This window comes from Clostridium weizhouense, assembly GCF_019431045.1.
GTDB lineage: Bacteria > Bacillota > Clostridia > Clostridiales > Clostridiaceae > Clostridium > Clostridium weizhouense.
Genome location: NZ_JAHXPT010000015.1, coordinates 1 through 57671 on the forward strand (window position 1 = coordinate 1; position 57671 = coordinate 57671).

At 25.7% G+C, this 57671-nt stretch carries 50 protein-coding genes, 2 tRNA genes, 1 rRNA gene, 1 other RNA gene and 1 riboswitch (1 of these 55 running past the window's edge); of the genes, 42 read left to right on the forward strand and 12 right to left on the reverse strand.

Going from position 1 to position 57671, the window contains the following annotated elements; translation table 11 throughout:
- Positions 1 to 77 (forward strand): 5S ribosomal RNA (rrf, locus tag KYD98_RS18555); the annotation flags it as partial.
- 167 nt (positions 78 to 244) lie between these two features.
- Here the strand turns inward: rrf and KYD98_RS15480 are convergent.
- Positions 245 to 1138 carry a helix-turn-helix domain-containing protein gene (locus tag KYD98_RS15480; RefSeq protein ID WP_219780956.1) on the reverse strand — a complete coding sequence of 298 codons (894 nt, stop codon included), beginning with the start codon at positions 1136 to 1138 and terminating at the stop codon, positions 245 to 247.
- 144 nt (positions 1139 to 1282) lie between these two features.
- On the opposite strand from KYD98_RS15480, the gene KYD98_RS15485 reads away from it, so the two are divergent.
- Positions 1283 to 3652, forward strand: a complete 2370-nt coding sequence (locus KYD98_RS15485) for a glycoside hydrolase family 31 protein (RefSeq protein WP_219780957.1) — start codon at positions 1283 to 1285, stop codon at positions 3650 to 3652.
- Positions 3653 to 4360: 708 nt separating this feature from the next.
- Complete coding sequence (locus KYD98_RS15490) at positions 4361 to 5032, forward strand: TIGR01906 family membrane protein (RefSeq protein WP_219780958.1); 672 nt, start codon at positions 4361 to 4363, stop codon at positions 5030 to 5032.
- Positions 5033 to 5203: 171 nt separating this feature from the next.
- Here the strand turns inward: KYD98_RS15490 and KYD98_RS15495 are convergent, their stop codons facing one another.
- Positions 5204 to 6007 (reverse strand): MBL fold metallo-hydrolase, encoded by an 804-nt coding sequence (locus tag KYD98_RS15495; RefSeq protein WP_219780959.1) that lies wholly within the window; start codon positions 6005 to 6007, stop codon positions 5204 to 5206.
- 258 nt (positions 6008 to 6265) lie between these two features.
- Positions 6266 to 6432: riboswitch (Lysine riboswitch) on the forward strand.
- Positions 6433 to 6548: 116 nt separating this feature from the next.
- Between KYD98_RS15495 and dapA the strand changes: the two genes are divergently transcribed.
- Positions 6549 to 7415 carry a 4-hydroxy-tetrahydrodipicolinate synthase gene (gene dapA / locus KYD98_RS15500; RefSeq protein ID WP_219780960.1) on the forward strand — a complete coding sequence of 289 codons (867 nt, stop codon included), beginning with the start codon at positions 6549 to 6551 and terminating at the stop codon, positions 7413 to 7415.
- 557 nt (positions 7416 to 7972) lie between these two features.
- Complete coding sequence (locus KYD98_RS15505; protein WP_219780961.1) at positions 7973 to 9643, forward strand: SulP family inorganic anion transporter; 1671 nt, start codon at positions 7973 to 7975, stop codon at positions 9641 to 9643.
- A gap of 173 nt (positions 9644 to 9816) precedes the next feature.
- On the opposite strand, the gene KYD98_RS15510 is transcribed toward KYD98_RS15505, so the two are convergent.
- Positions 9817 to 10905 (reverse strand): PRK06851 family protein, encoded by a 1089-nt coding sequence (locus tag KYD98_RS15510; RefSeq protein WP_219780962.1) that lies wholly within the window; start codon positions 10903 to 10905, stop codon positions 9817 to 9819.
- Positions 10906 to 11199: 294 nt separating this feature from the next.
- Here KYD98_RS15510 and KYD98_RS15515 point away from each other — a divergent pair, with 294 nt between their 5' ends.
- The 6 genes from KYD98_RS15515 (at position 11200) to KYD98_RS18450 (ending at position 15873) form a co-directional block, all read left to right on the forward strand.
- Positions 11200 to 11361, forward strand: coding sequence for a DUF1540 domain-containing protein (locus tag KYD98_RS15515; RefSeq protein ID WP_219780963.1), 162 nt, complete (start codon positions 11200 to 11202; stop codon positions 11359 to 11361).
- 162 nt (positions 11362 to 11523) lie between these two features.
- A complete protein-coding gene (locus KYD98_RS15520; protein WP_219780964.1) occupies positions 11524 to 12477 on the forward strand; it encodes a phosphotransferase family protein in 954 nt (317 codons plus the stop codon).
- Positions 12478 to 12602: 125 nt separating this feature from the next.
- Positions 12603 to 13850 (forward strand): ammonium transporter, encoded by a 1248-nt coding sequence (locus tag KYD98_RS15525; RefSeq protein WP_219780965.1) that lies wholly within the window; start codon positions 12603 to 12605, stop codon positions 13848 to 13850.
- Positions 13851 to 13867: 17 nt separating this feature from the next.
- Entirely contained in the window at positions 13868 to 14209 is a 342-nt protein-coding gene (locus KYD98_RS15530; RefSeq protein ID WP_219780966.1) for a P-II family nitrogen regulator, read from the forward strand.
- Positions 14210 to 14515: 306 nt separating this feature from the next.
- Positions 14516 to 15136 carry an HDIG domain-containing metalloprotein gene (locus tag KYD98_RS15535; RefSeq protein WP_219780967.1) on the forward strand — a complete coding sequence of 207 codons (621 nt, stop codon included), beginning with the start codon at positions 14516 to 14518 and terminating at the stop codon, positions 15134 to 15136.
- Positions 15137 to 15363: 227 nt separating this feature from the next.
- On the forward strand, positions 15364 to 15873 hold the full coding sequence (locus KYD98_RS18450) for an Hsp20/alpha crystallin family protein (RefSeq protein WP_219780968.1): 510 nt from the start codon (positions 15364 to 15366) through the stop codon (positions 15871 to 15873).
- A gap of 72 nt (positions 15874 to 15945) precedes the next feature.
- Here the strand turns inward: KYD98_RS18450 and KYD98_RS15545 are convergent, their stop codons facing one another.
- Together KYD98_RS15545 and KYD98_RS15550 are read right to left on the reverse strand one after the other, a co-directional pair.
- A complete protein-coding gene (locus tag KYD98_RS15545) occupies positions 15946 to 17526 on the reverse strand; it encodes a DEAD/DEAH box helicase (RefSeq protein ID WP_219780969.1) in 1581 nt (526 codons plus the stop codon).
- A gap of 393 nt (positions 17527 to 17919) precedes the next feature.
- Positions 17920 to 18645, reverse strand: a complete 726-nt coding sequence (locus KYD98_RS15550) for a lysophospholipid acyltransferase family protein (RefSeq protein ID WP_219780970.1) — start codon at positions 18643 to 18645, stop codon at positions 17920 to 17922.
- Between the two features lie 273 nt (positions 18646 to 18918).
- On the opposite strand from KYD98_RS15550, the gene KYD98_RS15555 reads away from it, so the two are divergent.
- The 10 genes from KYD98_RS15555 to KYD98_RS15600 all read left to right on the forward strand — a co-directional run bounded on the left by KYD98_RS15555 (position 18919) and on the right by KYD98_RS15600 (position 29224).
- On the forward strand, positions 18919 to 21336 hold the full coding sequence (locus tag KYD98_RS15555; protein WP_219780971.1) for a cation-translocating P-type ATPase: 2418 nt from the start codon (positions 18919 to 18921) through the stop codon (positions 21334 to 21336).
- Positions 21323 to 21997 carry a DUF6483 family protein gene (locus KYD98_RS15560; RefSeq protein ID WP_219780972.1) on the forward strand — a complete coding sequence of 225 codons (675 nt, stop codon included), beginning with the start codon at positions 21323 to 21325 and terminating at the stop codon, positions 21995 to 21997. Before KYD98_RS15555 ends, KYD98_RS15560 begins: the two co-directional genes overlap by 14 nt.
- Before the next feature lie 124 nt (positions 21998 to 22121).
- A tRNA-Arg gene (locus KYD98_RS15565) sits at positions 22122 to 22196 on the forward strand.
- A gap of 117 nt (positions 22197 to 22313) precedes the next feature.
- Entirely contained in the window at positions 22314 to 23477 is a 1164-nt protein-coding gene (locus tag KYD98_RS15570; RefSeq protein ID WP_219780973.1) for an ABC transporter permease, read from the forward strand.
- Between the two features lie 16 nt (positions 23478 to 23493).
- Positions 23494 to 24690 (forward strand): ABC transporter permease, encoded by a 1197-nt coding sequence (locus KYD98_RS15575; RefSeq protein WP_219780974.1) that lies wholly within the window; start codon positions 23494 to 23496, stop codon positions 24688 to 24690.
- A gap of 3 nt (positions 24691 to 24693) precedes the next feature.
- Positions 24694 to 25386: an ABC transporter ATP-binding protein gene (locus tag KYD98_RS15580; RefSeq protein ID WP_219780975.1), complete on the forward strand. Its 693-nt coding sequence runs from the start codon at positions 24694 to 24696 to the stop codon at positions 25384 to 25386.
- A gap of 601 nt (positions 25387 to 25987) precedes the next feature.
- Positions 25988 to 26446, forward strand: coding sequence for a DUF6106 family protein (locus KYD98_RS15585; protein ID WP_219780976.1), 459 nt, complete (start codon positions 25988 to 25990; stop codon positions 26444 to 26446).
- Positions 26447 to 26803: 357 nt separating this feature from the next.
- Positions 26804 to 28060: an HlyC/CorC family transporter gene (locus tag KYD98_RS15590; protein ID WP_219780977.1), complete on the forward strand. Its 1257-nt coding sequence runs from the start codon at positions 26804 to 26806 to the stop codon at positions 28058 to 28060.
- A 146-nt stretch (positions 28061 to 28206) separates the two neighbouring features.
- Positions 28207 to 28656 carry a nucleoside deaminase gene (locus KYD98_RS15595; protein WP_219780978.1) on the forward strand — a complete coding sequence of 150 codons (450 nt, stop codon included), beginning with the start codon at positions 28207 to 28209 and terminating at the stop codon, positions 28654 to 28656.
- A gap of 34 nt (positions 28657 to 28690) precedes the next feature.
- Positions 28691 to 29224, forward strand: a complete 534-nt coding sequence (locus tag KYD98_RS15600; RefSeq protein ID WP_219780979.1) for a phosphatase PAP2 family protein — start codon at positions 28691 to 28693, stop codon at positions 29222 to 29224.
- Positions 29225 to 29389: 165 nt separating this feature from the next.
- Here the strand turns inward: KYD98_RS15600 and KYD98_RS15605 are convergent, their stop codons facing one another.
- On the reverse strand, positions 29390 to 30688 hold the full coding sequence (locus KYD98_RS15605) for a glycoside hydrolase family 18 protein (RefSeq protein ID WP_219780980.1): 1299 nt from the start codon (positions 30686 to 30688) through the stop codon (positions 29390 to 29392).
- Between the two features lie 589 nt (positions 30689 to 31277).
- Here KYD98_RS15605 and KYD98_RS15610 point away from each other — a divergent pair.
- Together KYD98_RS15610 and ffs are read left to right on the forward strand one after the other, a co-directional pair.
- Positions 31278 to 31367 (forward strand) — tRNA-Ser (locus KYD98_RS15610).
- Positions 31368 to 32083: 716 nt separating this feature from the next.
- Positions 32084 to 32349, forward strand: an RNA gene (gene ffs, locus KYD98_RS15615) — signal recognition particle sRNA large type.
- 142 nt (positions 32350 to 32491) lie between these two features.
- Here ffs and KYD98_RS15620 read toward each other — a convergent pair.
- The 3 genes from KYD98_RS15620 to KYD98_RS15630 all read right to left on the reverse strand — a co-directional run bounded on the left by KYD98_RS15620 (position 32492) and on the right by KYD98_RS15630 (position 35908).
- Positions 32492 to 32983, reverse strand: coding sequence for a dihydrofolate reductase (locus KYD98_RS15620; protein WP_219780981.1), 492 nt, complete (start codon positions 32981 to 32983; stop codon positions 32492 to 32494).
- Positions 32984 to 33001: 18 nt separating this feature from the next.
- Positions 33002 to 33784, reverse strand: a complete 783-nt coding sequence (locus KYD98_RS15625; RefSeq protein ID WP_219780982.1) for a thymidylate synthase — start codon at positions 33782 to 33784, stop codon at positions 33002 to 33004.
- Positions 33785 to 33901: 117 nt separating this feature from the next.
- A complete protein-coding gene (locus KYD98_RS15630; protein WP_219780983.1) occupies positions 33902 to 35908 on the reverse strand; it encodes a methyl-accepting chemotaxis protein in 2007 nt (668 codons plus the stop codon).
- Positions 35909 to 36124: 216 nt separating this feature from the next.
- Here KYD98_RS15630 and dnaX point away from each other — a divergent pair, with 216 nt between their 5' ends.
- The 8 genes from dnaX (at position 36125) to KYD98_RS15670 (ending at position 42389) form a co-directional block, all read left to right on the forward strand.
- On the forward strand, positions 36125 to 37750 hold the full coding sequence (gene dnaX / locus KYD98_RS15635) for a DNA polymerase III subunit gamma/tau (RefSeq protein WP_219780984.1): 1626 nt from the start codon (positions 36125 to 36127) through the stop codon (positions 37748 to 37750).
- 163 nt (positions 37751 to 37913) lie between these two features.
- The gene (locus KYD98_RS15640) at positions 37914 to 38255 is read left to right on the forward strand and encodes a YbaB/EbfC family nucleoid-associated protein (protein WP_219780985.1); all 342 of its coding nucleotides are present in this window, start codon (positions 37914 to 37916) and stop codon (positions 38253 to 38255) included.
- 134 nt (positions 38256 to 38389) lie between these two features.
- Positions 38390 to 38986, forward strand: a complete 597-nt coding sequence (gene recR, locus KYD98_RS15645) for a recombination mediator RecR (RefSeq protein WP_219780986.1) — start codon at positions 38390 to 38392, stop codon at positions 38984 to 38986.
- 387 nt (positions 38987 to 39373) lie between these two features.
- The gene (locus KYD98_RS15650; protein ID WP_219780987.1) at positions 39374 to 39649 is read left to right on the forward strand and encodes a YaaL family protein; all 276 of its coding nucleotides are present in this window, start codon (positions 39374 to 39376) and stop codon (positions 39647 to 39649) included.
- Between the two features lie 21 nt (positions 39650 to 39670).
- Complete coding sequence (locus KYD98_RS15655) at positions 39671 to 39919, forward strand: pro-sigmaK processing inhibitor BofA family protein (RefSeq protein ID WP_219780988.1); 249 nt, start codon at positions 39671 to 39673, stop codon at positions 39917 to 39919.
- A 445-nt stretch (positions 39920 to 40364) separates the two neighbouring features.
- Positions 40365 to 41045, forward strand: a complete 681-nt coding sequence (locus tag KYD98_RS15660) for a TetR/AcrR family transcriptional regulator (protein ID WP_219780989.1) — start codon at positions 40365 to 40367, stop codon at positions 41043 to 41045.
- Between the two features lie 29 nt (positions 41046 to 41074).
- Positions 41075 to 41857: an acyl-CoA thioester hydrolase/BAAT C-terminal domain-containing protein gene (locus KYD98_RS15665; RefSeq protein WP_219780990.1), complete on the forward strand. Its 783-nt coding sequence runs from the start codon at positions 41075 to 41077 to the stop codon at positions 41855 to 41857.
- Positions 41858 to 41936: 79 nt separating this feature from the next.
- Entirely contained in the window at positions 41937 to 42389 is a 453-nt protein-coding gene (locus KYD98_RS15670) for a DUF6790 family protein (protein WP_219780991.1), read from the forward strand.
- A gap of 225 nt (positions 42390 to 42614) precedes the next feature.
- Here the strand turns inward: KYD98_RS15670 and KYD98_RS15675 are convergent, their stop codons facing one another.
- Both KYD98_RS15675 and KYD98_RS18290 read right to left on the reverse strand, forming a co-directional pair.
- Positions 42615 to 43169 carry a sigma-70 family RNA polymerase sigma factor gene (locus KYD98_RS15675; protein WP_219780992.1) on the reverse strand — a complete coding sequence of 185 codons (555 nt, stop codon included), beginning with the start codon at positions 43167 to 43169 and terminating at the stop codon, positions 42615 to 42617.
- Between the two features lie 348 nt (positions 43170 to 43517).
- Entirely contained in the window at positions 43518 to 44291 is a 774-nt protein-coding gene (locus KYD98_RS18290) for a LysM peptidoglycan-binding domain-containing protein (protein WP_258049869.1), read from the reverse strand.
- A gap of 694 nt (positions 44292 to 44985) precedes the next feature.
- On the opposite strand from KYD98_RS18290, the gene KYD98_RS15685 reads away from it, so the two are divergent.
- From KYD98_RS15685 to KYD98_RS15735, 11 genes are all read left to right on the forward strand, one after another.
- On the forward strand, positions 44986 to 45216 hold the full coding sequence (locus KYD98_RS15685) for a hypothetical protein (protein WP_219780993.1): 231 nt from the start codon (positions 44986 to 44988) through the stop codon (positions 45214 to 45216).
- Between the two features lie 300 nt (positions 45217 to 45516).
- Positions 45517 to 46665 carry an FtsW/RodA/SpoVE family cell cycle protein gene (locus KYD98_RS15690; RefSeq protein WP_219780994.1) on the forward strand — a complete coding sequence of 383 codons (1149 nt, stop codon included), beginning with the start codon at positions 45517 to 45519 and terminating at the stop codon, positions 46663 to 46665.
- A 361-nt stretch (positions 46666 to 47026) separates the two neighbouring features.
- Positions 47027 to 47941: an ABC transporter ATP-binding protein gene (locus KYD98_RS15695; RefSeq protein WP_219780995.1), complete on the forward strand. Its 915-nt coding sequence runs from the start codon at positions 47027 to 47029 to the stop codon at positions 47939 to 47941.
- The gene (locus KYD98_RS15700; protein ID WP_219780996.1) at positions 47941 to 49167 is read left to right on the forward strand and encodes a DUF2705 family protein; all 1227 of its coding nucleotides are present in this window, start codon (positions 47941 to 47943) and stop codon (positions 49165 to 49167) included. The genes KYD98_RS15695 and KYD98_RS15700 overlap by 1 nt, the downstream gene beginning before the upstream one ends.
- A gap of 204 nt (positions 49168 to 49371) precedes the next feature.
- Entirely contained in the window at positions 49372 to 49557 is a 186-nt protein-coding gene (locus KYD98_RS15705; protein ID WP_219780997.1) for a hypothetical protein, read from the forward strand.
- A 663-nt stretch (positions 49558 to 50220) separates the two neighbouring features.
- Positions 50221 to 51294, forward strand: a complete 1074-nt coding sequence (locus tag KYD98_RS15710) for a pyridoxal-phosphate-dependent aminotransferase family protein (protein WP_219780998.1) — start codon at positions 50221 to 50223, stop codon at positions 51292 to 51294.
- Between the two features lie 211 nt (positions 51295 to 51505).
- Positions 51506 to 52414 carry a D-2-hydroxyacid dehydrogenase gene (locus KYD98_RS15715; RefSeq protein WP_219780999.1) on the forward strand — a complete coding sequence of 303 codons (909 nt, stop codon included), beginning with the start codon at positions 51506 to 51508 and terminating at the stop codon, positions 52412 to 52414.
- Positions 52415 to 52737: 323 nt separating this feature from the next.
- Positions 52738 to 53982, forward strand: coding sequence for a DUF1015 domain-containing protein (locus KYD98_RS15720; protein WP_219781000.1), 1245 nt, complete (start codon positions 52738 to 52740; stop codon positions 53980 to 53982).
- Between the two features lie 436 nt (positions 53983 to 54418).
- Entirely contained in the window at positions 54419 to 55024 is a 606-nt protein-coding gene (locus KYD98_RS15725) for a DUF421 domain-containing protein (RefSeq protein ID WP_219781001.1), read from the forward strand.
- Between the two features lie 250 nt (positions 55025 to 55274).
- Entirely contained in the window at positions 55275 to 56213 is a 939-nt protein-coding gene (locus tag KYD98_RS15730; protein ID WP_258049870.1) for a carbohydrate kinase family protein, read from the forward strand.
- Positions 56214 to 56217: 4 nt separating this feature from the next.
- Positions 56218 to 56910: a phosphoribosylanthranilate isomerase gene (locus tag KYD98_RS15735; protein ID WP_219781002.1), complete on the forward strand. Its 693-nt coding sequence runs from the start codon at positions 56218 to 56220 to the stop codon at positions 56908 to 56910.
- 256 nt (positions 56911 to 57166) lie between these two features.
- Here KYD98_RS15735 and KYD98_RS15740 read toward each other — a convergent pair whose 3' ends face one another.
- Positions 57167 to 57671, reverse strand: the 3' portion of a protein-coding gene (locus KYD98_RS15740) for a CPBP family intramembrane glutamic endopeptidase (RefSeq protein WP_219781003.1). Its footprint extends 344 nt past the window's final position; only the last 505 of its 849 coding nucleotides appear in the window; its start codon lies off the right edge, out of view — the gene reads right to left on this strand; it ends in the stop codon at positions 57167 to 57169.

Here is a 57671-nt window from a genome sequence, read left to right on the forward strand (position 1 = left end):
CGAACAGGACAGTTAAGATCTATAGCGCCGAAGGTACTGCATGGGAGACTGTGTGGAAGATTAGGACGTTGCCAGGTAAGTGTAAAAGAGATAGTTATTATAACTGTCTCTTTTTTAGTATAAAAAGATATATCTTTAATGAAAAAATAATTAGCTATGTATAGAATTAAAAAAATAGTTTATACATAGCTTTTTTATTTAGATTATTTCTTAAGAGAATTATTAATAATAAATTTAATATAATTTACTTTATAAGATTTAAATTCATTTTTCTATATTGACTAGGAGTACAATTTTTAAATTCTTTGAACTTTTTTATAAAATAACTAAAATTATCAAATCCTACATTGAAACATATATCCATAACTGTGAAATCTTTAGTTTGAAGTAACTTAGCAGCTTTTTCTATTCTATAGTGATTAATATATAATATTGGACTTTTACCAGTTATAGATTTAAAAAATCTACAAAAATATTGAGTATTCATATTAGCTTGTTTTGCTAAATCATCAATATATATTTTATTTTTATAGCTTTTATATATATAATCAAGAACTAATTTTACTCTTTCAACTTTATAGTTATTTGAACTAGAATTTATAGCAATATTTTTAATAAATTTATTTTCTCTAGCTATAAGTGAAATAATTTTTAATAAACTTGCTTTTACTCCTAACTCCCATCCATCAAACTTTGTATAATATATATTTATCAATTCTTTTATTTCTGATAATATCTTTTGATTGCAAGTAAATGAATTATCAATTAATGTTGGAAAACTTAAAGTATTATTTAATAAGGGATCAATATATTTATTTTGACAATAGTCATATAATGAGCTACTTAATATGTTCATATCAAAAACTATAGCATGATGTACTGACGGTATATTGTTTAATGCATTAGCAGAATGTAATGTATGACTATTTATAAATAAGCATTGATTTGCAGAAAGAGTTATTGGTTTCATATCTATATTAAAGGTAATTTCACCTTGTTCTACATAAATAATTTCTACTTCTTCATGCCAATGGTATGGTAAAGAGTAGTTACCTTCAAAGTCAGTATTACGATATATTTTTAATGGAAACATAGCATCTCCATGAATTGCATTTTCTTTAAGTGTATTTGTTTTCATATTTGCCTCCATAGATATAATAAAAAGTAAAAATAATGTTATTTATAGACAAAATCATACAACATAATAGTTACATGAGTAGATATAATGTTATTGTAAGTTTAAAACAATATAAATTCAAGTATAACATCAGGAGGTTAAGATATGTTTGGTAAAATAATTTCATATGTAAAAGATGGAAATAAATTAAATATAGAATTTGAAAATAGAAAAGGAATTATAGAAATAATAACTAAAGATATAATAAATATTTTTTCAGCATTTAAATATGAGGATCATTTTTCTAGAGCAATAGAAAATCTTGAAATAAAAGAATGTGATTATAATATAAAAAAAGAAGAAGAGTTTTTAGAGGTATCTACTGGAAGTTTAATAATTAGAGTATATGACAATTTTAAAGTAGATTTTTATAATAAAAATTTAGAATTATTATGTGCTGATTACAAAGCAGAAAGAAAACCTTTTCTAAGGCGTGGGGAAAGTCAATTATCAGCCTTGGAAGGTCATAAACTTGTAGATTATAACAATAATTTTAAAATACAAGTTGTAAAAGAACTTAATGGTGATGAAAAGTTTTATGGACTTGGAGATAAAACAGGTTATTTAAATAAAAGAGGATATGAATACGAAATGTGGAATACAGATGACCCTACTCCACATGTAGAATCATTTAAATCATTATATAAATCTATTCCATTTTTTATAACTTTAACAGGAAATAATACATTTGGCATATTCTTTGATAATAATTTTAAAACATATTTTGATATGGGAAAAGAAAATGAAGATTACTATTATTTTGCTTCAGATGATGGAAATTTAGATTATTATTTTATAAATGGAGATAATATGTGTGATGTTGTGAGTGGATACACATATTTAACAGGAAAGACACCATTACCACAAATGTGGACATTAGGTTATCAACAATCAAGATGGTCTTACTATCCACAAAGTAGAATTAAAGAATTAGAAAAGAGTTTAAGAGAAAATGATATACCTTGTGATGCTATACATCTAGATATTGATTATATGGATAATTATAAGGTATTTACATGGGATAATGAAAAATTTAATAATCCTAAGAAATTTTTATCTGATCTTAAAGAGAATGGGTTTAAGATAGTGACAATAATAGATCCTGGTGTAAAAAAAGAGAAAGGTTATCACATATATGATGAAGGGATAAAAAACAAATATTTTGCAACAGATAAAGATGGTTTAACTTATGTAAATAAAGTATGGCCAGGAGATGCAGTGTATCCTGATTTCTCAAATAGTGAAGTAAGAAAATGGTGGTCTAACAATCAAAAAATAATGATGGACACAGGAGTAAGTGGTATATGGAATGATATGAATGAACCAGCAAGTTTTAATGGTCCATTACCAGATGATGTTCAATTTAATAATGAAGGCCGTGGAGGAGATCATAGAGAGGTTCATAATGTATATGGTCATTTAATGAATAAGGCTACTTACGAAGGAATAAAAGAATATACAAATAAACGTCCATTTATAATAACAAGAGCATGTTATGCAGGATCACAAAAATATTCTACAGTGTGGACAGGCGATAACCAAAGTTTTTGGGAACATTTAAGAATGTCAATTCCTATGTTATGTAATTTAGGACTTAGTGGATTAGGTTTTGCTGGTGTAGATGTAGGTGGTTTTAGTTTTGATTGTACAAAGGAATTATTATCTAGATGGGTTCAAGTAGGATGTTTTTCAACTTTATTTAGAAATCATTCTGCCTTATCTACAAGAGATCAAGAACCTTGGGCATTTGATCAAGAAACATTAGATATTAATAGAAAATATATAAAATTAAGATATAAACTAATTCCTTATTTATATGATCTTTTATGGCATGGAGAAAGTACTGGTTTACCTGTTATGAGACCTTTAGTATTACATTATAGTAATGATGAGAATGTATATGAGATAAATGATCAATTTTTAGTTGGAGAAAATATATTAGTGTCTCCTGTTGTTGAACAAGGTAAAAGGGTAAAAGCAGTATATTTACCAGAAGGTACATGGATAGATTATTGGACTAAAGAAGAAATAGAAGGACAAAAATCAATATTGAGAGAAGCACCGTTAGATTTATGTCCTATATATATTAAAAAGGGAAGTATTATTCCTAATTATCCAGAACAGAATTATATTGGGGAAAAGGATATTAAGGAACTAACACTTGATATATATCCAGGAAATGGACAGTATACACATTACTTAGATGATGCAGAAAGCTTTGCATATAAAGAAGGTAAATATAACTTATATAGCTTCAATATGAGTGAAAATATTAATGAAGTAGATATAGAAATAAAATTCCCACATTCAAAATATAAAAAGAAATATGATAATTTTAAAATAGTTATTAATTCTGAGAATATATCACAAGTTAAATTTAATAATGCTAATATAAATTATGAAAAACAAGGAAAACAAATCATTATATTATTACCAGCAATAGAAGGTATATTGAAAATATATAAGCTTCAATAAAGTTTGTTAATTAATACAAAGTTTAAAATATTTATAAACAGTATGAAGTATAAATATAGTGAGGAGATTATATAGAAAATTTATTGATATATACATTTGTAATTAGGTATTTTTAATTAAAGATATAATTTCCTATAAAGCATTATAAAGGTATTAATTTAGTTAGAATAATATATTTAAAATAATTTTAAGCTTATTAAATATTAAAATAAAATTTTGATATTTAACTATGATTTAAAGCAGTATTAATATTGCAATATAAAGTAAATTAAAATTATAGTTTAAGATTACGAGATTATATTAATATTGATTTAAAAGATAATGTAATATTTTGGTTTAAATATATAATTTTTATTAAAATGTAACTGAAAAAATAGCTGATTTAAATTAGGAGTAATTTAAATCAGCTATTTGCTATTTTTAAAGAAGTATTATAAAAAGATAATTTTATGGATAAGTTATATTAAAACATGAATTTGTAGTATTTTTTATTAATATTTAAATACGTTAATTTATAAGTAACAAAATTAGATGAATTTTAAAAATTATTTAGATTAAATATGTATTAAACAAACTTCTTAATAGATTATAATTATAATAAGAAAATTAAATAAATTTTTATATAAAAGTTATGTTTTATAATATCAACATTCACTTAAAATATAGAGATTTAAAAAATACAATATATAAAATATAGAGGAAAAATAAATGAATAAAAAATATCAAAATTTAAAATTTATTATTAATAATATATTAGGAGTATTTAATTCATTATTTATTATTGTATTATCAGTAATTATTACATTAAATTTAACTCCTATTTATAAAATAGTAATCAAAAAATATAGGTTATCTGAGAAAAATGGAATAACACTAGAAGAAATTATGAATGATTATAGAGGGTTAATTAATTATTTACAGAATCCATTTATTAAAAAATTAGAGTTCCATAATTTCTCTATGAGTATTCAGGGAGAAATTCATTTTCAAGATGTAAAAAGAATATTTGTGTTTCTTTATATTTACATGATTATATTTATTATAATATTAATTTTATATTTATTTTTAAAAAATAGAACAGATAAATTTATATATCAGGAGTTTATAAATAAATATAAAATACTAAATATTAGTGCAAATTATTTAATTATATTTTTTATATTATTAATTACAGCAATTTTAGTAGATTTTAAAAAATATTTTACTCTGTTTCATAAAATATTTTTTAGAAATGACTATTGGTTGTTTAATCCAAGATTAGATCCAATTATTAATGTTTTACCAGAAGAATTTTTTATGATTTTAGGAATAATTATTTTGATTTTGATAATCTTACAAGTTATTTATATTAAAATTTCTTATTATAGAAATAAGTCTTAATATTAAAATACTACTTTAATATATAAAAAAATAGTTGAAATTAAAATAAAGAGATGCTGTCTCAAAAATATTTTTATTTTAGAGTTTTTAAAGTAAATTCCTCTGTCCATGAGCTTTATACTTAATATAAACTTTTTTATATAGTATGTTGATTTTGAGACAGCTCTACTATTATAATTTAATAATTTCTAAATCATTAGGAACATGAATTATACCATTAAATTCTTCTTTACCTTCTTTAGTATATAGTTCTTTTCTTTTTTCTAAATTTTTATCTTCAGTATGATACAGAATTATAGATTTTACATTTAAAATATTAGCATTTTTACAAGCATCTTTAACAGTAGCATGATGTTTTTCGTATGGTTTAAATATATCTTTTTGAGAATATAAACAAAATGCTTCATGGAATAAATAATCTACATTCTCACAATATATTTTTAGATTTTCTCTAAAAGGTTCATCACCTAAAAAGGTTAGATGCTTATTATTTAATAGAGTAGTTTTAAAGCCAAATTGTAATTGTTTAGTACTATTTATATTGAAAAAGGTTGTTTTCCTTCCTAAGATTTTAAATTCACTGTTATTTTCAATTTCAATAAATAGAATTCTATCATCAAATAATTTTAAGAATTTTTTTTGAAGCACAAAAGAACATATTGTTTTAATTGCAGTAATAGAAGTTTTATGACAATAAATATTAAAATTTCCAGTGTATTTATCATTCAATATTCCTTGAGCTACAGCACGGATTACCCATATGCTTCCTAGTATATGATCGTTATGATTATGTGATATAAACATATTATGTATTTGATTAATTGATATATTTGATTTTTCAAGATTTGATAATATTGTATTTCCACCACCTGCATCAATAAGAAAATGATCATTATTATTTGATAAAGTAAAACAAGTATTATAGCATTTCGTTACCATAGCAGAGCCAGTACCGAGTATAGTTAAATTTTCCATTTTTATCTCCTTTAATTGTTTATATAGGGCTATTTCAGAAATTCTATTATGAATTTGAAAAATTTTTGTTTGTTTACTATAATAAATACATTATTTTAAAATATATTATATTTATTTTGAAATAGTCCTTCATGCATTGAAATTAAGTATATTATAAAATTTATAAGTTCTAAGGACAAGGATGAATATGTAAAATTTATTGTAATTACTTTACAATTTTATAAGTAAATGATACAATAAGTAAAAATGAATACGAAGACCTAAGGTAGAGGAGCTGTTTATAAATAGTACTTATTAGAAGCTGGCAAGCGTTGATTAATAAGGAAAGGTATAATGGCCGAAGAAATATGTTATGCAAAAATTTATTTCTGGGTATACATAGAATATATGTGTAACTGTCACGAAAGTGGAGTGCTACAAGGATTTTATCGGATATTATTAATATAATATCTTTATAAGCTTTAGCAAAAATGAACTCTACCCGTTGTAGTTATAACTACAACGGTTTTTCTTATGCAAAAATTAGTTAGGGGGATTAATAATGAAAATTAAAGGAATAATAGTTCCACTTATCACGCCATTTAAAGAAGGTATGGTAGACTTTAAATCATATGAAAATTTAGTAGATCATTACATAAATGAAGGGGTAGATGGAATTATACCATTAGGAACTACAGGAGAAAGTCCAACAATATCAAATGAGGAATATGAAGAAATATTATCTAAAACAATGGAATATAATAATGGTAGGGTAAAAGTTTATACTGGTTTAGGTGGAAATAATACTATTGAAGTAATTAAAAAATTAAAGATAGCAGAAAGCAATAAAGTAGACGGTATATTATCAGTATCACCTTATTATTCAAGACCAAATCAAAGAGGCATTTATGAACATTTTAAAAGAATATCTGAATCAACAGATTTAAACATTATAATATATAATATTCCTTATAGAACAGGCTCTAATATTGAAAATGATACTATATTTAAATTAGCAGAACTAGAAAATATAGTAGGTATAAAAGATTGTTCAGGAAGTATGAAACAAACGTCAGAATTAATTTTAAATGCACCAAAGGACTTTTCGGTATTAACTGGGGAGGATGTCCTTTTTTATACAACACTTGCACTTGGAGGTGATGGAGGTATTTTAGCCTCAGCTAGTTTAAGAACTAGAGATTTCATTAAGGTATATAATTATATAAAAGAAAATGATCATCAATCAGCACTTAGAATATGGAAGGAATTAGATGAATTTATACCAATGTTATTTGAGGAACCAAATCCTACACCATTAAAATATTGTTTAAAGAAAAAAGGTCTAATAGAAAGTGATGAAGTAAGATTGCCGCTTACAAATATAACAGAACAATTAGAAAAGAAATTAGATAATATGTTATTATTATAAATAACTTATTTATATATGGGGCAAAATAAAATATATAGCAAAAGCAATAAGAAATAAGGGCTATTTAGAATAGATAAAATTAAAAAGGATTTAATAATTCTTTTTAATTTTATCTTTTTATTTTTAAAAAAAGTTTATAATATGGTGAAATTCAGTAGAGAATTTTATGAGTATAGTAAGCGACTTATATTGGAAATTTATGATATATATGATTTTAATTAGGTTTGCTAATTAAAGATATAGCTTTCTATAAAAATTATATAAAAGATTATAAATGCATTAACTTAATTACAACATATATATTAAACATAAAATTTTTGACGATTAAAACTTTTAGGAGTAATATATAGTGGGTTAAATTTGCACATATGAAATAAAGTAATGTACTAATAAAGATAAAAAAACCTTTATATATAGAATTTATACTATAATATTATACTTAACTTAAAATATATTTAATTAAATAATAAGAAGATTTATATTGCTTGATTAATAATAAATTTAAAAAATTAGTGTATTATTTTTTTCATATGTAACAAAAAAGGAGTTGTTAAAAAATGATACCTAAACTATTTAAAATGATTAAAGGTAAAGAAATTACTAAGCAACAATTATTAAAAGATATTATATCAGGAATTATTGTTGCAATAATAGCATTACCTTTATCTATAGCATTAGCAATATCATCGGGAGTTTCACCAGAAAAAGGACTTATAACAGCAATCTTTGCTGGATTTATAATTTCTTTTTTAGGAGGAAGTAAAGTACAAATTGGGGGTCCAACCGGAGCATTTGTAATAATAATATACTCAATTATTCAGCAATATGGATTAAACGGGTTAATTACAGCTTCAATAATGGCGGGGATTATATTAGTTGTAATGGGGCTTTTAAAATTTGGATCATTAATTAAGTACATACCTCAAACAATAACAGTAGGTTTTACAAGTGGTATAGCAATAACATTATTATCAACACAGATTAAAGATTTTTTTGGATTAAAGATTGATAAGGTACCAGCAGAATTTATTCCTAAATGGCAAAGTTATATTTCTAATATGAACACATTAAATATATGGACATTAGTCATAGGAATTATTTGTGTGTTAATAATAGTTTTTTGGCCAAAGGTTAATAAAACTATACCAGGCTCATTGATTGCATTAATTGTTGCTACCTTAATGGTGAAATTTTTGAATTTACCAGTAGAAACTATAGGTGATAGATTCCAAGAGTTATCATCAGCTATTCCAATGCCTGTTATGCCTAGTATGAGCATAAGTACTATAAACCAATTATTTGCACCAGCTATGACTATAGCTATTTTAGCAGGTTTAGAGTCTTTATTATCAGCAGTTGTTGCAGATGGAATGATCGGTGATACACATGATTCAAATATGGAATTAGTAGCACAAGGATTAGGAAATATAGTTTCAGGGTTATTTGGAGGTATACCTGCAACAGGAGCAATAGCTAGAACAGCAGCTAATGTAAAGAATGGAGGTAAGAGTCCAATATCAGGAATGGTACATGCTATAACATTGTTAATTATAATGTTAGCTTTAATGCCAATTGCAAAATTAATACCAATGACATCATTAGCAGCAATATTAGCAATTGTATCTTATAATATGAGTGAATGGAGAACATTTAAATCATTATTAAAAGCACCTAAAAGTGATTTATTTGTGTTATTAGTTACTTTCTTTTGTACTATAATCTTTGATTTAGTAGTTGCGATTGGTTTTGGAATGATTATGACAATGTTCTTATTTATGAAAAGAGTCTCTGAAACTACAGCAATTAGGGATTTAGTAGATGAAGAGGTATTTGATGATGATGTATTAGATATGCTAAAAAAGTCAGATGGTAAAATTTCAGTATATCAAGTAGATGGACCTTTATTTTTTGGAATAGTACAAGATTTTTTAATAAAAGTAAATTCAGTAAAACCATCAACAGAAGTACTTATATTAGATATGAGACATAGTTATGCAATAGATGCATCTGCAATAAATGCTTTGAAAAAAATAGTTGATTATTGTAAAAAACATAAAATAAAACTTCTAATAACTCATGTTCAAAAACAACCAATGCATGTTTTAGGAAATATGGGAATTGCAGATATTATTGGAGATGAAAATATATATGAGACTAAAAGAGAAGCTATAGAAATAGCAAGTAGTTACATAAGTAAAATAAGAAATTTTATGAGTGGTGTTTCATAAAATAGAAATTTAGGGTATATTTTTTAATTAGATAGTGTTAATTAAAGATATTAACTTAACTAGATTATATATAAATAATAATAAGTTGATTCAAAAGAATTAAAAATATAATTTTGAATCAACTTTTTTATATTAAAGGATATAATGGTTTTTATTGAATATTTTAATTAATGTTATTTTAAAGAAGTTATTAATTTAATTAAATCGTCTCTTATAGAGTCAATTTTACTAAAATCTATTGCAGAAACATAAATTTTTTCTAAATCATCATGATAGGATTTTGCTTTTGCAAGGTAAGCTATTCCTTTAGAATTTAGCTCTTTATATTTAGTAGTTATGCTAGACAATGTACTAGCATATTTTTCATCAGTATTTTCTGATATTAATTCTTTATACATATCTAATATTTCATCATTTTCTCTTGAAGGAAAATACTCATGAGGTGCTGTTGAATCAAATATACATAAGCCTAACTCTCTCATTACTATCATATCTAAGCTATCAGGATCAAAACCACAATGATAAACTTCAGCATCAATTCCTCTAAGAGTACATTCCTTGACGAGCTTCTTTAGGAGTGTAGATTTACCAGAACCAGGTCTTCCTTTTATAAAATATCTTTTTGGAATATCACTAGTTAAGTTTTCAACAAAATCAACAGGTCCTTTAGGAGTAGCACCACCGAAAAAACGATGCTTAATATTAGATTTTTTATTAAAATTAGAATTTCCTACTAATTTAGCAATAATATCTTTAGCAATAGTATCAGCTTTTTTAAAGTTCATATTTTCAATATAAATTTTTTCCCAATCATCATGTATTGCAAGAGCTTTTGCAAATGATTTATAAGCGTTTTCATAGCAGGTAGAGATATGCTTTTTAATTTTAATAATTTCATTTGTATGTTCTTTTAATTTATCACTATTCCAAGCGACTCCTAAATTCACATATTCCTCTATTGCACCCGGTGCATTTGGTTCAATAATATGGGGAGCTGTCCCATCTACTATACCTACCTTAAGCTTGGGAATAATTACTCCATCAAGAGATCCATTATCAGAAGAACAGTGGATAAATTCTATATCATAATTTTTTTCATTCCAATAGTTACCTATTGATCTTATGAGTGTAGATTTACCTGTGCCAGGACCGCCTTTTAGTATGAATATTTTATCTAATCCTTCTAAATTAGATGGAAATAAATTGCAAAAACCTTTAGATGTATTAGCGCATGCATAATAATTTAAAATTTTCCCAGACAAGATTATCACTCCTTAATTTATAAAAAATAATACTAACAATAAATAATATATGATTAAAAAAAATATATGTGTAAATTAAAAAAATTTTTAATTTAAAATTTCTATAAAAAATTAGACATAAGTTTTTAAAAGGAGTTAAATAGTAAAATTAAGATAAATGCATAAGTAGAGATAAAATAAAGTTAAAAAACTATATTTAAACAATAAAAGCATTAATTATAAAAATTTATTTGAGTATAAATTTATTTATAAAGTAAATAATAATTTTGAAGTAAACTTAGGGAGTTGATTATAATGGAAAAAAATCCAAGTATAAAATGTTCAATAAAAAATTGTAGATACCATAACCAAAATGAAAATTATTGTACATTAGAGCAAATAAAAGTAGGTACACATGAAGCACATCCTAAAAAGATAGAATGTACAGATTGTGAATCATTTGTGTTAAATAGTTAATAATAAATATATAATTATTTATTACACTATTTTATAAAGAAAGAGTTTAAAGAAAATAATTTTTCTTTAAACTCTTTCTTAGGTATCTATTGACGATATACATTAAAAAGTTTAGGCTAATCTTAGTTTGAATTTTTTAATGATTTTATGGAGGATAAATAAATGGAATACAATTGGGAAAGATCACTTCCATTTTTTAATATAGATGTAGATATCGCAAATAAACTTCTTGATGAAATATTAGAAGGAAATACAATTGAAAATATAATTCCAATTAATGAAGGATGTAGGACAAGTAATTATATTTTAAAAATTACTAATTTAAATAAAAAATATATATTAAAAATTTTTCCGGAATTAAATTGGGATTATGAAAAAGAAAATAATTTATTAAAATTACTTAAAGATAAAGTACCAGTACAAAATATATATTGCATTTTAAAGAGTTCTATTATTAATAATAGAAGGTTTGGACTTTATGAATATATAGAGGGTCAAACATTAGGTCAAGCTATAAAGAATGGGTATGTTATTGATGAGGAGTTTATAAAAGAAGTAGCTAAAGCTTTAGCTACTATTCATAAATTTAAATTTAATAGTATAGGAAAATTTAATGATAAACTAGAAGTAGTAGAGAATCTACCATCATTATATACATGGTATGATAATTTTATGGATATAAATTTTAAAAATAGATTAGGACAAGATGTTGTTGATAGGATTAAAAATATAGTAAAAAATAATTTTCAAGTTTTAATTGATTTAGATAAAGATATTTCATTAGTACATGGAGATTTTCAAGGAACTAATATACTTATTAATAATAATAAATTAGCAGGGATTATAGATTGGGAATTTTCAATGGCAGGGCATGCATTAGCTGATATAGGACAGTTATTTAGATATGAAAACTATTTTAATGAAAAATTAGTTAATATATTTGAAAAAGAATATAATAAATATTCAGATAAAAAACTTATTAAAGATTGGTATAAAATAGCTAAACTTAGAGATTTGGTTAATTTAATTCAACTTATAAGTGCAAATGAAGAGATGCCTAATAAATATAAAGAGATTAAAGGAATTATAATGAAAACATTAGATATATTTGAATAGAAGACAATAAATAATATATTGACAGTAGTTATTAATTATATTAATATTATCAATATAATAAACAAAGGCGTTTAGAGCATAGGCTTTAAACGCCTTTGTTTTATATTTTTATAGGGGGGATATATATGAATATTAACTTAGCAGATAGCGCATTTATGCTGATATGTACGGCATTTGTGTTCTTAATGACACCGGGACTAGCATTCTTCTACGGAGGTATGGTACGTAGAAAGAATATATTAAACACTATTATGTCTTCATTTTTTATATGTGGATTAGCATCTGTATTATGGGTAGTAATAGGATATTCTTTATCATTTGGAGAAAATATAGGAGGAATAGTTGGTGGATTTAATTACATAGGTTTTATAGGTGTTGGAGCAGATCCTAATCCTATTTATGCTAATAATATACCTCACATTCTCTTTGCAACATTTCAAATGATGTTTGCTATAATAACGCCAGCATTAATAACAGGATCATTGGTAGATAGAATAAAATTTTCATCATTATTTATATTTGTAGGAATATGGTCAGTTTTTGTTTATTATCCACTTGCACATATGGTATGGGGAGATGGTGGAATTATAAAAAATTTAGGAGCATTAGATTTTGCTGGAGGAAGTGTAGTTCATATAAGTTCAGGAATTTCAGGACTCGTTGCATGTATAATATTAGGACCAAGAAAAGGATACGGTAAAATGAAATACAATCCTCATAATATACCATTTGTATTTCTTGGAGCTGCATTACTTTGGTTTGGATGGTTTGGATTTAATGCAGGAAGTGCATTAAGTTCAGGAGAACTTGCAGTGCATGCATTTTTAACAACTAATACATCTGCAGCGGCTGGGATGCTTTCATGGATGTTAATCGAAAAAATAAAACATGGCAATCCTACTATTTTAGGAACGATAACAGGTGCAGTAATAGGTTTAGTATCTATAACACCTGGAGCAGGATTTGTACCTGTTTATGCATCAATAATAATAGGAGCAATAGGATCTCCTATATGCTTTTTCTTCATGAATTATATTAAGCCTAAGTTTAATTATGATGATGCACTTGATGTATTTGGATGTCATGGTGTAGGCGGTATTTGGGGTGCAATAGCAACAGGCATTTTTACAGAGAAATCTATTAATTCAGCAGCACAATGGAATGGATTGATTTTTGGGGAGTTTAAGTTATTTGAAGCACAAATTATTAGTATTATTATAACCATAGCATTTGCAGGTATTAGTACGTTTATAATTATAAAAGTTATGCAAAAATTTGTGGATATTAGAGTTACAAGTTCAGAAGAGTTTGATGGACTTGATATCTCACAACACAGTGAGATTGCTTATCCATCCTTTACAGGACTTGATTAGAAAGGATATGATTGTTTATGAAAAGAATTGAAGCTATTATAAGACCATCAAAATTAGAAGCTATTAAATTAGCTCTTAAAGAAGCAAAAATCAGTGGAGTAACAATTAGTCAAGTTATGGGGTGTGGAAAACAACATGGTTGGGTGGAATCTTATGAAGATGAAGATGATATAATGAATATCATGCCTAAAATAGAACTTAAGATGGTTGTAGAGGATAATAAATTAGAAGAGATAATTGAAATAATTACTTCAATTGCTAGGACTGGAGAAGTCGGGGATGGAAAAATATTTATTACTGATATCAGTGACTGTATAAGAATTAGAACTGGTGAAAGAGGTATAACAGCATTATCATGAACATTTTAAATATACTTTGAATAAAATATAGTAATTTATAAAATATTTTATTTATTAAAAAAGGCTCTGTTAAGTTATAGATTTATAATTTTAACAGAGCTTTAGTTGTATTAAAAAAGTAATGGAGTATTAAGTTTGTATATTTTTAATCTATTATTTTCTTTTATATACTTTATTATAATACTTTAGGTTTTTGGAATAATAATAGTACACTATGTTTTAAGTGAATGCTGATATTTATACTACAATATCAACAATGTTTTAAAACATTATTAATTTAAATATTATAGTAGGAGAAAAAATGATATGAAAGATATAGATATATTTTTAAAAATAGAAGAACATTTAATTAATGATGATAAACCATCTATATTTTTAGAAAAAGAATTAAGTAATGGAACATTTAATAAATATCCATTTTCAATGATTGGTGAATTAAAAGAGGTTCCTCAAAATCCTAAATTTCATCCAGAGGGTGATGTGTTTATACATACAATGATGGTAGTAGATGAAGGTGCTAAAAATAGGGATAAAAGTAGAGATAAACGAGTATTTATGTGGACACTTTTATTACATGACATAGGTAAAAAGCCAACTACTAAAATGAGAAAGGGAAGATTAACATCTTATGATCATGACAAAGTAGGTGCAGAAATGGCAGAAGAATTTTTAAAATATTTTAATCAAAGTGAAGAATTTATATTACAAGTAAAATACCTAATAAGATGGCATATGCAAAGTTTGTTTGTAACTAAAGATTTAAAATTTAAAGATATTACTGGATTATTAAAAGATGTTGATATAGATGATATATCTTTAGTTTCGCTTAGTGATAGGCTTGGGAGAGGTGGATTAAACTCTTTAGATAGAGAGGATACAGAAAAAGATATAAATAAATTTAAAGAAATACTTATTAGAGAAATGTAGATAAATAATATAAAAAAGAGTTTTATAAAAAATGATTAGATTATGTTGTTATAAAATATGGTAAACTTCTGCTGATGAAGTGTGGCTCAAAATACACTATCATAAAGAGTTGTTATTTATTTGAATATGCATTAAATTTAAAAATTTAAATTAATAATAGATTAAGTTTAACATTTAATAAGTTTTTTAATAATATAAATTATAGTAATTTGTATTAGAGGTATATTGTGTTTAGAATATTTCCTTTTAAATTTGGAGGCACTATTGATTTAAATAGAGTAGGTAGTATTATAGGAAACCTTTTAGAGAATATTGATATATCTATTTTCACAGAAGAATATAATATTAAAGATGATACTTATGGATTAAATAATCAAGTAGAGGAACAAGAAGAAAAAGCTGAATTTATTAATTTAGAAGAATATGATGATATGTATGTTTTAAGTATAGAATTAAAGGGGGTTGATTTAAGGCAAACAAGTATACAGTATAATCCAGGGAAAATTTCTATTAATCTAAATAAGTTTGAGATAAACAAAGCTAATAATGGAATGTTTACATCTAACTATATGGTTAAAAAGAATTATATAAAAGAATTTGATAATATTGAAGCAATTGAAGAAACTAAATTAATAAAAACTATGGAAAATGGTGTACTTAGAATATCGATGCCTAAAAAGTATATTTTAGATTCAAAATCAAAGATAGTTGATGTAAATGATTATATTGAAGATTAAATAAAAAGGGAGGATATTAATTTAGGATTTCCCTAATATAAATCTTCCCTAATATTACATAAAAGCTATATATTATTTTTTACGCTTATTTGCAATCTCAACATTAACTCTTTTTTTGTTAATCTTACCGCCAGGACATTTGTTTAATATTTTTGAAGAAACGCCCTCTTCAACAGTTACAAATGAGAAGTTTTCCATAAGATCTATTTGACCAATTGCTGAAGCGTTAATTTTAGTCATATCTTTAATATAGTTTATTAGAACTTTTGGAGTTAAACCATCTCTTTTTCCTACAGAGAAGAATAAACGAACATCTTCTTTTTTGCTAGGTGATTCTAATTTATTTGAACTATATTCAAAAACACTTTCATTTTCAAATTTTACTTTTATTAAAGCTGCAATTATAGATATAGGATCATAGTTTTCATTTAATTCTATTGCACTAGGAATAAATTTAGAAAAATCTCCTTCATCAATAGTTGATTTAATTTCTGATACCATATTATTAAATTTCTTATTATGAATTTCTTCTGCAGTTGGAATAGCTTTTTGAGTTATAGTACTTTTAGTTACTTTTTGAATTTGTTTAAGCATTGAAAAATCTTTTGGAGTTACTAAAGAATAAGCAGTACCAGTTCTATTAGCTCTACCAGTTCTTCCGATTCTGTGAACATAAGATTCTACATCTTGTGGTAAATCGTAATTTATTACGTGAGTAACACCATCAACGTCAATTCCTCTAGCAGCAACGTCAGTAGCAATTAATAGATTTAAAGAACCTTCTTTAAATTTCTTTAATGTAGTTAATCTATGAACTTGAGTCATATCACCGTGCATTCCTTCAACTACATATCCCTTAGATTGTAATTCTTCAACTAGTTCATCAACACCTCTTTTTGTACGGCAGAAGATTATAGCAGAAGATGGATTATCTAAGTCTAATAATCTACAAAGAGCTTCTAATCTATGTTTATTATTAATCATAAAATAATTTTGTTCAATTTTAGAAACTGTAAGAGAACTTTTTTTAATAGCAACATGTTTAACATCAGCTTTCATATAATTTTTAGCAAGCTTTGCTATTGGTTGTGGCATTGTAGCAGAAAATAGTAATGTTTGTCTTTCGTCAGGAGTATGATTTATTATAGTTTCTATATCATCAATAAATCCCATATTAAGCATTTCATCAGCTTCATCTAATACTAAACATTCTATAGAGTCTAATTTAAGAATTTTTCTTTTAGTAAGATCAAGTACTCTACCAGGAGTTCCAACAACTATGTCTACATTGTTTCTCTTTAATGCTTTTATTTGTCTATCTATTGATTCTCCACCATAAACAGGTAATACAACAGTTTTTTCATATTTTGAAAGTTTATTAAGCTCATCATTAACTTGAACTGCAAGTTCTCTTGTTGGTGCTAAAATAAGAGCTTTAATTCCTTCAGATTTAGTAATTTTGCTAAGTATAGGACATCCATAAGCTGCAGTTTTTCCAGTACCAGTTTGTGCTTGCCCTATTAAGTCAAATCCTTGAAGTGTTACTGGTATACTTTCTTCTTGGATTTGTGAAGGTTTAGTAAAACCAAGGTCATCTATTGCTTTTACAATAGTATCTTTAAGACCTAAAATAGAAAATTGATTATTGTTCATTAAATATCCTCGTTTCTTTATTTAAAATTGATTAGTTTTTTACTTTAGATAATGTTTTTTTAAAATTAATTTTTTTCATCTATAAGCCAAATAAAATAAGTTTAACAGAGTAATAGGTATCATGTCAAAAAAAATATTACCTTATAATATATTTAATAACATTTTATATTATAAAAATGCAATTAATAGTTAAAAGAAATAAAAAACAAAATTTATCTATTAAAGTGACCGATGTTTTCATTAACGAATTGTTAAATATTATGGGTAAAAATTTAATAAAGTGCTAAATTTCAATAATTTTATTGCAAACTTTGAAAAGAACCTATAAATTTGAAACTTATTCAAATCTATAAGTCCTTACTAGTCTAAATTATTTTCCTTAGGTTACTAATATTAGTTAATATGTTTATATTTACTAACTATTATTGATTGAACTTTACTTGGTAAATTATCTTCTTCTTCCTTAGTTAAATCTTTTGTAGTTATAGGTTCATGTATAAAAATTTCTATATCTGCTGGTCTAATAATATTTTTATTTTGTTCTAATAATTTGTAAGTACCATTTATAGTTATTGGAACTATTAAACATTTAGATTTTGTGGCTAGTTTAAAACTTCCAGATTTAAATTCAGAAATTTCTTTTCCTTTACTTCTAGTTCCCTCAGGGAATATAACCATAGAATATCCATTTTTTAATAATTTAATACCTTCAACTATTGATTGTGCAGATTTTCTTAAATTTTTTCTATCCATAAATATACAATTTAAATGTTTCATCCAAGTACTAATAAATGGCCAAGATTCTAATTCCTTCTTTGCAATAAAACCTTTTGGAACATCAATAGATGACATTAGTAAGGGAATATCAAAATTGCTTTGATGATTAGATACAAACAATACTGTTTGATCCTTTGGTAGATTTTCTATTCCTATTATATTAACTCGTGCACCACTTAATTTCATGACAAATTTAGCCCATCTAGTAGTTGTCTTATGGATAAATTCAGCTCTTTTTTTAGTATCACCTTTTTTTTCTAAGAATTTAATTTCTATTCCAAATAGAGAAAGAAATAATAAACTTATAATAACACTAAAATAGAATATTATAGTTCTTATCATATAATTACACATCCTTAATTTTAATGACTTATAAAGATAGTATATTATAAAAATGTATTATTTAAAAGATAGTGGGCAAATACTTAATAAAATGAGAAATAAAAACATAGCCAAATTAAAACAAAGATTTTTAAACATTTTTTTAAAATTTAAAATTAATTTAAGGAAAAGTATAATAAAAAAATATATAATTAATATTAACTTAAGAATTTTGTTGTAAAATTTATATGTTAAAAATAAAAACATAATTTAGTTAATATGTGGAGTGATTAAATGGAAAATATTGAACTAGAGAATACAGTAATAAGTAGAGACATAATAGGACTTCGTGATGAGGAAGTAAGAGAAAGAATTAAATCAGGAAAAGTAAATTACATACCTAAAGTACCTTCTAGGACTTTATGGCAAATAATTAGAGCAAATTTATTTACTAGTTTTAATGCAATAAATATTATATTAGCTATTGTAGTTGTAATAGCAGGTTCACCCAAAAATGCAATATTTGCAGGTGTAATATTAGTTAATACTTTAATTGGTATAGTACAGGAACTTAGAGCAAAACAAACATTAGAGAAATTATCAGTTATAAGTGAACCATATGCTAATGTAATTAGAAATGGTACTTTAAAAAAGATTCCATTAGAAAATATTGTATTAGATGACATATTATATTTAGAAACAGGGTATCAGATATTAGCAGATGCAAAAATAATATCTCAATGTGGATTAGAAGTAGATGAATCCATGCTTACAGGTGAATCTGATTCTATTGTAAAGAATGATAATGATAAACTGCTGTCAGGAAGTTTTGTTGTGGCTGGAGATGCATATGCTAAGGTAACTAGTGTTGGTAAAGAAACTTATGCAGCAAAGCTTGCTGATGAAGCTAGAAAATTTAAATTAATAAATTCAGAACTGCAAAATTCTATAAATAAAATTTTTAGAGTTATAATATGGATAATAATCCCTTTATCTGTTTTATTAACGGTAACTCAACTTAGGGTAAAAGATATAACATGGCAAGAGGCAGCAATAGGGACTGTTTCAGGAATTATAGGGATGGTACCAGAAGGCTTAGTGTTATTAACTAGTGCTACATTTATAGTGGCTATAATAAAGTTATCTAAATATGATACATTAGTTCAAGAATTATGTGCTACTGAAGTTTTAGCAAGAGTTGATGTTTTATGTTTAGACAAAACAGGAACTTTAACAGAGGGAAACTTAAATTTAGTAGATGTTAAAAGTATTGGTGATATAGATACAGTGGAAATTGATAATGTACTATCTGGATTAGCACACAATCTCCCAAGTAAAAATGCTACTCAAAAAGCTATTTTAGAAAAATATAAAGATAATTCTTCAGATTTAAAATGTTTAAAAAGCATAGCATTTTCTTCTAAAAGAAAGTGGGGAGGAATTACTTTTGATAAGGCAGGAAGTTGGGTACTTGGAGCACCTGAAATAATATTAAATGATTCATATAATGAAATAAAAGAAAGTGTAGATGATGAAGCAAAAAAAGGAAGAAGAGTTTTGCTTCTAGCAAAGATTGAAAATAATGAATTAAGTGAAACATTAGCAGGTAAAATAACAGCAGCAGCATTAGTATTAATAGAAGATATAATAAGAGAACAAGCACCGAAGGTGTTAAAATATTTTCATGAACAAGATGTAGAAGTTAAAATAATATCAGGAGATAATCCAGTAACAGTATCAACAGTTGCTAAAAGAGCTGGAGTTCATGGATGGGATAAAACTGTAGATGCTAGGACTTTACCTGAAAATGAAGAAGAATTTATAAAAGTTATTGAAGAAAATACTGTATTTGGAAGAGTAACACCTCATCAAAAAAGAAGAATAGTAAAGGCATTGCAAAAAATGGATCATACAGTTGCTATGACTGGTGATGGTGTTAATGATGTCCTTGCATTAAAAGAATCAGATTGCGGGATAGCTATGGCAAATGGATCTGAGGCTACAAAGGCGGTAGCGCAACTAGTATTATTAAAATCAGACTTTTCAGCGTTGCCTAAGGTTGTTGAAGAAGGACGAAAACAAATTAATAATTTAGAAATAGTTGCAGAATTATTTTTATCAAAAACAGTATATTCTATAATCTTAGCTTTTGTATTTTCAATACTGTTCTTACCATTTCCAGTTTTGCCAATACAAATGTCATTAGTGGGAAGTTGTGCAATAGGTATTCCAGCATTCTTTTTAGCTTTATTACCTAGTCGTGGTGCTGTTAAAAGAGGTTTTTTACAAAGAATATTAACAGTAAGTATTCCAAATGGAATATTTCTAGCATTATTTACAACATTAACATTTATGATTTCACGTCACATAGGAGGTTCTATAGAATATAGTAGAACATTAGCATTGTTAATGCTTGCTGGAACTAGTATGGTTATTTTACTTAAGGTTTCTAGACCATTAACAAAATTTAAATTAGGATTAGGTATTGCTATGTTTGGAATAGTAACACTAGCATTCATAACTCCTATAGGAAGATGGATATTCACATTAGAAGTAATTAAATTAAGACATTGGATTATTTCTTTAGCTGTAATAGTAGCCTCAGGACCATCAATAACTAAAATAGTGGATTTTGTAAGAAAAAAGGTTAATAATAAATTTAAGCATAGATATAAGATAATTTGCAGAGGTGATAAGGGTGTTAAAAAATGATTATATGAAAGAAATGGAACATAGCTTAGATTTAGTAAAAGAAGAGGTAAATAAGGAAGTTTTAAAAGGAGATTTTGAAAAAGCTAAAAAAGCAATAAATAAGCAATTAAAAAATTTAGTTGGTCTAGAAATAGATACTATAGATACATTATCATTTAATAGCATCAAAGATATAATAAGTAGAGATAGTTATTTTAATGTTTGGAAGTATATAGCACTAGGAGAATTGTTGCAACTTCAAGGTATTGTTTGTTCAAAAGAAAAAGATGATAATAAGATGGCAATCTATTATCAAAAGTCATTACAAGCATTTTATCAAGCTTATGAAGAAGAAGACATTGAAACTAAAAAATATAATGAAGATATCTTAATGCTTTTAGATGAATTGAGTAATTATGATATTCCTTTAGAAGATGATAAGAGAGTAATAAAACTTTATGAATTAATTGAAAGATTTGATAAGGTAGAAGATATGATATTTTATATAGTAGAAAAAAGTAATAATGATAAAAATATCATACAAGAAGGAATAGAGTTTTATACTAGACTTAAACAAAAGAGTAGAGAAGTTTTAATAAATGGGAATCTCCCAATAGAAGAAGTAGAAGATAGCTATTTAGAACTTAAAAAATTATTAGATCAGGGATATGCTTTAAAATAATGTTGATATCATACATAATATCAACATTTACTAAAAACATAGTGATAAATAGATCAGGACATGGCTTACTTGACAATAAATAGTAAGTATAATACAATTTATTATGTAATTTCAACAAACATGTGTCCTCATAGTTAAATGGATAGAACAGTCCCCTCCTAAGGGACAGATGTAGGTTCGATTCCTACTGGGGATACCAATAAAAAGCTACAACCTAGCAGCATTAAAGGTTGTAGCTTTTATTGCATATTAATATGGAATTATATTGAATAATTATAATAGAATTACAGAGGATTGTTGTTGTGGAGTGATAAAAATGATTATAGATATTTTAAAAAATTATAGAAGAAATTTATTAGAAGTTATTTTCTTAAGTATAGGATATATAATTGGAATTTTAAGTTTATCTATAGGAATAAGTGTAATAAAAGAGAGTATAGAATACAATCTTGATAGTACATCAGGATATGTTAAAAATATTACATTAGCGAATATAGATTTTACAGAAAATAATCTTGAATTAAAGAAAAATATTAATAGTATTATAAATAATATTACAAATATTGGAGAAGTTCAAATTATCAATTTAGATTCATTAGAAATTAATAATGATTTAAAATTAAAATCAACAGTTGTATTGACTATGTTTAAAGAAAAAAGCAATTGGCATATTCCTATAATAGAAGGAGATTTTTTTAATGAAAGTAATTTTAAAAACAATGAGAAAGTAGTTATAATAGGTAAAAATTTAGCAGATAAATTATTCCCTAATGGTATTGATGACAATTCTAAAGTAGAAATTTTAAACGAAAAATACAAAGTAATAGGTATTTCTGGAAGAGAAAATAGAGCTACACAATGGGATGATGTAATATATATACCGTATAATACATGTTCAGAACTTTTGAATATTAATGGACAAGATAGGAATTCAATAACATTAGTATTACGAACAAAAAGTACAGATAGAGAATATGTTCAAAGTAAAGTAACAACTATATTAGATGATCAATTGAAAAATACAAGCTGTAGTTATAATATAGATTTTGATTATTTAGAAAATAGAAATAATAGTAATATATTTAACAGTATATTTGGTACTTTGTTTATAGCAGGAACAATATTAGTCATAGTTGTAATCAATGTAATTAATTTATCTCGATTTTGGATTTTAAATAGAAGAAAAGAGATTTGCATAAAAAAATTATTAGGAGAATTAGATAGTAATATTATATATTCAATTATAGTAGAAAGTATAATTATTGCTACGTTTTCAATGTGTATTGCATTATTTATTCAATATATAATACCTATTATATTTAAAAACATGTTAAGTAATATTGGGTTTAACTGTATACCTTCAATATTTAATGTATTAGGTTCATTTTTAGTTGCATGTATATGTGGAATTATATCATCTATAGTACCAATAAAAGAAATGATGAATATGCAGCCTATAGAAGCACTAAGAAATGCTTAGAAAGTGAGGGATAGAGTTGAGTAGTTTAGAAATGATAATACAATCATATAAAAAACAGAAAAGGAAAAGTATTTTGATTTTTATTCAATTATTTATTTCTTCATTTTGTTTAGCAGTTGGAATAGGTTTTTTTGAAATGAATATTTCACATATTTCTAAAGTAAAATCAATAATAGGTACAGATATTTTATATACTATTATAAATACAACACCTCCATTTAGAGATTTAAATGAAAGTGATAATATTTCCATAAAGAAATTTTATAGAGATATTAAACAAGATGAACGAGTTATGTCAATTGGTACATATGATGTAGGATATATTAGTAGTACGAATGATTTGTATAGACCAAATGATTTATATAGAGACAAGCCTGTAATTATAATGGATAATTCGTTTTTTAGTATGCTATGTGATAAAGAAAGAATGTCTATATTTAAAGAAGAAAATAATATAAAATTAAATATGGCATTTGGTAATAATATAAGTTATATTTTAAAAAAAGGAGAAGGAGTAAATGTACATATTCCAACTTCAAATAAAAATTATAATGTTACAGCTGTCAATATGATTAATAAAAATAGTTATTTTTTATCAACATCATCTAGAGGCTATATAACAAATGATATTAATTCAACAGAAAATATGATGTTTGTGTTGTTACCAGAGTCGGAAAAACCTATATGTAGTGATAAATATTTTATTAAGTTAAGGAATGACGTAGATCGTGAAAGATTTATTAAAGATATAAATGATTTAGGAAAAAAATATGGGATTGAAAGTTATACTCATGATATTAATTATGAGATAAATGAATATATAAATGGTAATATGATCCCTATGATAGCTTCTATAACATTATCAGTTATATTATTAATTTTATCATCTATAGGGTTAGTAGGAGTGATATTATCATCAATACTACGAAGAAAGAAAGAGTTTGGAATTAGATATTCATTAGGATGTACACCAAATGAATTATTGAAATTAATAGTTGGAGAAATAATGCTACTATTTATTATGAGCACATTTTTAGGAATTACATTTTCATATATAGTTTCTTTATTTATAGAAAATATGGAGATAGGATTATTATCCATGATTTGTTGTAGTGGAATCATGTTTTTATTTTGCTTTTTATCAAGTATTATACCTGCTAGAAAAATTATAAAAATGGATCCAATTACTTTAATTAATAGAGGATGTGATTAAAACATGAGTTTAATAGAACTTAAAGATTTAAGCAAAGAATATACTTATGGTGAAAGTAGTACGTATGCTTTAAAAAATGTAAATCTTAAAATATATGGTGGAGATATGATAGCTATTATGGGACCATCTGGAGCTGGAAAATCTACTTTACTTAATATACTTGGATGTCTAGATAAACATAGTAGTGGGACGTATATTTTAAAAGGAAAAAATATAAATGATTTTTCTAAAAAAGAACTGTCAAAAATAAGAAATAGAGAAATAGGATTTATATTTCAAAATTTTGCACTTATACCTGAATATACAGTTGGTGAAAATTTAGAATTACCATTACTTTATAAGAATAATTTTTCTATAAAAAAAGATAAATTAAATAAAGAACAAAGAATGAAATTAATAGAAAAAGCTCTTAAAAATGTACTTATATCCAATTTAATAGATAAAAAACCTTCATATTTATCAGGGGGACAACAACAAAGAGTAGCAATTGCGAGAGCACTTATTGCTAATCCAGATATTATACTTGCAGATGAACCAACGGGTGCTCTAGATCAAAAGACGGGACAAGAAATAATGAATTTATTAAAAGAAATTAACAAACAAGGTAAAACAATAATAATAGTAACTCATGATTCAAATATAGCATCATATTGCGATAAGACGATTAATGTTATTGATGGTATAGTGAAAAACTGATAATATGGAGCTATCTAATTAGATAGCTTCTTTTCTATTTTACAAATAAATTTTTTATATATGCTATTTTAAAATTATATATAAAAAGAATATTTTATCATTTATTATAATTGTAATTTATTTATGAATTACAATTAAAGTTTAATATTTATCAACAATAGATGCAATGAAAATATATTTAATATTTTTATTAGAGAGAGCCTGTGATAGTTTATCTTTATTAAGAATTTTATCATTTTTATCTAATATACCTTTTAACATATCATAAAGGAAAATATATAGAAAATATAAAATAGTTTCAAATGATAAGATAAATTTGATTATATAAATATTCAAATTTATAATGAAATTTCCAGATAAATCTATTAAAATAGAATTATAAAAAAAGTTTATGTTATACAAATTTAGTAATAAAGAATTTAATATTAAATAGAATTTTTTATAATTTTTAATTTAAAAATTGTAATCGTTAAATATTAATCCTATACAATTTAATAAGATGAAAATATTGATAATAATTTGTAGTGAGATTTAGAATATTTTATTAAATGAAGTAATATAACATAAATATAAAAAGGGATTTGGAAAGGAAGGGTTTTATATGGATATATTTGCAGAACAATTTATCCCCTCAAATAAGTCATATAAAGCTAGTGAGATTACTAAAAAGGTTTCTATAGTAATTTTTATACTAGCATTATTTATGATATTTAGTTCTCTAATTATAACGGTAGCATTGATAATCTTAGGAATAGTATTATTTTTAATAAGTATGTTTAATTATGTTGAGTATGAATATGAATTTTTTGATGGAACATTAAGTGTAACTAGAATTTTTAATATGAGTAGAAGGAAGGTTGCTATAAAAATAGACAAGCATTGTTTAAGAAAAGCTTATATAGTAAGAGATGGAGAAGTAAATAATAAAAGAATAAAGAAATTTTATAATACGAGTATAGAAAATTTACAAAAGTATAATTTTGAATTAAATAATGGCAAGATAGTTCAATTAGCATTAAATGATGAATTATCAAAATTGGTAAATATATATTTAAAATAATAAAATATATATTTATATACAATAGCTGTATATAAATAAATTAATAATAGTTTGTATACAGCTATTTTATGGTTTTAATACATAAATATTATAAAATATGGATATTAAAATTTAGAAAAATTATAAAAACGTCAATAATATGAATTTAGAGTAATTATAAATATTCTAATTTATATTACTGATGTTTTTTTAGATTAAGCTAATATATTTCTTTTATTAAGAATATGCTATAATGTTAAGTAAAATATTAATTAATTTTTATCTTCCAATTTAATTTTAATTAACTACATAAATCTAAATGTTAATTAACATAAAGAGAGGATAAATATTAATAAGTCATTGGGAGAGTGATTTTTTTTGGACCCTAGTTATACGTGGGAGATAGTAACATTAATAGTACTACTTATGCTTTCAGCATTTTTTTCGATGTCTGAAACAGCATTAATGTCTTTAAACAAAATTAGAGTAAGACATATGGTTGAGGAAGGGGTACCAGGAGCTAAATTAGTTGAAAAGCTTACTGAGGATCCTAATAAATTATTAGGAGCAATATTAATTGGTAATAATATAGTGAATATCGCAGCATCAGGTCTTGCTACTATGCTTGCAACAAATATATTTGGTGCAGGTGGTGTAGGAATTGCTACAGGAGTTATGACTGTATTGGTATTAATTTTTGGTGAGATAACGCCAAAGTCTATAGCAAAGCAAAATTCAGAACATGTTGCATTAAAGGTTAGTAGACCAATAAAACTTGTTGTAATTATATTTAAGCCTTTTGTATATATGTTTAGTGCAATTTCTTCAATTTTTATAAAGATTTTAGGGGGAGACCCTAAAGCAAGTGAACCGTTTATCACTGAAGAAGAATTAAAAACCATGGTTGGTGTAAGTGAAGAAGAAGGTGTATTAGAAGATGTTGAAAAAGAAATGATTTTCAATGTTTTTGATTTTGCGGATCTTCAAGTAAAAGATGTTATGGTTCAAAGAGTAGATGTTGTTGCAGTTGATTCAGAAGCAACGTATTATGATGTATTGCAAGTTATAAAAGAAGAACAATTTTCAAGAATACCGGTATATAATCAAACAATAGATGACGTAATTGGAATTTTAAATGTTAAGGATCTTGTAATGATTGAAAATCCAAAAAAAGATTTTAATATTACTAAATATATAAGAGAACCTTTTTACACATTTGAGTTTAAAAAAATTATAGAATTATTTAAAGAAATGAAAAAGACAAGAAATCATATTGCGGTTGTATTAGATGAATATGGTGGAACTGTTGGTATAGTTACAATAGAGGACTTGGTAGAGGAAATTGTTGGCGAGATTGAAGATGAATATGATGATGAAAAAAGGGATATCGAAGTAATTAAAGATAATGAATATGTAGTAGATGGTAGTGTAAGACTTCATGATATTGGTGATTTAATAGGTATAGATATGGAATCAGAAGAATTTGATTCTGTTGGAGGTTTAGTTATTGGCGAACTTGGAAGAATGCCAGAAGAAAATGAAGAGATAAAAGTTAACAATATGAAATTTGTTGTTGAGGATATAGATAAAAATAGAATAAAAAAAGTTAGAATATATACAGAAGAAATATCTTAGTTTTGATATATAAAGGCTGTTCAAAAGTAGAAAATAATTTTTGCTTTGGATAGCCTGTTTTAATTTCAATGGATATTTGTTATTTTTTGATTATGTCTAAGTAGATGAAGTATTTTTCATTTATTAGATATGAAAGGAGTAATATAATGGAATTTTTAGAAATTGCCAAACAAGAAGCAAAATTTGCAATGTCTAATGGTGAAGTACCGGTAGGGGCTATTATTGTAAAGGACGGAATTATTATAGCTAAAGCTCATAACCTAAAGGAGAAGTTGAAAGATATAACAGCACATGCAGAAATTTTAGCAATTAAACAAGCTTCTGACTATATAGGAGATTGGCGATTAACAGGGTGTGAAATGTACGTTACGTTAGAACCTTGTCCTATGTGCGCTAGTGCAATTGCTCAAAGTAGAATTTCTAAATTACATATAGGAACTTTTAATAAAGATATGGGAGCATGTGGATCAGTAGTAAATCTTATAGATAGCATTTCATTAAACTATTTTGTAAGTGTTAATTGGCTTTATGATGAAGAGTGTTCTGAATTATTAACTAAATTTTTTGATAAAAAAAGGAATGTTAATAAATTTTAAGAAAATATTAAACAAATAGAGAAGGGCGGTTTATATGCAATTTATTCAAGTATTTGATGATAGAATATTAAATTTTATACAGGAGAATTTACGTAGTCCTATAATGGATAGAGTAATTCCTTTTATAACATCATTAGGAAATGGTGGGTTTATATGGATTGCAATAGCTATTATATTTATAATTACAAAAAAATATAGGAAGTATGGGTTAATAATGATACCAACATTAATTATATGTGGATTGATAGGAGATGTTACTATAAAACCTTTGGTTGGTAGAGAAAGACCTTTTAATATTACTGAAGGAATAGAATTACTTATAAAAGCACCAACAGGATTTTCATTTCCATCTGGACATACGATGTCTTCTTTTGCAGCAGCAGCAATAATTAGTAAAGCAAATAATAAATTTGGAATTTTAGCATTTATATTAGCGGCATTAATAGGTTTTTCAAGAATGTATTTATATGTACATTATCCTTCAGATGTGTTAGTTGGATGTATATTAGGCATAATTTTTAGTTCTATTATTTATAAAATAATTAATAGTAAATTAGAAAATTGTTAAAACATATTATATATTTAGATATGTTTTAAAACAGTGTTGATATTTTAGCATAAAACTGATGGACATATGAATTGATGTTCACTTAAAACATAGCAAAAAAATAGGTCTTATATAGAGTAAAAATTACTCTATATAAGACTAAAATTTTTTATAAATCAATTGTCCTTATTTTATTAAACCATTATACATTTGAGTATGCATTGGCCATCCGTTTTTAACATCATCTCCACTAGAGTCCCAAACTATTAAACCACCATAATTATTATCATTTATATAATTAATTCTTTCTTTTAATGATGTTTTATCTTCATATGTTAAAAATTGTTTAGTGTTAGCATTGTATAAATAAGGAGTTTTGGCTATAGGATCTCTATATTTTACCCAACCTTGAGCATTTTCAATATTCTTTATATCATACCAAGAATATTGACCACCATCTCCTAAATTTCCTTTAAAATTTGAATCTCCAGGTTGAAATAAGCCATCTCCATTAGGTCCAGGTTGAACATTTGCCCATCCTCTTGAATATAAAGGAGAACCTGCTAAAAGTTTGTTACTTGGAACATTATAAGTATCCCTAAATAGTTTCATTGCATCATCCATATCAAAATTTGGTCTTGTAGTATCATTAGGGTTAAGATATAAACCAGCAAGATGTCCTGTAACCTTGTCCCAGCCACCAGCAAAATCATAAGTCATTACTCCAATATAATCTACATATTGGGAATATTTATCTGGTTCAGTATTTTTTATTTTTGAAGCACCAGCTGATACAGCTACTGTTAAAAGTTTATCTTGCATATTATTTTCATCAAATGTTTCTCTAATAGTTTTTAATAATAGAGTAAAATTATGCTTATCCTCTGGTCCACCAACGCAACCTCTATCATATTGATCTTCAGAAGCTCTAGTTTCTGTTGGATATTCCCAATCTACATCTATTCCATCTATAAATGGATATTGTTTCATAACATCTACCATACTATTAGCTAATGTCTTTCTATTTTGTTCTGTAGAGGCTGCTTCATGGAACATGTTACTTCTTGTCCATCCTCCAACAGATATTAAAATTTTTACATTTGGATATTTTGATTTATAATATTTGTATTCACCAAAGTGACCAAATACTGTACCTTCTGGATAACCTGTGTTTGGATACTTATTCCAATCGGCTTTTGCTGCATGAGGGAAATTAGTATTTTCAAAGTCAGCATAACTGTCAGTAGTTTGAATTTTAAAATCGCTAGTTATTTCAAAAAATGCATGGTTAACATGTGTAATCTTGTCCCATGGAATTTTATCAACAGTAATATGCTGTTGTCCTGCTTGATATACTCCCCAGCTTGGAAAATAAGTAACTACTCTTTTAGTAGAATTACTAGAAGCATTAGCTATTACAGTATTTGAAGTAATGCAACCTGCTATAAGTAGTAGAGAAAGTAAAATACTTAAAGTTTTTTTCATGTTTACCACCCCTTAATATTTTATATTTTTACTTAAGTAAAAATATGTACTAATTTATGAATAGACTCTGTAGCTTTATGTCGTTTTACTATCTTTATTTAATGATAACATATACAGTTAAATAAGGAAATATATGTAAAGAAAATTTATATATCTGTTATGTTAAATGTATAACTCTTGCTTAATCTGTATTTTTATAGTAGGGGTTTTCACGAAATGTTAACGATAAATTATTTTAATTTAGAAAAATAGTATTTCTTATATTAATGGATTGAGGAATCATAATATGTAAAGTGTAACTTTCATTAATAAAGTGGATGGTGGTATAAAAGTATAAATTGAAGGTTTTTTATCTAAATTGTTATAATAAATTAAGAAAAAATTTAACTGATAGAGATATTAAAGGGAGATGTATTAGTTTTAGATTAATAACTAAAGTATTAACATTTAGTAGTTAAAAATAGTATTGTATATTTAAAACTCGCTATATAAATTTTCATATAAATATATTGACGCTAACTGGCTAAATTGCTATAATCTAATACGTTACAGTTAACATAGTAGACGTGTACAAATAGTATGAAAATAGGGAGAAATGTCCGAGAGGTCGAAGGAGCACGCCTGGAAAGCGTGTATAGGGGCAACTCTATCAGGGGTTCGAATCCCCTTTTCTCCGCCAAAATATTAATTGATTTTATAAAAAATCTTTAACATGTTTGTAATTAAAATGATTACAAACGTGTTTTTTTGTTTTTTAAATATATTATAAAAATTTGAAATATTTTAAATAAATATAAATATTTTGGAGAATAACTTAAAGTTAAAATTTAAAATATGATTTATAAAAGTATAGATTTAATTAAAGAAGAAAATTTACAATAACTAAATTAGTTTGTGATTAAAATTAAAAAATTATCCACATAATTTAAAAATATAATAAAAGTTATCAACAAATTTGTTGAAAAAATTCTTAAAACTGTTGATAAAATTATTAATATATAAAATCGAATAAAGTTGTTTACTAAGGTTTAATAGTTATAAAAAAATTTTCAATATATTTTTATACATGAGTAAATTGTAATATATCTATAATTTTTTATATAAACTAAACAAAAAAATTAATTAAATAGATAAATTAGATGACATATAATATTTTAGTTGTATAAATAATAGTATATATGTAAATAAAAACGTGATAATCCAAATAAAATTTTATTTTATAAAATCTTATTATTAGAATAACCTTGAATTTAAAAAGCTTATATGTTATTATTTAAAAGTATCTAAAATGTGTAATGATTTAATATGGTTTGACGTCTAATGGAGACGTAAGTTTTTCTTTGTTTATAAAGAAAAATATTTATTGAGGTTCGAATCCTCTTCATACCACCATTGCCGTGCTAGATGGGGAGTCAGCGGTGCCCTGTAACCTGCAATCCGCTATAGCAGGATTGAATTCCTCGCTTAGGTATTAATTCTTTATAGTCTGACCTTTGTAAGTGGTGTTGATGACTGGGTCCCACGCAATGTAAGCGCATGAACCTCGTCAGATCCGGAAGGAAGCAGCGATAAGTGCACACTGCATGTGCCGTGGATCAATCTGGTCTGAGCTAACTGCAGAGGTAACGTATAGGGGGTTTTTATCAACGTGAGGTGCACGGTTTATTTATAAACCTTCACAATGAAGGATTTTTTTTTGATTATTAAAAGGGTTATTCTTCAATAGGATTAACAATATAGGACAAAAACAATAGGATAAGAAAATGAGGAAATTTTATTAATAAAATTTCCTCATTTTCTTATCTATATCCTTTTTAAATTTATAAAAGTATATTCTAAGTTACTTTTTTCATCAACTAAAAGGTCAGATTTATATTCTACTTTAAATTCATTTTCATTAAATTCAGGGAAGTAAGTATCTCCAGAAAAATCTTTATTTATTTTAGTTAAATATAATTTATCTGCATATGGTAGCATTTGTTTATATATTTCTCCACCACCAATTACAAATACTTCTTCTTCACAGTTAGAATACTTTTCTATTAAATCATTAAAATCATTAAAAATTATTACTGAATCAGAGTTAACATTGAAATTTTTATCTCTAGTTAAAATTACATGTTTTCTATTCGGTAAAATACCAGGAAGAGATTCAAAAGTTTTCCTCCCCATAATCATTGTTTTACCAGTAGTAATTTCTTTAAATCTTTTTAAATCATTTGAAATATGCCATATTAATTTATTATCATTTCCAATAATATTATTTTTAGCTATTGCTACAATTAAAGATATCATATCTATATCTCTCCTTTTTTAAACTGATACAGGCATTTTTATTGATGGATGATAGTTATAATCTTCTAATTTAATATCATCAGGAGTAAAATCATAAAAATCTTTTATTTCAGGGTTTATCCAAAGTTTTGGTGCATCATAAGCTTCATTTTTTCTTGATAATTGAAGTTTCATTCCTTCAATTTGATTTTCATAAATATGTGCATTATTTATTACATGAGTAAATAAACCAGGTTTTAATCCAGTAACTTGTGCTATTAAATGTGTTAATACTGCATACTGAGTAGTATTAAACGGGACTCCAAGTGGTAAATCGCCAGAACGCTGAATTAACATGCAATTAAGTCTGCCATCTGTAACATCCCACATGCTTAAGAAACAACAAGGAGCTAGATTCATTTCAGGTAAGTCTTCCCAGTTCCATATATTAACCATCATTCTTCTATCTTGTGGGTTTTCTTTTAATGATTTTATAAGATTATCAATTTGGTGATATTTTTTAACTTGATATCCATAAGCTTTACCTATAGAACCATCTTCATCAGCCCATTCATCCCAAATGTGTCCATCTAAATCTTTAATATTATTACTTTGTTTTTGCATTATCCATAAGATTTCTTTTATAGAAGTTTTAAAAGCGACAAATTTTGTTGTTAATATAGGAAATTCTTTTTCTAAATTAAATTGCATTATTTGATGAGGTAATTTATAAGTTGCTACCCCAGTTCTATTGTTATCATAATATCCATTTTCAAGAATATCACTAGCTATGGCTAAATATTTATCATCATATAAACTCATAAAAATTTTAATCCTCCTATTTTAATATTAAATGTATTCTTAAGTATTTTATCATAGATAAATATATATTATAAGCTTACATAATTATAGCTATTAAAAGTAATTATCTACCAAAGATTATATTTTGAATTTATCAACTAAATAAGATAAAGTCTTAGAGGCTTTTTTATTTTTGTGAGATTTATTAAGTATTAAATTATTTTTATTACTTATATTCATTATGTTTTCAGTTATTAAGTTAGAATAATCAGTTACACTAGAAATTGATGATGTTAAATCCTCAATAGCACTAGATATTTGTTCTACTGATTCAGAAATATCATTTGAATTATTTGTAAAATTAGAAGTAATGTCTTTAAATGTTATTCCAGCATTTTTATAATTAAGTGTTATATTTATTACATTATCATAATTTTTAATTATGTCTTTTTCTAAAACATCTAATAAATAACTAGAGGATGATGATAATTCTTTAACAGCTTTTAAAACTTCGGTTATTACTAATTGAATATTATTAACTGATTCAGTAGATTGTTGAGCAAGTTTAGTTATTTCGTTAGCTACAATAGTAAATCCCTTTCCATCTTCTCCAGCTCTTGCAGCTTCAATAGCTGCATTTAATGATAATAAATTTGTTTGTTTTGAAATATCAAGTATACTATTTGCCATATCTGATATATTTTCAACAACTTTTACTTTATTTAAGGATGTCCTTAAATCATGACTAGCGTTAATATAAATTTTTTTAATATGTTTTTTTGATTTTAGTGTTTCTTCATGAATATCACTTGCATCTAGCTCTATTTTATTTGCTAAATTTAATCCTTCAGTAGCTTTTATTACACAAGATTTTGTATTATCATTTACAGTTTGACACATTGCACTTGTTTCTTGTAATGCAGAAGCAGATTCTTGCATGTTTGCAGAGATTTCAGCTATTGATTCAACCACTTTCTCAATTTCTTCAGAAATAGAAATAAGCATATTATCCATTTCGTTACTACTAGAGAAAATTTTATTGCTTTCATCTTTTACTAAAGTCATAGCATTATTTAAAGAATAAACACTTTCATTTAATGAGTTGATTACATGTCCAAAATCATCATTTTTAATTGATTTACCTATATAAGTAAGATTACAAGAGGATAGTTCAGAGGCATATTTTTTTATATTAAATAATTCTTTAGAAATATTATTTTTAATAAACAAAGATACAAAAATTCCTACAATAATAGTAAATAAAGATATTATTATTTGATTAATACCTGTCTTTACAGAATCATACATTATCTCTTCTTTGGTTACAGTAAGACCTAGTGACCAAGGTGTTCCAGAAACTGGTGTATATGCTACGAATGTATCTTTTCCATCAAGAGAATATATTTCTATATTAGAAATACCTTCCCCCATTTTTTTAACTAATTCTTTTAAGCTAGAATCTTTTTTAGAAGAACTAACAATATTAGTTTCATTAAATACAAGATCCATGTTTTTATGAGCAACATACTGACCAGATTTATTTAATAAAAATGCATAACCAGTTTTACCTACTTTTACATCTTGAACTATTTTATTTACATTTTTTAAATCTAATGTTCCACATATTGTACCAATCATTTTTCCATTATTATCTTTAATAGGATAAGTTAATGTTATGATTGATTCTTTTTCATTTTGTTTTATAAAAGGTTCTGTTATAAAAGGTTCACCTTTACTAGCTTTTATAAAGAAATCTTCTTTTGATAAATCAGTAGTTTTATTTGTATCTGCAAGATAAGCTATTCCGTCCATATCCATTATAAAGAGGTTATCAAAATTCCATTTTTCAATTTCATGTAAAAGCACATCGTGTTGTAGCTCCCAATTCATTGATTGTATCTCTGGAAGTTCAGATATATTATGAATTTCTGTGATTTTGTTTTCTAACTCTCTTGTAATAAAACTAGCACTGTCTTTAGTTCTAGCAGTTAAGTAATCTCTAGTTAATTTATCTAATGTATTTCTTGATTGAAAAAAAGAAATATAAGATAGAAAAAATGCAATAAGTACAACTAAAGAAGTTATACAAAGCATTATTTTTGTACCTACACTAATAGAGATAGTTTTTTTAAAAAATTTTTTCATGTTGTTTTTCTCCTTAAATGTCATCCTAAAATTAATCTTTAAGATTAAAATGAAAATTATTACATGGAAAAGTATAATATTATTTGAAATAATTTTCAATTGATTTACTTAAAAGCTGTACATAGACAATTTATTATCATATAATTTATCATTTTGTAATTATTAGTGTATAATAAGTATAAGATTTAAGGGAAAAAAGAAAGGTGGAGAAAGCCTTTGGGATATACAGCTTTATATAGAGAATGGAGACCAAAGACATTTAGTGATGTGGTTGGGCAAGAACATATTACCACAACATTAAAAAATGAAATTTTAAATGATAGAATTGCACATGCATACCTTTTTTGTGGAACAAGAGGAACAGGAAAAACTTCAACAGCTAAGGTAATGGCAAAGGCATTAAATTGTCTTGATTTAAGAGATGGTGAACCTTGTAATGAATGCGAAATGTGTAAAAAAATAAATGATGGTTTATCAATTGATGTTACAGAATTAGATGCTGCATCTAATAATGGTATAGATAGAATTAGGGATATTATAGATGATACTAAATATCCACCTCAAGAAGGAAAATATAAAATATATATACTAGATGAGGTTCATATGTTATCAACTGGTGCTGTTAATGCATTTTTAAAGACATTAGAAGAACCTCCAAGTAATGTAATATTTATATTAGCAACAACAGATCCTCAAAAGCTTCCTATAACTATATTATCTAGATGTCAAAGATTTGATTTTAAGAGAATAAACCAACAAGAAATTTCCACTAGATTAAGAATAATAACAAAAGCACAGGGAGTACTTGTTGATGATAAGAGTTTAGATTTAATTGCTAGAGTAGCAGATGGAGCTATGAGAGACTCTTTAAGTATATTAGATCAAGCAATTGCAATGGGAGATAATCATATTAAATATGAAGATTTAATAAGCATACTTGGTCTTGTTACAAATCAATATTTATTTGACATAACTGATGCAGTAATAGATAGAAACATTGAAAAATCTATGGTTATAATTGATCAGCTTGTTTACTCAGGTAAAGATATGCATTTATTTATTAAGGACTTAATAGAACATTTTAGAAATTTACTAATGGTTAAGGTTTCAAATAAACCAGAGGAAATTTTAGACATGTCTTTAGAAAATATAGATATGATTAAAGAGCAAGGAAAAAGAATTAGGGTTGAAGAAATAATGAGAGCAATCAGAATTCTTCAAGAAAGTGAAACTAATTCTAAAGTAAGTAAGCAAAGCAGATTATACCTAGAGCTTAGTATAATAAAAATGTGTAAAATAGAATATGACACTTCAAGTGAAGTGATGCTTGTGAGAATAAATAAACTAGAAGAAAATTTAAAAAGTGGAAAAATTAAAGTGGAAAAACAAACAGAATCTGTAACCAAAGAAGAAAATTTAGAATATAAACTTCCTATTAGAGAAAAAGTAAAAGAAGAGAATAAACCAGAAGAAGAGGAAGCAGAAGTAAATAGTGGATCGACTTTAACAATAGATAATATTAAAAGAGCTTGGTCAGAGATTTTAGAAGCATTTAAAGCAAGAAGAGCTATGGTTGTTTATGCATCTATTGTTACTGCAAAACCATATAAATTCCAAAATGGAATTGTTACTTTAATGTATGAGGAAGATTATGCATTTAATAAAAATAGGTTAGAAAAGCAAGAAAATAAAAAAGTTGTTAATGAGGTATTTTCTGATGTATTAAAAGACAAAATAATAGTTAGATATGATATTAAAAGTTCTAAATCTAATAATTTAAGTAAAGAAGATATGCTAAAGCAGAGATTAGATGGAGTGCCATTTGAGATATTAGATGAATAGAAATTAAGATATTTTTTTTAATTCTAGTAGAGTTATTTATGTAAAAGGAGGATATTATAGATAATTATAACTATCTTTTATGTAAGTAATGTATTTTATATAGTAAAGAATAAGAAAATGTTTTATAATAAAGGTTAGAAAATTTATTAAGAGGAGGATTTGTATGGCAAGAGGAGGATTCCCTGGTGGTTTCGGGGGAGGAAATATGAATAATCTTATGAAACAAGCGCAAAAGCTTCAAAAACAAATGGAAGATATGCAAAAAGAGCTTGAAGTAAAAGAATTTGAATCATCAGTAGGTGGCGGTGCTATCTCAGTAACTGTAACTGGTAAAAAAGAAGTGAAATCAATTAATATAAAGCCTGAAGTTGTAGATCCAGATGATGTAGAAATGCTTGAAGATTTAGTACTTACTGCAATTAATGAAGCATTAAGAAAAGCAGAAGAAGAAACTAGTAGCAAAATGGGCAAATTAACAGGCGGAATGCCAGGTGGATTATTTTAATAATTAAAGCCTAAGCAATGTAAAGCATACAGAACAGAGGGAACTCCTTCGAGCTGTATGCTTTTAACTTTAGAAATTATAAAGTATAGTTTTGTATTTTAGTTCAAATTATTTGATTTAAGGAGTAATGTAAAATGGAATTTTATCCCGTAGCCATAGAAAAATTAATAGAAGAATTTGCAAAGCTGCCAAGCATAGGAAAAAAGACTGCTCAAAGATTAACCTTACATATTTTAAATCTTCCAGATGATGAAGTAAGGGAATTTGCAACTGCTTTGGTTAAAGCAAAAGGAACAATTAAATACTGCTCAGTATGTGGGAATTTTACTGATTCTGATCCTTGTCCAGTATGTTCAAATCCTAGTAGAGATAAAGAAATAATATGTGTAGTAGAGCAACCTAAAGATATTATGACTATGGAAAAGGTTAAGGAGTATAATGGTCTATATCATGTATTACATGGAAATATATCTCCAATGCAAGGGAGAGGACCACAAGATATTAAGATAAGAGAGCTTGTTGCAAGAATGAGCGCAGATATAAAAGAAGTAATATTAGCAACTAATCCTAATATAGAAGGAGAAGCAACTGCTATGTATATAGCAAAAGTTTTAAAACCACTTGATGTAAAAGTAACTAGAATTGCAGCTGGAATTCCTGTTGGTGGAGATTTAGAATATGCTGACGAAGTAACATTATCAAAAGCAATGGAAGGCAGAAAAGAAATATAATAAAAAAGGAACCCAATGTATGTAATCGGGTTCCTGAAAAAGGTGTTATATAGATGGGAGTTAGAACTTTTTTGTTTGATATGAGTGAAAAGCTTCTTATGCTAATAATATATGAGCTCAATAAAAAAGTGTTACCACTTATAAGGCACATTCAAAAAAATAATATACCAGTATGCTTGTTTATTTTATGTCAGACTTTGTTACTAAGTCTCACTTAATATCTAACTATTAGCAAGCCTTAGCTTCTCGTCTAAAACAAAATATACATTGCATCTTTGATTGATTATTTTCTTTCATATGCCTAAAATAAAAATATAAAACATAAATATAAGTATACTCAATCCAAAATATGGATAAAATTCTAATAAGATATTTGGAGGTGAGTATATGAATAAAATAAAAATATTGGAATATTTAATGGAAAATATAGATGGTGATGATTTAAATGATCAACTTATTGAGGAATTAGAACAGGCAAAATCAGAAATGGATTCGGCTAGAAGTATGTTTGATAATGTTAATGATTCTAAGTTGATCGAAGTGGCAATTTTTGCAGAAGAGGTGGCTAAAAAAAGGTATGAATACTTATTACGCCTAGCAAAAGCAAAGGGAATTAAGGTAAACCATAATTATATATTACAAAAAAATATTTCAGTAAAATAATTATGAGATGGGGGACTAAATATGAGTGAACAATATTTGATATATGGATTAATAGGAATAGTACTATTATTTCTAATAGTTAAATTATTAAAATGGCCATTAAAAGTAATTTTAAATGGAGTTCTAGGAGTTATTATATTGTATATAGTAAATTTAGTTGGAGCAAATTTTAATTTTACTTTGCCAATTAATCCTATTACAGCTTTAATTGCAGGTTTTTTAGGAATACCAGGAGTGATAGCTTTGGCTATAATACAAGTATTTTTATAAATGCATAAATTATAAATATATATTTACAACTTAATATGAAATATATAATTTGATAATTAATATAAATAGAGTCTGCTATTTAAGATAACTTGTTTAAAGTTATTAATATAAATAGTACAGGCTCTATTTTATTAATATAGTATAAATTTTAATGAAATATTAATTTGCACATAATCCTGAAAATGGTAAATTATCTATTAATAATATTTTATGACCTTGATTTGCAAACTACCCATCTAAATTAATAGCTGTTGTAGTCTTTCCTACTCTACCTTTAGCATTAATTATAGATATAATATCACGCATTTATATTTTTCTATTGAACTTTAAAATAATCAATAAAGATTTCGTCCTATTGTTTACAAAATATATTGACACTTTATGGAAATGAGTGTATTATGAAATTGAATTCAAATTCAATTTATTGTAATTAAAGGAGATTTTTATGAATACTATTGGTTTTACTAAAGCAGAAAAAACAAAAGATTTAAAGAGAAAATCTATTCTTGAAGCAGCAGCAAAGGTCTTTTCTCAAAAAGGATACATTGAATCTTCAATAAAGGATATTACAAGTGAAGCATCTGTATCAGTAGGTTCTTTTTATTCTTACTTTAATAATAAAGAGGAAGTACTAGCACAGATATATCAAGAAATTTCTGATATGAGTTTAAAAGCTGCATCTGATGCTTCTATGACTGTAAAAGACAATGTTGTTAAAAAATTTACGTTGGCAATGACCAGTGCGATTTGTACATATGTAAATAATAAAGAGTTTTCAAAGATACTATTTGTAAAATCTATGGGAATTAATGAATCATTCGAAAAGAAACGTTGGGAGATATTAGATAAGACAAATGTTTATTTAAAAGGAATATTGGCACATTTAAACGAATTCCACTCATCTGGTATTAATGATATTAACGTAACTTCTATTTTACTTACTAACAGCTTATTTGGTGTTATAACCTACTGGCTTGATGAAAAGCTTGTAAGTAATTTTGAAGATATGATTTTCTCTTTGTGTACTTATCACCTTAGAGCCTTGAATATTGATTTTACAGATGATGAAGTAAATCAATATATACACGAAATACTCACATCAAATTATAAAGAACTTCTGAAATAGAAGAATATAAATTTATGGAGGTGAATATAATGCAAGAATATAGAACTAACGAAATTTATGGTGATTTTTATGAAAATGAAGGTAAGCCACTAGTTGTTATTTTAGGTGGTAGTAGACCTGGTCTTCCAACTCCCTTAAGTAAAGAACTGTTGAATTATTTAAAACAGAATTATAATGTTTTATTACTAGCATATTTTGGGGTTGGTGATCTACCAAAAACGTTAGAAAGGATTCCAATTGAATACTTTGTGAATTCTATTAGCTTTATCAAAGAAAAGTATAAAATAGCTGATAATCAAGTAGTTATTATTGGTCAATCTAAAGGTGGAGAAGCTGCTTTACTGTTATCAAATTACATAGATTCAGAGATTACTATTGCTTGTGTTGCTGGATGCTACGTATTTCAAGGTTTACCAGTTACTCCTGTTAGCATGAAATCTCCTAAATCTTCATGGTCATTAAATAATGAGAATTTGCCATATATTAAATTTTACTATGATGAAAATGTTATGAAAGAGGTAGAGAATAAGAATTATTGTAAATGTTATGAAATGTCTATAGAAAATAATTTTAATAAAGATGCATTGATTAATATTGACAACTATACAGGAAAAATATTATTTCTTTCAGCTGAAAATGACAAGTTCTGGCCAAGTAAAAAAATGAGTAATATTTTAGTTGAAAATAGCAAGAATAAAAATAATATTAACCATATTACTTTAGATTTAGATGGTCATTACTTTTTAGATTATGAGAAATCAGTTAATGAAATAATTAACTTTTTAAAGAGAAATACTGCATTTATTGTTTAATATTTAAACTCATTTTAATATAAAAAATGAGAATGTAGAAATATTATTAATAATGAGTATAGATAGGAAGTGTATGAATATGATATTTTTAATTTTTTGGTTAATAGGAATTATAACAACAATAATGAATCCTACAATAAGAACTGTACAAGCAATATCTACAAATTTGTTGTTCTATCAATTAGTAATAACATTAACTTTAACAGGTGTACAAGGTTTTTTAGGACATGTATTTAAATCAGATATGGTAGCAGAGTATATTGGTTGGGAAAAAGGAAGTCCATTTCAAAAAGAATTAGGATATGCTGAATTAGGATATGGAATTGCAGGTGTATTATGTATATGGATGGGTAGAGAGTTTTGGTTAGCAGTAATAGTAATAATCAGTCCATTATTTATTGGTGCTGCAATAGTACATTTAAAAGAAATGATGAAAAATAAAAATTTTAAGACTGGAAATTCTACTATATTATTGCCTGACTTAATTATACCACTATCACTAATTTCATTATATTTTATATCCGTATTTTAGTTAATATTAACAGTATTATTAATTTCATCTGTTAACTTACTAATTATATCTTGATATTTCTACTCTCTTTTTGCATGTAATGACTCTCTCTATGTTTGTTAAAATATAAAGATTAAACATAGAGAGAATAACCTATATCTCTTGATTTGAAGATATCTTTAATAACTCATTTTCTATATTACTCTTCTCTTATAATTAAAAATTCTTTTCTTTAAGAACATTTCTTTAAGAACATTTTGTTGTTACATAATTTTTGATAATCTTTAAGCCATAACTCCTTGTTTTATGTACAGCTTGCCTGCTTATTTTAAGCTTATTAGCTATTTGCATATCTGAATACTCACATAAATAATAATATTTCAAGATTAACTTTTGATGTTCTGTTAAAGCCTTTAAATTTAATAACTCATCAATAAATAAATTATTATCAATATTATTTTTTACACTAGTATCAAAGTTTTGTTGAATTATATTAATATCTAAAACCATTTCATTATTTTTAATTAGATAATACTTTTTACAATGATCAATTGCTTTATTATTTAAAGAAACTTGTATATATTTAACTAATCCACCTTCTGAAAAATTTTTTAATTTATCTAAATCTAATTTTCTTAACATTTGTATTAAATATATTATTAAATCTGTTTCAGCACCTTCATAAACCATTTTTCTAGAAAGTTTTTTTATTAATAGATTAAATTTATTAATAATCGTTAATAACGAATCTTCATCATTTTGTTTAACTCTAGTAATTAAATTATATAAACTCTTTTCCATAAATCCTCATCCTCATTTATTTTAATTTCATAAATAAAAACCAAAATTTAGGATAATTTGTAAACTCGAATTTTAGAAAAAGATTTATATATGTGTTACAAAATAAAAATCATCAATAAATAAAACTATTCATTAATACAAATTTCAGAAACGTTTATATTAAGTTGTTTACAAGGTTTGTGCTTATATTAAGCATTATATAATTTTAGATATAAATATAATTTAAAAAAGATGATTCCTAAATAATATAGAAATCATCTTTTCTTATCTTCTTAACCTTTTTTTTACTCTGTCAATGACATAAATATAAGGTTAAAATTCTTAATGTTTTTATTTTAAGAACAAAATTTATAGATATATTTTAAGAACTTGTCCCACGTAAATAAGATTAGGGTTACTAATATTATTCCATTTTTGAAGTTGAGCCACTGAAACTCCGAATCTTGTTGCTATTTTACTTAAAACATCTCCTCTTTTAACTGTATAAGTAGTAACTTTACTAGAATCTCCCTTTATTTTAAGAACTTGTCCCACGTAAATAAGATTAGGATTACTAATATTATTCCACTTTTGAAGTTGAGCCACTGAAACTCCAAACCTTGTTGCTATTTTACTTAAAACATCTCCACTTTTAACTGTGTAAGTAGTACCATCTGTATTATTATTATTACCACCACCGTCATTATATCTAAGAATACAATTCCAAGGTTTATTATAATAACTTCTAATACAAATTTCTCTACCTGTTTGATCTCCAGATTTTCCTCCTGTTGTTCTATTATTTTCATTTATACTAGCATGAACAATTTGTCCATTCCCAATAAACATTGCAGTATGTGAAGATGTATTTAGTAATACATCACCACGTTTTAATCCAGATCCATTTGATAATCTTATAGATGATGTTATATCAGAAAAACCACATTTAAGAAAAACGCTCTTCATATTACCAGTATAAGTAGCACCTCTACTTTTTACTGGAACACCAGCTGTCTCCCATGCAGTAATAACAGCAGAAGAACAATCATAGTTAGGCCCCCATCTATGTGTTTGATCATATCCATGACTGTTATCATTTGCTAAATTAATCATCCATGTTGTTGCTTTTTCAATTTTTCCCATAATAAAACCTCCTAAATATTGTTTGTAAAATTATCAGCGCTGAGTAACTTTGTCTATTAAGAACGTTTTATTATTGAGATATGTAAACTCAATTTAAATATTTTTAATAAAAATTACTTAAATAATTTTTTATAGTGTTAAAATCCTGTTTATTTATTCTTTTTCAATATAGATTTAATTTTTTGCATATAATTTATAGATAACTTAATTATAATAATATTGTAATTACTATTTTTTAAATAAAGGGGGCTAAATTATCAAAAAAAATTTAATTTTAATACTATCTTTAATTTTAATTTTCATTCTAATTTTCATTTTAGTTGGTTGTAATAGTGATAAAAGAGAAAATAAGTCTGTACAAGATACTAATGAAAATCAAACGTTAGAAGATGATTCAAAAGATATTAACAATAAAGTACAAGCTACTAATAAACAAGATAGTGTTAATGAAAAAAAAGAGAGCGATTCAAATAATATAAAATCAACTAAAGTAAATCAAGATAAACAAGTAGTAAAAAATAAAAATAATATTCCTCAAAAAATAACAAAAGTAAATAGTAAAGTTAAATTATATGAAGGTGCTTATTTTGATGATAAACGTTTTGGAGATAATCTATTAAAAAATTATTGTGAAGTTGTAATTTCTAATGTAACTAATACTTCTTTTGATTTTACTGCTTATGAAGTAAATATATTGAGTTCTGGAAAAGAAAATAAAAAGGTTATTTTCCTTACAAATACAGCTTATTTTACAGGAGATGGAACAAAAGCTACTTTTTATGGAAATGATTATACTCTTAACTTTACATTTCCGAATAATCATGATGCATATCCTGTTGTAACAGACATGGAGATCTTTGGCTTCAAGGGATTAGAAGGTAAGACTTATGTTAATAATGGGATACCAGGACATGAATTCGGATAAAACAAATATTAGATATATTTTATTAAAAAAAGTCATCTAGAAATAATATATAGATGACTTTTTTAATATAAATTTTCAGTCTATTTTTATAATTTTGCGTTTGCTCATGATAGGTACCATCTCATAATTAGTTTTTATATTTATAAAAAGATATAGAATCTAAATGCTTTTTCATATATTAAGAAATTATTACAATTATATACTTTTTTAGAAAATATACCATTAAATATGATATATTTATAATTGATATTATTTGAATATGGAAAAATAAATACTATCAGCAAAAGGAGGTTAGTATTTATGATAGAAAAATATAAACTAGATTTTAGATTATTAAAGAGATTGGATTTTAAGCTATTAATTGCTTTAATTACTCTTATATTATTTGGTATTATTAATATCTATTTATGTACTAAAGGGGATGTTTTTAATAGTCCTTTTTTATTTACTAAAAAACAATTAATATGGTTTTTTATTTCACTAATTTCAATGTATTTATTTTTAACTTTTGATTATAAAATCATATATAGATATGTTCCAATAATATATTGGATAACAATTGCACTTCTAATTGCAGTTTGGATACCTGGAATAGGTACAACTATTAAAGGGGAACGTGGTTGGATAAATTTAAGGATTTTTTTATTACAGCCATCTGAAATAACTAAATTTTCTATAATTTTAATGTTATCTAAATTATTAGAAGATATGAATTGTGATATTAATAATTTAAAGAATTTTATAAAGCTTTTACTTTATGTTTCACTTCCTATGGGATTAATTTTAATCCAAAAAGATATGGGAATGACAATGGTATGCTTCTTTATTATTTTAGGCATGGTGTATATAGCTGGATTAAATTTAAAAGTAATATTAGGCGGATTTTTAACTATCGTATTAGGTATAGTTATTTTATGGAATTCAGGACTAATATTTCAACATCAAAAAGATAGGATTCTGGAATTTTTAAGTGCCAATAGTGACACATCAGGTAATGGGTATCAGCTTTCTCAAGGGCTAATTAGTATTGGATCTGGAGGATTATTTGGTGATAGTTTATCATTAAATCCAAAAGTATCTCCAGGATATGCTGGAACTCATGTTCCTGAAATTCAAACAGACTTTATTTTTACTGCTATAGCAGAACAATGGGGAGTTATAGGGGGATTATTCTTATTATTTTTATATGGAATATTGATTATAAAAATATTAAAAATCGCAAGAAAAGCTCGGGATAAATTTGGAGAATTAATTTGTGTTGGTATGGCTTCATACATTTTATTTGCTATAACTCAAAATATTGGGATGACATTAGGATTAATTCCAATTACAGGTATAACTTTACCATTCATAAGTTATGGTGGAAGTTCTTTATTAACAACAATGATTTCTATGGCATTAATTCTTAATATAGAAATGAGAACAAAAAAATTAACTTTTAGTAAATAAACTCTATTTTTATATTTAATTAAACAAAAAAGTATAATTAATAAAAAATATTAACCCAAAACTTAGACTATGAGCTATAAATTTTTTATAACTCATAGTCTATTTATTTATTATATTACTTATATTTTAAATTAATGAAAATTAAATTCTAATATTATTCCATTATATAAATTTATTAAATAAGATTAGTTTTTATATAAAAATTAAGAATAATTAATAAATTTTAAGAATTTATATAATTATTTATTAAGTTATTGTGGGTATACTTTATTAATAGTTAGATACATTCAAAAAAATTAATACGGTAGTAATGATTATCTATTATTTTCTTTTGAGTGTATTAAGTTTAGGAGGAAGAGCTATGAATGTTTTAGAAATAAAAAATGTACACAAAACATTGGGGAAGAGAGCAATAATAAAGGGTATAGATCTTTCAGTAAAGGAAGGTGAAATATTTGGATTTCTGGGCCCAAATGGAGCAGGAAAAACAACTACTATAAGAATGTTAGTTGGGCTTATAACTCAAACACGTGGAGATATAGTAATATGTGGACATAATTTAATTAAAGAAAAAGAAAAAGCATTAAAAGATGTTGGAGCAGTAGTTGAAAATCCAGAGCTTTATAAATATTTATCAGGAAAAGAAAATTTAGTTCAAATTGCAAGAATTAGAAAGGCATCAATGAGGCAAGTAAATGAATTAGTAAAACTTGTTGGTCTTGAAGAAAGAATTAATGACAAGGTAGGTAAATATTCATTAGGTATGAAACAAAGGCTTGGACTTGCAGCGGCATTAATAGGAAATCCTAAATTACTTATATTAGATGAACCAACTAATGGACTTGATCCATCAGGAATATTAGAATTTAGAGCTGTAATAAAAAAAGCTGCTAAAGAAAAAGGTATGGCTGTTTTTATATCTTCTCATATTTTAAGTGAAGTACAAAATTTATGTGATAGAGTTGCGTTTATAAATAATGGTCTTATACAATCAATAGAAGAAATAAAAGGACAAAACATTAGCACAGATAAAGATAGTGTAACATTAATTAGTACTACAGATAAAGATATGGTACTTAAAGTTATTAAAAATATACCATATGTAATTGAAAGTAAACTAGAAGGCAAAGAAATAAATATATTATTAGAAAAAAATATGTCCTCTAAGTTAATTAAAAAGTTAGTAAGTGAAAATATCGATATATGTGAGTTTTATAAAAATAGACAGGGATTGGAAGAAAGATATATGGAGCTTATGGAAGGAGGAATTAAATAATGTTATTTTTATTAATAAAGAATGAACTTATAAAAATTTTAAAAAGAACTAAAACATGGATTGTATTTGGATTATTTGTTTTATTTATTGGTGTGGGTATGTATGGTCTTTATAGCAGAGAAAAGGATATGGAAAAATATAATTCACCTCAATATAGATTAGAGCAAGTTACTCAAGAGATTAAACATACAAAAGAATCTATTAAAAATTTTGAAGAAAGTACAAACCCTGAAGATAAAGGAGATCTAGTTAATCTTAAGGAAAGTTTAAAAGCTTATGAGGAAGAGCAAACAAAATATCAAGAACAAGTAAAAAATGGTGTTAATCTAGATCAATGGAAAATAGATTTAGATGAAAATATTAAATCTTATGAAGAATCATTAAATAATAAAAATCTTTCAGAATCAAATAAAGCAACAATTACAGAAGAATTAAATGAACTTAAATATTTAAAGGAAAATAACATTAAGCCTTTACATGGATACGAATTTAATGCTTATAATTATATGGATACAATAATTGGAATTTTAGGCGCAGTTTTATTAGTAGTTGGAATATCTATATTTATGAGTGATATTGTATCAGGGGAATGTACACCACCAACATTAAAATTCCTATTAGTACAACCTATATCAAGAGGAAAAGTGTTATTATCTAAATTTATAGCGGTTACTATTACAGTAATTACAATGATTATGTCAGTTGAATGTTTAGCATTTTTAGGAATGGGACTTGTAAAGGGATTTGATGCAGGAAATTATCCTAAAACTCTTGGTGTTAGATATTTATTAGATTTTTCTAATGCAGCAAACAGAGGTGGTAATCCAGATTTTATACGTGTAGCTGGAAGTGGACATTTTGCTACATTCAATGATTTTGTAATCAAATCATTATTATTACAAATATTATTTATGATAACTTGTTGTGCATTTATATTTTTAATATCTACATTGTTCAAAAGTAGTACTGTATCAACAACTATAGCAATTATAGTTGCAGTAGCTGGAACAGTAGCATTCCAAATGTTTGCATTTTTAAAGAGATTTGCCCATCTTGTTTTCTTAAATTATGGTCAAGTAAATTCAGTAATAACTGGGGATATAGCATATAGCTATAACAATGTAAATTTAACACCTGTAAATGCAATCATAGTAATGTGCGTTACTACAATAATTAGTTATATCATTGCACATGTTGTATTTAAAAAGAAAGATATACTTATTTAGTAAACAGATGTATGTTTAAGCTAAGGTTGATATTATACTAAAAGATCAATATTATTTAAACATGTTTAAATAATAGAATTAGTATACATTAATAAATCTATTTTTTAAGTTGGACATTAAGTATTTTCTTATATTTGTAACAATGTTTGTACTGCTATATAATAAAAGTTATTAAATATAAAGCGTTAGAAAGGAAATGATTTTATGCCAGCTGGAAATGGAGTTAATTGTAGTGATTGTCCTGAAGCAAAGAGTGGAAGATGTGATTCAAAAGATTTGACATGTTTATGCTATAGATGTCCAAGAAAATTAGCACAATGTATTTGTGTTAAGTATTGTAGAGAAACAGAATCAGTATTGTATTTTGATGAGGAATATGAGAGAGATTAAAGTATGCATTTATACATTCTGATGTGAAGCATAATCAAGAAAATAAAAACTTTAGATGCCTAATAAAATTCCCCCATAATATTTTATATGAAATATTATGGGGGAATTTTTATATATGTTATACATTTAAATCTTCAACAGAAGAGTATAGAGTTCTTTAATTTATTAAATAATTATTATTGCAACATATATACAAGTCATATTAAAAAATAATAGAGCTGTATAAATTATCTCTTGGATTTAGTATTTTTTTCATTATCATGTGCCTAAATAAGTATATCAAAGAAAATATATAATAAGAACATTATGGATTTTTAGAGAATATTATAGTTTTATGAAGTAGATTTTAAAATGTACGAGATATATTGAAGGAAGAAATATGTAAAGGTTATATTATATTAATATAAAAATATAATGTTTTAATGTAATTTATTAATAAAAAGAATAATAAAATATAAAATTAATAAAAAAAATTCTAATTTAATACAATAAAGTATTGAATTAGAATAGGATAAGTAGTAAAATGTACAATAACTTATAAGTAAAAAGAAGTTATGTTTTAAGCAAAAGGTTATATCTTAGTATATATATCAGTATTGTCTTAAAATATAGCTAAAAAATAGCAATAGGCAATAAGTATTAAATAATGGGGGGGATTTTTTTATGCATAAAAAATTATTTATTCCAGGGCCGGTTGAGGTACGTGAAGATGTACTTGAAAAAATGTCTACGCCAATGATAGGGCATAGAAGCAAAGATGCTTCAGTTTTACAAAAAAGGATAAGCGATAATTTAAGAAAGTTATTTTATACAAAGAATGAAATATTACTTTCTACAACTTCAGGAAGTGGGCTTATGGAAGGGGCAATACGATCTTGCACAGCTAAGAGGGCAGCTGTATTTTCGGTTGGGGCATTCGGAAAAAGATGGTATGAAATGGCTATTAGTAATAATGTACAAGCTGATTTATTTGAAGTAGAAATGGGAAAAGCTATAGATCCAGAGGAAGTAGATAAAGCTTTAAAAACTGGTAAATATGATTTGGTTGCAGTAACTCATAATGAAACTTCAACAGGAATAATGAACCCAGTTGATAGAATTGGTGAAATGGTGAAAAAATATCCTGATGTTGTATTTATAGTTGATACAGTAAGTTCGGCAGCAGGGACTAAGATAGAAGTTGATAAATGGGGAATCGACGTTTGTATTACATCATCACAAAAAGCACTTGGTTTACCTCCAGGATTATCAGTATGTACTTTCTCAGATAAAGCAAAAGAAAGAGCAGAAAAAGTACCTAATAGAGGATATTATTTGGATTTATTACAATTATATAAGTATATTCAAAAAAAGGATTATCAATATCCATCAACTCCATCACTTTCACATATGTTTGCACTAGATTATCAACTTGATAATATAATTAATAAAGAGGGCTTAGAAAATAGATTTGCTAGACATATTGAAATGGCTAAGATTGTTAGAGAATGGGCTAAAAAATATTTTGATATTTTTCCAGATGAAAATTATTTATCAAATACTCTAACAACTATATCAAATACAAGAGGAATTAATGTTGGGGAATTAAACAAAGAACTCGGTAAGAGAGGATTCCAATTATCTAATGGATATGGTAGTTTAAAGGATAAAACATTTAGAATAGCTCATATGGCAGATTGTACTGTAGAAGATGTAAATGAGCTACTTAAAAATATAGAAGATATTTTGGGGTTATAGTATATTTTAAAATATTTTGAATGCACAATGGAAGATTGACAATTTAGGATGAAATGACCTTGTAATTTCTAAAATATATATTAAAGAAAGCCTGTGGCTTTCAACCATAATTGTGCATTGTCAACTGTCAATTGTCCATTGAAACGTGGCGTAGCCACTTTTGTTCATGATAAGCAATAGCAATAAGTAATTTAAGGGGGCTTTTTTATATATGATTAGGGTATTAACAAACGATGGTTTGCAAAAGAAGTCAATAGATGCTTTAGAAAATTTGGGGATAGAAGTTGTTAATGAACATTTTCAACAAGAAATATTGGGGGAAAAATTAAAGGAATTTGATGCATTAGTTATTAGATCAGCTACTAAGGTTACAGCAGATGTTATTGATGCAGAAAAAGGCGGAAATTTAAAGTTAATTATAAGAGCAGGGGTTGGTATAGATAATATAGATGTACCTTATGCAATGAACAATGGATTATCTATAAATAATACACCATCAGCTAGTTCAGATTCAGTTGCAGAACTTGCTTTAGCTCATATGTTTAGTTTAGCAAGATTTATAGGAATATCTAATTTCACTATGAGAAATAATGAGTGGAATAAGAAAAAATATGAAGGTATCGAGTTATCAGGAAAAACTCTTGGAATTATTGGTATGGGTAGAATAGGACAATCTTTAGCTAAAAAGGCAACAGCTTTAGGTATGAATGTAATATATTATACAATAGAAGGAAAACATGATGACTTAGACTATAAATTTTTAGAGCTAGATGAAGTGCTTAAGGAAGCTGATTTCTTATCTTTACATGTTCCATATGATAAAGAAAATGGACCATTAATAGGAATAAGGGAATTAAAATTAATGAAAAACACTTCATATATAATTAACTGTGCAAGAGGTAAGGTTGTTGATGAAGATGCATTATTAGAAGCACTTGATAATGGGGTTATTGCAGGAGCTGGAATTGATGTATTTGAAGAAGAACCAACTAAAAATGAAAAATTAATTAATCATCCAAATGTTAGTGTAACACCACATATAGGGGCAGCAACTAAGGAAGCACAAAGCAGAATTGGTGATGAAGTGGTTGAAATTATTAAAGACTTCTTTAAGTTATAAAAGAACAATTAAATTTTAAAGAATGATTAAAAAAAGTATATTACACTATAATTATTGGTTTAAGACTATTAATTACAATAAATTTATATATTAAATCAGTGGAAGTAAAATCTTTCACTGATTTTTAATATATATGTTCTAATTAAGTTAATATATTTATAATCTTTTATATAACCTATATATAAGATTATATATTTAATTAATAAAAAGTTATTTGAAACATAATTAAAATTATTAGGTGCATATTTCAATTATTATTTTTATGCACTTCAAAATATATAACATATATAAGAATAATAAATTAATTTTTAGGAGGAATAATGATGGCTGTAGTTAAACCTTTTAAGGGGATCAGACCAGTTAAAGAATTAGCGCCAAAAATAGCAGCTCTTCCTTATGATGTTATGGATAGTGAAGAAGCAAGAGTGATGGTAGAGGGAAATAAATATTCTTTTTTACATGTTGATAGAGCAGAAGTAGATTTAGATCTTTCAATAGATATACATGACAAGAAGGTTTATGAAAAGGCTAAGGAAAATCTTAATAGGATGATTAAAGATAAAGAATATATTCAAGATGAAAAACCTTACCTTTATATTTATAGACAAATAATGAATGGTAGAGCTCAAACGGGAATAGTATTTTGTGCATCAATTGATGATTATTTAAATAATGTAATAAAAAAGCATGAATTTACTAGAGCTGATAAAGAAAAAGATAGAATAAATCATGTTGATTATTGTGATGCAAACACAGGACCAATTTTCTTGACATATAAAGAGAATGATATAGCATCAGAATTAATAAAATCATGGACACAAAAAAAACCGGTATATAATTTTGTGGCTGATGATGGAATAACTCACATTGTTTGGGTTATAGATAATGAAATAATTATTAATGAAATAGTTGAATTATTTAAAGACGTAAAGAATTTTTATATAGCAGATGGACATCATAGATCAGCATCTGCTGTAAAGGTTGGATTAAAAAGAAGAGAAAGTAATCCAAATTATACAGGAGAAGAAGAATTTAATTATTTTTTAGCAGTTGCTTTTCCAGATAATGATTTAATGGTAATGGATTATAATAGAGTGGTTAGGGATTTAAATGGATTAAGTACAGATGAATTAATGGAAAAAATTCAGGAGAAATTTATCATATCTGAATCACTAAATAATGAGTCAATAAAACCTAATAAAAAGCATACATTTGGAATGTATTTAGAAAATAAGTGGTATCTGTTAGAGGCAAAAGATGGTATATATAATGCTGATGATCCAATAGATAGTCTTGATGTAGCAATACTTCAAGATAACATACTAACACCTATTTTGGGAATTGAGGATGTTAGAACATCTGATAGAATTGATTTTATAGGTGGAATTAGAGGAATTAAAGAGCTTGAAAGAAGAGTAAATAAAGATATGAAAGTGGCATTTTCTATGTATCCAACTGAAGTACGTGATATTATGGACGTTGCAGATATTGGAGAAGTAATGCCACCAAAATCAACTTGGTTTGAGCCAAAATTAAGAAGTGGTTTGTTTGTGCATAAATTAAGTTAAATATCCCCATCAAAAAAAGATTAACCAAGAAATAAAAAAGATTGAAGATTTTAAAGCAAAGGGAAAGGAAGAAAGAATCAAGAATATTGATTTTTATATTGAAATTTAAATAAAAAGTAAATAGAGGGGTAAGATTAGAGTATTAAATTTCAACTCTTGAGAGAGTATTGAAATAAGATGTTGATAAATCTTATCCCTTCTTCATATGTCATTTTTTAAATAAAACATAAAGGTTATTAAGATAAATTAATAAGCAGTTAGAAATAGTGATATATTTTAACTGCTTATTTTTTTATTATTACATACTATAAATATTAAATTGGTAATAGTTGTGATATCTTATATTTTGCAATTAGGTATAACTATCATAAATTTTATGATAATAGATAAGAGAATAGTATTAATAAGATTAATGATAATTTAAGGAGATGTATTTATGAATTTAAACTGGATTTGGGAATCCATACTTATATTTGTAGTTGGTACTGCGATTCTAAGAATAGGTGGTAGAAAATCTATTTCTCAGATGACAATATCACAAGTTATAGTAATGATAGGGTTAGGATCATTGCTAATTCAACCTGTAACAGGAAGAGGATTATTAATAACATTTTTAGTAGCACTTGTACTAACAATATTAATGATAATTGCTGAGTATTTAGAGGTTAAGGTGGATTTTTTAGAAACTTTTATTAATGGTAAAGCAGTGCTTGTTATAGAAAATGGTAAACTAAATATTAAAAATTTAAAAAAACTTAGGTTATCAGTAGATAGACTTGAAACAAGATTAAGGCAGGTAGGAATAGCAGCAATAGAAGATGTCAAGTGGGCAACAATTGAAGTTAGTGGCCAATTGGGATATGAGTTAAAAGATAATAAAAAACCTGTAACTCAAGAGGATTTAGGTAATTTAATAAATGAAATATCTCAATTAAGGATAATGGTTAGTAACATAAAGCCTCAGTCGCAGCAAAGTCAAGGTAATAATATTTTTCAAGAGATAGAAAATAAAAAATTTGAGGGTAACAAGAACGAACCCTAAGGTAATATTATGTAGTCAACAATAATATTTGTCAAACTTCAGACTTTATTATAGAGTAGAAAATTTGTGAAGATTTTATGGATGAAAAAATGAAATAGATAGAGAGTGAATTAGTTAAATAAATATTTTTATTTTATAGATTCAAGAAGAAAATTTAGTAAATAAATTCTTTATATGTAAATAAATGTTTTAAAAATTCAATGTTTTATGTTATAGTTTATTCATAAAGTTAAGGAGGTACTGACTGCTAATGGATAATTATGTAACAGTAATAGGCGGATTGAATTTAGATATAGTAGGATTAGCTAAAGATATATATCGGGAAAAAGATTCAAATATTGGAGATATTCAAATGACCGTTGGTGGAGTGGGACATAATATTGCTCAAAACTTAGCTAAGTTAGATGTCCCTACATACTTAATAACCGTTTATGGGGATGATTATTTTGGGAAATTTATATCATCAGAATGTAGTAAGCATGATATTCACTTAGATTATGCTCAATGTATTTTTAATACAAAAAGTTCAACTTATTTATATATAACAGATGACCAAGGAGAGATGGTTACAGCAGTTAATGATATGAAAATTATAGAAAATATTACTCCAGAATTCTTAAAGAGACGTATAAATTTTATTAACAAAGCATCTATTTGTGTGATTGATGGAAATATTCCTAAAGATTCTATTGAGTGGCTTGCAAATAATTGTACTGTACCAATTTTTGTAGATCCAGTATCTATTGCCAAAGTAAATAGATTTGAAAACGTTCTAAACAAGATTGATACTTTTAAACCCAATAAATTAGAAGCAAGTGCTTTATCAGGAATAAAAATTATTGATACTGAAAGTGCTAAAGAAGCAGCTAAAGTTTTATTGAAGAAAGGAATAAAAAATGTCTTTATATCTTTAGGTGAAAAGGGAATTTTGTGTTCAAGAGAAGGAGAAGAGGAGTGTATACCAACTTTAACTTCACATGTAGTGAGTGTAAATGGAGCTGGTGATTGCAGTATGGCAACTATAATATGGGCAAGCTTTCAGTATAAAAATACAATATCATTAAGAAAAGTAGGAATTTTTACTCAGGCAGCAGCTAGTTTAACTGTAGAAGTCACTCAGTCAGTATCTCCAAATTTAAATAGTAAAAATGTAATAGAAAGATCAAGGAAATTTTTTAAAGAGGTGTAAAGATATGAAAAAACAAATTTATTCTTTAGTAAACTATAATGAAAGTGTTGCAACTATGGATGCAGGTGCAGACCATATTGGTTTAGTGCCTATGCAAAGTGGAGGGGTACCAGCCCACCGTGTTCCATTTGATGTTGTAGACCGTATTTTCAATGAGGCAAAAAAACGTGGTGTTAAATGTGTAGCTATTATGTTAAATAAAGATCCAGATGAAATGATTTTTATTGCAAATAGAGTAAAACCAGATATCCTGCATATTGCAGGCATGGAATATACAGCTGATGCAGCTTTTGCTGAAAGATTACATAAAGAATGTCCAGGTGTTGAATTAATGCAGGCCGTTCTTGTAGATGGACCTGAAGCTGTAGAACGTGCAAAAGAATATGCAAAATTCTGTGATTATATCTTAACAGATTCAGGTCTTGCAGCAGATACAGGTATTGGTGCAAGTGGGATGACTCATGATTGGAATATTGATGCTGAGATTGTAAGAACAGTAAATATACCTGTGATTATTGCTGGTGGATTAGGACCAGATAATGTAGAAGAATGTATCAAAGAGGTTAGACCTTATGGTGTAGATTCTTTAACCAAGACAAGCTATAAATACAATGATGGTGTAATGGAAAAAGATATTCCAAAAGTAAAAGAATTTTGTGAAAGAGCAGATAAGATTGCTGAAAAATTAGGATTATAAAAGAAAGCAAATTCCAATTCGCCCTTATACTATAATATCAACACTGTTTTAAAATAGAGTCTATCATTTATACATTTATAAATATGTAGAATATGATAGTTTATTATGTGTAGAATTAAAAATATAGAAGAAAAACAGAAAAAAGATAGAGCATAAAAGTGAGATAATAGAACTTTTAAAGAGTTTTTAGATCTCGGTTTTATGCTCTTTTTATGCTTAGGATTCATAAATATTATGGTAAATTACAAATATAAAATTAGCTAACAGAATCTTGTTCTCTATAATTTACCCAGTTAAATGACTTTAAGTTCATATATTTAAATGCAAAAAACATTAATATCCCACCAACTAAAGTAAATACTATACATTTAATTACTGTGTTAATAGGAAGTGAATCAAGTATATCTAATGGAAATACTAGTAGGTTATTACAAAAGTGAGCGAATATAGTTAAATATATAGATTTAGTTTTTATATAAATATAACCAAAAAATAAACCTAATATAAAAGCATTGATTCCTTGTTGAAAGTTTAAATGCATTATAGCAAATATTAAAGCTGAAATGATTAAGGCTGCTTTATTTGAGTATTTTTTTAGTAATCCATTAAGTATTATTCCTCTATTTATAAACTCCTCCTGTAAAGGGCCTATTATTATAACTACAAAGGTCATATATATTGGATCAAGATTAAAAAGTTCGTTAAAATATTTTGAAATTTCTGGATCAGGGATTAAATCTAATAAGTAAGATAAGTTACCA

Excerpts from the sequence above, each read along its gene's own strand:
- KYD98_RS15720 (WP_219781000.1), top strand. The coding sequence starts at position 52,738 with ATGGCTGTAGTTAAACCTTTTAAGGGGATCAGACCAGTTAAAGAATTA.
- KYD98_RS15710 (WP_219780998.1), top strand. The coding sequence starts at position 50,221 with ATGCATAAAAAATTATTTATTCCAGGGCCGGTTGAGGTACGTGAAGAT.
- KYD98_RS15735 (WP_219781002.1), top strand. The coding sequence starts at position 56,218 with ATGAAAAAACAAATTTATTCTTTAGTAAACTATAATGAAAGTGTTGCA.
- KYD98_RS15505 (WP_219780961.1), top strand. The coding sequence starts at position 7,973 with ATGATACCTAAACTATTTAAAATGATTAAAGGTAAAGAAATTACTAAG.
- KYD98_RS15650 (WP_219780987.1), top strand. The coding sequence starts at position 39,374 with ATGAATAAAATAAAAATATTGGAATATTTAATGGAAAATATAGATGGT.
- KYD98_RS15525 (WP_219780965.1), top strand. The coding sequence starts at position 12,603 with ATGAATATTAACTTAGCAGATAGCGCATTTATGCTGATATGTACGGCA.
- KYD98_RS15530 (WP_219780966.1), top strand. The coding sequence starts at position 13,868 with ATGAAAAGAATTGAAGCTATTATAAGACCATCAAAATTAGAAGCTATT.
- KYD98_RS15520 (WP_219780964.1), top strand. The coding sequence starts at position 11,524 with ATGGAATACAATTGGGAAAGATCACTTCCATTTTTTAATATAGATGTA.
- KYD98_RS15665 (WP_219780990.1), top strand. The coding sequence starts at position 41,075 with ATGCAAGAATATAGAACTAACGAAATTTATGGTGATTTTTATGAAAAT.
- KYD98_RS18290 (WP_258049869.1), bottom strand. The coding sequence starts at position 44,291 with ATGGGAAAAATTGAAAAAGCAACAACATGGATGATTAATTTAGCAAAT.
- KYD98_RS15625 (WP_219780982.1), bottom strand. The coding sequence starts at position 33,784 with ATGAGTTTATATGATGATAAATATTTAGCCATAGCTAGTGATATTCTT.
- KYD98_RS15655 (WP_219780988.1), top strand. The coding sequence starts at position 39,671 with ATGAGTGAACAATATTTGATATATGGATTAATAGGAATAGTACTATTA.
- KYD98_RS15555 (WP_219780971.1), top strand. The coding sequence starts at position 18,919 with ATGGAAAATATTGAACTAGAGAATACAGTAATAAGTAGAGACATAATA.
- KYD98_RS15535 (WP_219780967.1), top strand. The coding sequence starts at position 14,516 with ATGAAAGATATAGATATATTTTTAAAAATAGAAGAACATTTAATTAAT.
- KYD98_RS15670 (WP_219780991.1), top strand. The coding sequence starts at position 41,937 with ATGATATTTTTAATTTTTTGGTTAATAGGAATTATAACAACAATAATG.
- KYD98_RS15490 (WP_219780958.1), top strand. The coding sequence starts at position 4,361 with ATGAATAAAAAATATCAAAATTTAAAATTTATTATTAATAATATATTA.
- KYD98_RS15605 (WP_219780980.1), bottom strand. The coding sequence starts at position 30,688 with ATGAAAAAAACTTTAAGTATTTTACTTTCTCTACTACTTATAGCAGGT.
- KYD98_RS15515 (WP_219780963.1), top strand. The coding sequence starts at position 11,200 with ATGGAAAAAAATCCAAGTATAAAATGTTCAATAAAAAATTGTAGATAC.
- KYD98_RS15730 (WP_258049870.1), top strand. The coding sequence starts at position 55,275 with ATGGATAATTATGTAACAGTAATAGGCGGATTGAATTTAGATATAGTA.
- KYD98_RS15580 (WP_219780975.1), top strand. The coding sequence starts at position 24,694 with ATGAGTTTAATAGAACTTAAAGATTTAAGCAAAGAATATACTTATGGT.
- KYD98_RS15640 (WP_219780985.1), top strand. The coding sequence starts at position 37,914 with ATGGCAAGAGGAGGATTCCCTGGTGGTTTCGGGGGAGGAAATATGAAT.
- KYD98_RS15495 (WP_219780959.1), bottom strand. The coding sequence starts at position 6,007 with ATGGAAAATTTAACTATACTCGGTACTGGCTCTGCTATGGTAACGAAA.
- KYD98_RS15675 (WP_219780992.1), bottom strand. The coding sequence starts at position 43,169 with ATGGAAAAGAGTTTATATAATTTAATTACTAGAGTTAAACAAAATGAT.
- KYD98_RS15485 (WP_219780957.1), top strand. The coding sequence starts at position 1,283 with ATGTTTGGTAAAATAATTTCATATGTAAAAGATGGAAATAAATTAAAT.
- KYD98_RS15660 (WP_219780989.1), top strand. The coding sequence starts at position 40,365 with ATGAATACTATTGGTTTTACTAAAGCAGAAAAAACAAAAGATTTAAAG.
- KYD98_RS15595 (WP_219780978.1), top strand. The coding sequence starts at position 28,207 with ATGGAATTTTTAGAAATTGCCAAACAAGAAGCAAAATTTGCAATGTCT.
- KYD98_RS15705 (WP_219780997.1), top strand. The coding sequence starts at position 49,372 with ATGCCAGCTGGAAATGGAGTTAATTGTAGTGATTGTCCTGAAGCAAAG.
- KYD98_RS15545 (WP_219780969.1), bottom strand. The coding sequence starts at position 17,526 with ATGAACAATAATCAATTTTCTATTTTAGGTCTTAAAGATACTATTGTA.
- KYD98_RS15715 (WP_219780999.1), top strand. The coding sequence starts at position 51,506 with ATGATTAGGGTATTAACAAACGATGGTTTGCAAAAGAAGTCAATAGAT.
- KYD98_RS15570 (WP_219780973.1), top strand. The coding sequence starts at position 22,314 with ATGATTATAGATATTTTAAAAAATTATAGAAGAAATTTATTAGAAGTT.
- KYD98_RS15550 (WP_219780970.1), bottom strand. The coding sequence starts at position 18,645 with ATGATAAGAACTATAATATTCTATTTTAGTGTTATTATAAGTTTATTA.
- KYD98_RS15690 (WP_219780994.1), top strand. The coding sequence starts at position 45,517 with ATGATAGAAAAATATAAACTAGATTTTAGATTATTAAAGAGATTGGAT.
- KYD98_RS15695 (WP_219780995.1), top strand. The coding sequence starts at position 47,027 with ATGAATGTTTTAGAAATAAAAAATGTACACAAAACATTGGGGAAGAGA.
- KYD98_RS15725 (WP_219781001.1), top strand. The coding sequence starts at position 54,419 with ATGAATTTAAACTGGATTTGGGAATCCATACTTATATTTGTAGTTGGT.
- dapA (WP_219780960.1), top strand. The coding sequence starts at position 6,549 with ATGAAAATTAAAGGAATAATAGTTCCACTTATCACGCCATTTAAAGAA.
- recR (WP_219780986.1), top strand. The coding sequence starts at position 38,390 with ATGGAATTTTATCCCGTAGCCATAGAAAAATTAATAGAAGAATTTGCA.
- KYD98_RS15600 (WP_219780979.1), top strand. The coding sequence starts at position 28,691 with ATGCAATTTATTCAAGTATTTGATGATAGAATATTAAATTTTATACAG.
- KYD98_RS15480 (WP_219780956.1), bottom strand. The coding sequence starts at position 1,138 with ATGAAAACAAATACACTTAAAGAAAATGCAATTCATGGAGATGCTATG.
- KYD98_RS15630 (WP_219780983.1), bottom strand. The coding sequence starts at position 35,908 with ATGAAAAAATTTTTTAAAAAAACTATCTCTATTAGTGTAGGTACAAAA.
- KYD98_RS15700 (WP_219780996.1), top strand. The coding sequence starts at position 47,941 with ATGTTATTTTTATTAATAAAGAATGAACTTATAAAAATTTTAAAAAGA.
- KYD98_RS15585 (WP_219780976.1), top strand. The coding sequence starts at position 25,988 with ATGGATATATTTGCAGAACAATTTATCCCCTCAAATAAGTCATATAAA.
- KYD98_RS15620 (WP_219780981.1), bottom strand. The coding sequence starts at position 32,983 with ATGATATCTTTAATTGTAGCAATAGCTAAAAATAATATTATTGGAAAT.